Genomic DNA, 56,224 nt, shown 5'->3' on the forward strand with positions numbered 1-56,224 from the left:
CCGAACACGACCGTTAAGCCTTCCAGCGCCGATGGTACTTGGACCGCAGGGTCCTGGGAGAGTAGGACGTCGCCAAGCACGAATGACCGACCACATCATGTGGTCGGTTTTTTGTTGTCTTCGAATAGATCGGCAGTGAACTCGAAACAATAAGGACGCTCATTCAGGTTGAAGGAAGAGGTGTCCTTATGAAGGAAAGAAGCTTATTGGCTTATTTCAATACGGAAGATCAAGCGCAACATGCTTTGAAGGAAATGAAAGGACTACGTATTATCGCCTCTCGAATCGATCGTTTCGATGGCTTTGCGGGAAACGGAAGCGATCGGATACGTAATCCGATTACCGGTGATATTCCGGGACTGGGATACCTGACGCTCAATGGTGATTTTGATGATCGCGACGCGGCCATACTTGCAGCCACTCATGTTAGCGCAAGCGGTTTAAGCTCTGGTGGTCGGGATAATCAAGTTACGGGCCGGGATATTCTGTTGACCGTCGTAATTGAAGAATCCGATCTAGAGATGGCAGCTCATATCGCACAAGAAAATGGAGCTTTACTATAACGGAACGACCGTGAAATCCGATCTTTGATCGGATTTTTACGTTTTGCAGGTTAAATTTCGAGAACGTTATGAAGTTCGCGATTAATGGAAACTATGAATAGTAAATAGACGATAGAAAGTATTATATGGTTATCTCACATACGTAGGCCAGATTATCGGAACATATCAGGAACGGCGGCATCTTATGCAAATAGAGGTCCTTATAATCGCCTATAGCCCGTTTAGCACAATGAAAAATAAGGGTAATTAGTAAAGGACCATTTCATTCATTTGGCATGAGCACGGAGGATGATGCGAGGCGTATAAATGAGCGCCAACCGCCCAAGCTAGTAAAGGTATTGAAAAGCGCGGCGAGGACTCTTGACCTTTTGGTAAAATCGCGTATAATTGAATCAAAGTCAAAGAAAGTCAAAGTCAACGAAATCTGATTAATTTGACTTTTCCGGTATTATACCGGCGGAATCGTTGTTTGTCAGCTGTAGGGAGGTTGGCGGCATGCGCAACATTTCCGATCTAATCGAGCAATTTTTGAAGGGGTTACTTCAGGAGAGCCCGGAAGGCGCAGTCGAGATTCAGCGTAACGAACTTGCAGATCGGTTCTCTTGTGTTCCTTCGCAGATCAATTACGTCATCAGCACCCGCTTTACATTGGAGAAGGGCTATTTGGTCGAGAGTAAGCGGGGTGGCGGCGGTTATATCCGAATTCAAAGGGTTGAGCTGCCTACACTGAAGACGATACAAGGGCATATTGCCCAGACGATCGGCAACGAAGTGGATCAAGGGACTGCTGAAGGATTGATTTATCAATTGGAAGAAGCAGAAATGATCTCCAAGCGTGAAGCGAATCTGTTGCGAGCCGCTGTATCACGGGATGTTATCTCATTGAAATTACCCTTGCGAGACGAAGTTCGGGCCAGATTGCTCAAAGCCATGCTTATTACGCTTCTTATGAAATAAGAACGACTTTGTTCTCAATCTGAGGCTGCCTGAAGCCTCGAGCATCAGCAGCGGTTAGAAGCGTAGCTTGATGTGTATGCTTTCGAAGCAAGTTTTGCGTGCTGCAGAACTTTTAGGAGGGATCATGCACTATGCTTTGCCAGGAATGCGGCAAGCGGCCTGCATCATTGCATTTCACGAAAATTGTAGGCGGCGAGAAAACGGAATTTCATATTTGTGAGTCCTGTGCTCGTGAGAAAGGCGAAGGCATACCGGGTACGACGAATGGATTCTCCATTCACAGCCTGCTGTCCGGTTTGCTGGACTTTGAGCCTTCTGGCGGTGCAAGCGGCGCTGGGCCGGGTTACCAAGCGAAGGGTCAGACCATTCGTTGCGATAATTGCGGCTTAACTTATGCTCAATTCAGCAAGATGGGACGATTTGGATGCAGCAAGTGCTATTCACAATTTGGTGACAAGTTGGACCCGATTCTTAAAAGGGTGCACGGTAACGCGGTTCATGTCGGCAAAGTGCCTAAGCGTTCTGGAACCAGAATTAAATTGAAGCGTGAAATCGAGAGTCTCAGGCGCGAGCTTCATGAACGCATCGAGCGTGAAGAATTCGAGAACGCCGCTCAAATCCGCGACCGGATCAGGGAGTTGGAACGAAGCGTTGCCGAAGGGTAGCACGAGCTTGCTGAAAGGAGAATCGCCTTGTCGAAACGTTCTTTTGCCCAGCATGCACTAAGTGATTGGATGCAGGGGACTGGGCCAGAAGCTGATATCGTCATCAGCAGCCGAATTCGAATCGCCCGGAATTTACGGGGACTTCCTTTCCCCATGCTCGCTACAAACCAACAGTCAGAGGATGTTATGGAACGGTTGACGGCTGTTCCAGAGACAGGGCGATTGAACGCAGTTGGGAAGTTCGAGACGATCCGTCTGTCGGATCTGAGCGAGTTGGAGCGAAGAGTATTGGTGGAGAAGCATCTCATTAGTCCGAATTTGGCCAATGAGTCAAGAGGCGGCGCCGTCATTCTAAGCGATAACGAATCGGTTAGCATCATGGTGAATGAAGAGGATCATTTGCGGATCCAATGTTTGTATCCGGGGTTTCAAATTTCAGAGGCCTGGGAATTGGCAAGTCGCATTGATGATATATTTGAAGAGGTTGCCGATTATGCTTTCGACGAGCGAAGAGGCTTCCTGACCAGCTGCCCGACGAATGTCGGCACTGGAATCCGCGCATCTGTCATGATGCATCTGCCTGGTCTTGTACTGACACAGCAGATCAACCGCATATTATCTGCTATAACGCAGGTTGGACTTGCGGTTCGAGGCATCTATGGGGAAGGCAGTGAAGCGCTGGGTAATTTGTTCCAGATCTCGAACCAAATTACACTCGGTCAATCCGAGGGGGAGATTATCGAGAATCTCCACAGCGTAGCGAAGCAAATCATCGATCACGAGCGTGCGGCCAGAGAGCGAATGGTGCATGAGTCCAGAATCAGACTGGAAGACCGGGTGTTCCGGTCTTACGGGATCCTATCTCATGCGTCCATTATGGATTCCAAGGAATCGGCTCAACGGCTATCCGATGTCAGGTTAGGGATTGATTTGGGCCTGATTCAGGATGTAACGCCACGGATGATGAATGAATTATTGGTTTTAACGCAGCCAGGTTTCCTGCAGCAGAACTCCGGCGAGAAGCTGAGCGCTGAGCAGCGGGATATCCGCAGAGCTGAATTAATACGTCAACATTTACATCGTAAATCCGATCATGGGGGTGTGTGAACATGATGTTTGGAAGATTTACTGAACGTGCGCAGAAGGTGCTGGCACTTGCACAGGAAGAGGCAGTGCGGCTTGGTCATAACAATATCGGTACGGAGCATATTCTGCTCGGCTTGAACCGCGAAGGGGAAGGCATTGCTGCCAAAGCGCTGATTGGCTTGGGCTTAAGCTTGGAGAAGATCCAGGATGAAGTCGAGACGCTGATCGGTCGCGGACAAGAGCAGCCGACGAATATCGCTTATACGCCGCGTGCGAAGAAAGTTATCGAGCTGTCGATGGATGAAGCGCGCAAGCTCGGCCATACTTACGTGGGCACGGAGCATATCTTGCTCGGCCTGATTCGTGAAGGTGAAGGAGTCGCTGCACGCGTATTGAACAATTTGGGCATCAGCCTGAACAAAGCGCGTCAACAAGTCCTTCAACTGCTCGGCAGCAGCGAAGCGATCTCGAGCAATCATGGTACGCCTACGAATGTAAGCACGCCTACGCTTGACGGCTTAGCACGCGATTTGACCGCCTATGCCAAAGAAGGCAATCTCGATCCGGTTATCGGCCGCAGTAAAGAGATCGAGCGCGTCATTCAAGTGCTTAGCCGCCGTACGAAGAACAACCCAGTGCTCATCGGTGAGCCGGGCGTCGGAAAAACGGCGATTGCGGAAGGTCTGGCACAGAAGATCATCGCCGGCGAAATTCCGGAGACGCTTCGTGACAAACGCGTCATGACCTTGGACATGGGTTCGGTCGTTGCGGGAACGAAGTATCGCGGTGAATTCGAAGATCGTCTGAAAAAGATCATGGATGAGATTCGCCAAGCCGGCAACATCATCCTGTTCATCGACGAGCTTCATACCCTCATCGGCGCTGGCGGCGCTGAAGGCGCGATTGACGCTTCGAACATTCTCAAGCCGTCGCTTGCCCGCGGCGAGCTGCAGTGCATCGGCGCTACGACGCTCGATGAGTACCGCAAATATATCGAGAAGGATGCAGCGCTGGAACGCCGTTTCCAACCGATTACGGTCGATCAGCCTTCGCCTGAAGAAGCGATTCAGATCCTTCACGGTCTGCGTGACCGTTACGAAGCGCATCACCGCGTGAAAATTACGGATGAGGCGATTGAGCAAGCGGTCAAATTATCCGACCGTTATATCACCGATCGTTTCCTCCCGGATAAAGCGATCGATTTGATCGACGAAGCTTCTTCCAAAGTACGCCTCAAAACGTACACGGTACCGCCGAATCTGAAACAACTGGAGAACCGTCTGGAGGATATCCGCAAGGAGAAAGACTCCGCCGTGCAGAGCCAGGAGTTCGAGAAAGCAGCGGCGCTTCGCGATACGGAGCAGAAGATTCGCGAGGAACTCGACGTGACTCGCAATCAGTGGAAAGAAAAGCAAGGCCGTACCGACTCCGAGGTTACACCGGACGATATCGCTCAAGTCGTGGCAAGCTGGACGGGTGTACCGGTGAGCAAGCTGGCTGAAGAAGAGACGCAGCGCCTGCTCAAAATGGAGGATATCCTCCATGACCGCGTCATCGGCCAGACGGATGCCGTCAAAGCGGTATCCCGTGCAATCCGCCGTGCACGCGCCGGTCTGAAAGATCCGAAGCGTCCGATTGGTTCCTTCATCTTCCTCGGACCGACAGGCGTAGGTAAGACGGAACTTGCCCGTGCCCTTGCCGAGGCCATGTTCGGCGACGAGAATGCGGTAATTCGCATCGATATGTCGGAGTATATGGAGAAGCACTCGACCTCTCGTCTGGTCGGCGCGCCTCCGGGATATGTCGGCTATGAAGAAGGTGGACAGCTGACAGAGAAAGTTCGCCGCAAACCTTATTCGGTCGTCCTGCTCGACGAGATCGAGAAGGCGCATCCGGAAGTCTTCAACATCCTTCTTCAAGTGCTTGAGGACGGACGCTTGACGGATTCCAAAGGCCGCGTGGTCGATTTCCGCAATACGCTGATCATCATGACGTCGAACGTAGGCGCCGACCAAATCAAGCGGAATTCTTCGCTCGGCTTCACGGCTGTGCATGATGCCGGCCGCGACTTCTCCATCATGAAGGATAAAGTGCTGGGTGAGCTCAAAAAGAGCTTCCGTCCGGAGTTCATCAACCGAATCGACGAGACGATCGTGTTCCACTCGCTGGAGCAAGAGCATATCGCTCAGATCGTAACGCTCATGTCCGACGAGCTGCGTAAACGACTGCGTGAGCAGGAAGTTGACTTTACGCTTACGGATACGGCGAAAGCCTTCCTCGCGAAGGAAGGCTTCGACCCTCAATATGGTGCGCGTCCGCTGCGTCGTGCCATCCAGAAACATATCGAGGACCGTCTCTCAGAGGACCTGTTGATGGGCAACATCAGCAAAGGCGATACGCTCGTCATTGACGAGAAAGACGGTCAACTGACCGTCGAGCGCACGAGCTCTGCTGAAGAAGAGCCGGCGACGAAATAAATTCGATTAGGGATTCTGCCAATGAGCAGGATCCCTTTTCTTTTTGCGCGGGGCGGGAGATAGTGGTAAAATAGAAAACGGAACATATGGTCCCCTTGGAAAGGGGCAGCTACTCTTGACTCAGTCCGATTGGAATACATTGACTAAAGATATGCGTAATCTCAAAGCCCAATACGAGGAGGTTAACCATGATGATCGTAGTGACGAATACGATTAAAGTGAAGAAAGGCCATGGCGTAGAAGTGGCTGAACGCTTTCGCCGATCGAAGGGCGTTCACCTGCAGCCGGGCTTCGTCCGGATGGAAGTGATGATGACAGAAGACCTGGAAGAGATAGACGAGCTGAAGGTATGCACCACGTGGAATGATAAAGCCTCGTTCGAAAACTGGGTCTCTAGCGATAACTTCCGACAAGCGCATGTACAGCGGCGGACCGGCACGGACGGCACGGAGCAGAGTGCGCAGGCAGGACCGCACGGGACAAGCCATGGGGGTGCGGAAGGGCACAAGGCTCAGACGGAAAGCGTCATGCTGGGATCCAAGATGACGATCCATCAAGTACTCGTTAGCCGTATAGCTGGAGAAGACGAATAATACAGGTAGGCCTATGACAGCTCCCTTTTCGCCGTAGCAAGAGGGAGCTTCTCTATGCCCGAATAAAGGGTGGTCACATGAGCAGCAGTAATGGTAAACTTTTAGATGAATGTCTACACATGAGAAGGAGCCGCGGATGGCAAAACTTAAAGTGAAGTTCGCTTGTACCGATTGTGGCACGGAATCGCCGAAGTGGCTGGGCAAATGTCCAGGCTGCGGCGCATGGAACACCATGGTGGAGGAAAAGGAAACCGTTGTCAAAACACAAGGTATGGGCTCGCCGCTTATTCAGACGAAAGAAAAGCCGCGACCTATCATACACATAGAAAGCGGGCAAGAACCCCGAATCGAAACACGGCTCCAAGAACTCAATCGCGTGTTGGGCGGCGGGGTTGTACCAGGCTCGCTTATCTTAGTCGGTGGAGACCCCGGGATTGGGAAGTCTACGCTCCTTCTACAGACGTCGCATGCGCTGGCAAGCAAAGGCTTGAAGGTTCTGTACATATCGGGTGAGGAATCCGTGCGCCAGACGCGTCTGCGTGCAGACCGGCTAGGTGCGCTTACCGATAAGCTGTATGTGCTATGCGAGACGAACATGGATCAAGTGAACGACGCGATTGAATCCGTCACGCCGGATTTTCTCGTTATCGATTCCATCCAGACCGTCTATGATCCGAACGTGCAATCCGCGCCGGGCAGCGTATCGCAAGTCAGAGAGTGCACGGCTCACTTCATGAGAGTTGCGAAGATCAAAGGAATCGCGACGGTGCTCGTAGGTCATGTGACCAAAGAGGGGGCCATTGCAGGACCGCGGCTGCTGGAACATATGGTGGATTGCGTTCTTTACTTCGAAGGCGAGCGGCATCACAGCTACCGGTTGCTGCGGGCGGTGAAGAACCGTTTCGGCTCAACGAACGAAATCGGGATCTTCGAAATGGGCGAGTCGGGGCTTCGGGAAGTAACCAATCCTTCCGAGCTGTTCCTCTCCGAGCGTCCGCTTGGCGTATCGGGATCTACGGTCGTAGCCAGCATGGAAGGGACGCGTCCGGTATTGGTGGAGTTGCAGGCATTGGTGGCGACGACGAACTTCCCGTCGCCCCGCCGGATGTCGACGGGCATCGACCATAACCGGATGGCGCTGATCATCGCCGTCTTGGAGAAACGGATGGGGATGTTCCTTCAAACGCAGGATGCTTACTTGAACGTCGCCGGCGGGGTGAAGCTGGATGAGCCGGCAGTCGATCTGGCTGCGGCGGTAAGCATCGCTTCGAGCTTCCGGGATGCGCCGACCAGACCGTATGATGTTATTTTTGGCGAGATCGGGTTAACCGGTGAGGTAAGAGCCGTTGCTCGCGCTGAGCAGCGGGTGAAAGAAGCGCAGAAGCTTGGCTTTAAGCGCGTCATTATGCCGGAGAAGAGTCTGAAAGGCTGGAGTCCGCCGACTGGAATTGAGATCATTGGCGTGGAGACCGTGTCAGAAGCGCTCAAGGCAGCGTTGGGATAGAGGGGGCAGAATATGAAGGAGCCGAGTCAACAGGAAATTATGAATCAGCTGCTGCAAATGGTTGCGCCCGGCACCGCATTTCGCGATGGGCTGGATAACGTGCTGCGCGCGAAGACTGGCGCACTGCTTGTAGTAGGCTACAGTCCGGAAGTAATGGAAGTTGTCGATGGCGGCTTCTCGATCAATTGCGATTTCTCGCCGAACTATTTGTATGAGTTGGCGAAGATGGATGGCGCCATCATATTAAGTGAAGACCGTAAACGAATTTTGTATGCCAATACCCAGCTGATTCCGGACAGTTCGATATCATCCTCGGAAACCGGGATCCGGCACAGGACGGCGGAGCGGGTGGCCAAGCAAACCGGGAAGCTGGTCGTATCCATCTCGCAGCGCCGGAATGTCATCACCTTGTATCAAGGCCAACTGCGTTATTCGCTCAAGGAAATGGGCGTTATTCTCACGAAAGCGAATCAGGCGATCCAGACGCTGGAGAAGTACCGCGCGGTGCTCACTCAGTCGTTCACGAACCTATCCGCTTCCGAGTTCGAGGAGCTTGTTACGCTGCAGGAGGTTGCCCACGTCGTAAAACGGGTAGAAATGGTTATCCGGGTGAAGATGGAGATCAAACGATACGTTAACGAGCTTGGAACAGAAGGCCGTCTGATCGCCATGCAGATGGATGAGTTGGTCGGCGGCGTCGAGGAAGAGCTGTGGTTCCTGCTTAAAGACTATGCGAAGGAATCCAGCGAAGAGAAAATTCGGGAAATTCGCAATGGCATCCGCAAATTGACAGCGGAAGATCTGCTCGATATACCGCCGATCGTCAAGCTGCTCGGATACGGCGGATCCGGTGCAGAAGAGATGGTTGCGCCAAGAGGGTATCGTCTGCTTAGCAAGATCCCTCGTCTGCCGGCGGTTATAATGCACAATCTCGTGGAACACTTTGATCACTTGCCCCATATTCTAATGGCGACGATTGAAGAGCTCGATGCAGTGGACGGTATTGGGGAAGTAAGGGCCCGTGCAATCAAGGAAGGGCTCAAACGGATCCAAGAGCAGATGTTCATTGACAGGCAAATTTAAATCCCATACAATGTTAGAATGCGCCTTGGATTGGTTAGATTTTACAGATGAATGAACCGATAGTTCATTCATTTTGGGGCATAGTAAAGATGAGGTGGAGCTTAATGTTTACAAAATCGATACCGAGTCTTTTTACCGTGGCGAACTTGTTCCTAGGCATCATCGCCATCATCCTCGTCTTTCCGGAGAACGCAAGATACGATCTTGCGGCAATGATGGTCATCATTGCGATGCTGATGGATGGAGTGGACGGACGGGTCGCTCGTGCGCTGAATGCGCAAAGCGAGTTCGGCAAAGAGCTCGATTCCTTATCCGATGTCATATCGTTCGGCGTTGCGCCGGCTTTCATTATGTATAGCGTAGCGTTTCAGGAACTGAATGCTGCGCCGTCCTGGATTATCACCGCGCTCTTCCCGATCTGTGGGGCACTGAGGCTGGCCAGGTTCAATGTCATCTCCGGTGCTACGGGATACTTCATTGGACTGCCGATCCCTGCTGCAGGCGGCGTGCTCGCCACGCTGGCGCTGTTTCACAAGGAGATCCCAATCTCGATCTTGTTGGCAAGTACGCTTGTGCTCTCGTTCCTAATGGTAAGTACGGTTAAATACCCGAATTTCAAGAAGGTAGGCATTCCCCGTAATGCCATCTGGGTCGTACCGCTTGTGGTCATTGTATCGGTCGTGCTAGCGTTGTTGTTCCCGCAGCATTTGTCCAAAATCATTTTCGTACCGCTTGTTCTGTACGCCTTGTACGGCTTAAAAAAAAACGTTGATCGCCGACTTCCTTGGCGCAATCGCAAACGCCGCAAGGAAGATGACAACGTACACAGCGAGAATAGCGCTTAATCGGCGCGAACTCGCTTGGTCAATACCCGGAGAACGAATAACCGCCTTGATCCTCTAACAGAGGAACCAAGGCGGTTTTTGTTGTGCATATCGTCACGATAAGATTACCTAGATGGCGGTTTAAGTCAAATTGAAAAGTCCCAGTGTAGCACATTTGTTCGATTCGTGCGTCACCACTTCGTCGAGCTTGATATCCAACAGATTGCACATCGCGGACATATAGAAGAGATTGCGTCCGAGCTCGTTCTTAATGGCATCCTTGCAGTGCTCGCATAGCTCGCCATTAATATGGTGGTGCAGCTTCGTCTTTGCCTGTTCCAAATTGGCATCGTCCGGATATTCCTGTTTCCGTGCGTTCAATTCGATACATCCACATTCGGTAACGGATTTGGCCACGGCCCGGTTTACAGCTGCTCCGGCTTGACCGTACTTCGATAATACATCCAACAAGCTTCGGTGTCGCAACAGAAGCTCGGATACTTGCTCTTGAAATTCTGCAAGCGTAGGCGTGCTCATCGATTCCACCTCATTTCAGGATTGGCAGTGCTCCTCCTATTATAAGCCTAAGCCGTCCCGTATTTCAAAAACTGTTTTGAATCCGCAGTTTTTCCGCGAAAATTGGTCCACCCTACGGTTAACGTGCGAAAGATTGGCACATAATTGTAATGGAGGTGGATTTATGTGATGAAACGAATTATTCAAACCATTGGCTTATTGTTCGGTGCTGTAATTGGGGGGCAAATGCATAGCTGGATGAATGCCGGGGCAATCTGGACCTCGCAATCATACGCGGTTATGCAACGATCGGGGAGTTACTACATCAACGTAGGTATTGGAGCACTATGTGGTCTTGTATTGGCTTCCATGCTATCGGGGGCAATCATCCGTTTTCTCGAGCGTGGAGCAGATCGTGTTTCGGAGATGCCGACTGGGGATCTCATGGCAGGCGGAGCGGGCTTGGCAAGCGGACTTGGCATTTCAGCTTTATTGTACCCGGCTGTATCCGGTTTTAGCGGAGCGGGTCTATTCATTCCGGCGTGTATGACGTTATTCTTTGGGTATTTCGGATTGCGGCTGGGCTTAAGCAAGAAACAGGAGTTGGCCGAAGGTTTCAGCAGCTTCATGAGCATGCGCGCCAAGCCGGCGGACAATCTGGAGGACAGCACGTACGAAGAACATAAGATTCTAGATACGAGCGTTATTATCGATGGGCGGATTGCCGATATTTGCAAGACGGGGTTTATTGAAGGGACGCTCGTTATACCGGAGTTCGTCCTGGAGGAACTGCAGCATATTGCCGATTCTTCGGATCTGCTCAAGCGGAACCGCGGGCGCCGCGGGCTCGATATTCTGAACAAGATTCAGAAGGAGCTCGATGTGAAAGTTCTGATCTATGAAGGCGACATGGAAGACGGCGAAGTCGACAGCAAACTGGTGAAGTTGGCCAAAGTGCTGCATGGCAAAGTGGTCACGAACGATTTCAACTTGAATAAGGTATGCGAGCTTCAAGGCGTATCCGTGCTGAATATCAACGATCTGGCGAATGCGGTTAAGCCGGTCGTCCTGCCAGGCGAAGAAATCGTCGTACAGGTGATCAAAGACGGCAAGGAGCATGGCCAAGGCGTTGCTTATCTGGATGACGGTACGATGATCGTCGTGGAAGGCGGCAGAGACTTTATCGGCACGACGATGGAGGTTCTGGTGACCAGCGTGCTTCAAACCTCCGCGGGCCGGATGATTTTTGCCAAGCCGAAATTGTTGGAAAAAGCGCTGTAACACGGTATGATAGATACCGTATGATGTGCGCCGCTCTCCCGATAGAGCAACAGGCGAATAGCGCATCATAAGTTTACAGCGAGGCGGTTGAGAGGCATGGCAGGAACTAGCGCAGCATGGGGCGTTGTCGTGGTGGCGGCTGGGCGCGGGACGCGAATGGGAACCGCAGAGAGCAAGCAGTATTTGCTGCTGCAGGACAAGCCCGTGCTGGTACATACATTAGAGATTTTCGAATCGATGGCGGAGATCCGTGAGATCGCGCTCGTGGTGGGCAGCATGGATGTGGAGCGCTGCGAGGCGCTCGTGGCCCAGTACGGCTTGTCCAAAGTGCGGGCGGTTGTCGCGGGCGGCAGTGAACGGCAGCATTCGGTACTGCGCGGTCTGCATGCTCTGGATACCGAGTGGGTGATGGTTCATGACGGGGTTCGTCCGCTCGTCTCCCCGGCAGCTGTCCGCGCCTGCGCTGCAGCGGCTCAGCAATCTGAGGCTGCGGTACTTGCCGTACCTGTGAAAGATACCATTAAGCAAGTGAATGAGGAAGGCGTTATTGTAGCTACGCCGGATCGGAGAAGCTTGTGGGCGATTCAAACGCCGCAAGCTTTTCGTCGTGCATTGCTGCTGGAAGCCCATGAGAAGGCGGCGGACTCCGGTTTTGTCGGCACCGATGACGCTGTAGTCGTGGAGCGATTCGGCGGCGTGCCGGTCGTCGTCGCGGAAGGCGAGTATACGAACATTAAGATTACGACGCCGGAAGATATGCCGTGGGCGGAATTTTTGCTTAAGCGGCCAAAGTGATACCGAACTAGCTTGGTAGAGGAGAGATTGGAATGATTCGTGTTGGTCAAGGTTTCGATGTGCATCAGTTGGTAGAGGGGCGTCCGTGTATTATCGGCGGCGTTACGATTCCCTATGAGAAAGGTCTGCTCGGCCATTCGGACGCGGACGTGCTGCTGCATGCGATTAGCGATGCGATTCTTGGCGCGCTAGGACTTGGGGATATCGGCAAGCATTTTCCGGATACGGACGAAGCGTTCAAGGATGCGGACAGCTTGAAGCTGCTTGAAGATGTATGGAAGCTGGCGAAAGAACGGGGCTATAAGCTCGGGAACGTAGATTCCACTATAATCGCGCAGCGTCCGAAGATGGCGCCTTACATCCCGCAGATGGCAGAGGTTATCGCCAAGGCGCTCGAAGCCGAAGAGATCTCGCAAGTGAACGTGAAAGCGACGACGACCGAGCAGCTCGGCTTCCCGGGTCGGGGCGAGGGGATTGCGGCGCAATCGGTTGTCTGCCTTGTCAAGATTGTGCTATGATCGTGGGATAATGAGGAAGAGTAGTGGAAGGAGCTTATTAAGCGATGTCTGAACAAATTCGCGTCCGCTATGCGCCGTCCCCGACGGGCCATCTGCATATCGGCAATGCAAGAACGGCGTTGTTTAACTATTTGTTCGCTCGCAGCCGCGGCGGCAAATTCATTATACGGATCGAAGATACCGACGTGAAGCGCAACGTCGCAGGCGGCGAGGAGAACCAGCTGACCTACCTGAAGTGGCTCGGCATCACGTGGGATGAGAGCATTGATGTAGGCGGCGGCTATGGTCCTTACCGTCAAACCGAACGTCTCGACATTTATCGTGAGTACTGGCAGGATCTGCTTGATCGCGGCCTGGCTTACAAATGTTACTGTACCGAGGAAGAACTCGAGCAGGAGCGGGAAGAACAGATTGCGCGCGGTGAGATGCCGGGCTACTCCGGTCGTCACCGTGACCTGACGGAAGAGCAGCGCCAGGCGTTCGAGGCGGAAGGCCGCGTGCCGAGCGTGCGTTTCCGCGTACCTGCGGGCAAGACGTACACGTGGGACGATATGGTCAAAGGGACGATCAGCATCGACTCCGAAGGCACCAATGATTTCGTCATCGTGAAACGTGACGGCATTCCAACGTATAACTTCGCCGTAGCGGTAGACGATCATCTAATGGCGATCAGCCATGTGCTGCGCGGAGAAGACCATATCTCCAATACGCCGCGCCAGCTGATGATCTATGAAGCTTGCGGTTGGGAACCGCCGCAATTCGGACATATGACGCTCATCGTGAACGAGAACCGCAAGAAGCTCAGCAAGCGCGACGAGTCGATCATTCAATTCATTGAGCAATACGACGCCCTGGGCTATCTGCCGGAGGCAATGTTCAACTTCATTACGCTGCTCGGCTGGTCGCCGGAAGGCGAGCAGGAAATCTTCACGCGCGAAGAGCTCGTTAACGTATTCGACGCGTCGCGCTTGTCCAAGAGCCCGGCCGTATTCGATACGAATAAACTGAGCTGGATGAACAATGAATACATCAAGAAGACCGACGTAGCGCGTCTGGTTGACCTGTGTATCCCGCATTTGCAGCAAGCGGGCAGATTGCCGGAAGCGCTGGATGAGAGCGGACGGGAGTGGACGACCGCGCTGGTTGCGCTGTACCAGGATAAGCTGCGCTCGGCATCGGATATCGTCGCGCTCACGGAACTGTTCTTCCTGCCGGAAGTAACGGACGAAGAGGAAGCGGCGGCCGTACTCGCGGAAGAACAGGTGCCTACCGTGCTGCGTGCTTTCGCGGAGCAAGTCGAAGCGCTGGATCCGTTCGTTGAGGGCGGCATTAAGGCGGCGATCAAAGCCGTGCAGCAATCGACCGGGTTCAAAGGCAAACAGCTGTTCATGCCGATTCGCGCTGCGCTTACCGGCCAGACGCATGGCCCGGACCTGAACCAGACGATCGCGCTGCTTGGCAAGGCCAAAGTGCAAGAGCGCCTTCAGAAGCGACTCTAATCCCGGTCCATCCGGATTGCCGGTATAGGCGAATATCCCACTTGTCAGTCATCCGGGTGTCCGTTATACTTGGGGTATTATTCGTAATCGGTCAATAGCATTGATCAGGAAGTTCATTTCAAGAGAAGAATTCTCACAGAGAGGGCGACCTTTCCTATGGAGCCGCTGCTACAGGATTCAATGAAGCGGAGCTGTACGATTGGCTGGAAGTTGCCCAGAATTCCCGAAGTGAGCCTTGCGCCTGTGAGCTGCGCTCTCCGATCCGTATGACTACGGGGTAGGGAGTGCCGAATGTCTGCGTTAAAGACACGGAAGATGGATGGTTGCCCTCCAATGGGGGTACCCGAGTCCCAAGCAGAGTGGAACCGCGTATGTACGCCTCTGCAGCCATAAGGCTGCGGGGGCTTTTTGCATTATCGGCCAAGGCATCATTAAAGATTTCATGGGAAGCAAGGGATTCGTTTTTCGCTTCCGTAAAAGGCGGCCGAATCGAAAGAGGGGGTTGTACCATGTTCCGCAATATGAAGATAGATATCGAGACCGTGCTGGATAACGACCCGGCAGCCCGCAGCAAGTTTGAGGTCGTCTTTACATACTCGGGTTTGCATGCGATATGGGCGCACCGGGTAGCGCATTGGTTTTATAAGCGTAAGTGGTTTACGCTCGCCCGTTTCATTTCGCAGGTGAGCCGCTTTTTTACAGGGATTGAGATTCATCCGGGAGCTGTTATCGGGCATCGTCTGTTTATTGACCATGGCATGGGGGTCGTCATCGGCGAAACCTGTGAAATCGGCGACAATGTCGTCATCTACCAAGGTGTCACGCTCGGCGGTACGGGTAAGGAGAAAGGTAAGCGACATCCAACTATTGGCAACAATGTTGTTATTGGTTCAGGCTCGAAGGTACTCGGGTCGTTCACAGTTGGAGATAATGTGAATATCGGTTCAAATGCAGTCGTGCTGCGGGAGGTCCCATCTAATAGTACGGTCGTCGGCAACCCGGGACGGGTGGTCAAACGCAACGGTGAGCGCGTAGGGGATCGTCTTGATCATACGAATCTGCCCGATCCGGTCGTGGAGATGCTGCGCGATATGCAGCGCCAGATCGATGAGCTTAAGGCAGAGCTGAGACGGGAACGGGAGCAGACCAGGCAAGAGAGGCAAGAAGTGAGAAGCTTATAGGTGAAGGAGCAAGATTGATGACATTGCATATTTACAATACGATGACCCGGGAGCTGGAGAAGTTCGTTCCGCTTGTGCAAGGCAAGGTGAGCATGTACGTGTGCGGACCTACGGTCTACGATTACATTCATATCGGGAACGCGCGGCCTGCCATCTTCTTCGATGTCGTTCGGCGTTATTTGGAAGCAAGCGACTATGAGGTCAATTATGTGGTGAACTTTACGGATGTGGACGACAAGCTGATCCGTAAGGCCGAGCAGCTCGGATCGACGGTCCCCGAAGTGGCCGAGCGCTTCATCGCAGCCTTCAATGAGAATATTGCCGGACTCGGCATTCATAAGGCATCGATCAATCCGCGCGTAACGGAGCATATTCCGGAAATTCTCGCGTTTATCGAGCAGCTGGTGAACACAGGCTATGCCTATGAAAGCGGCGGCGACGTGTATTATCGTACGAACAAATTCACGGATTACGGTAAGCTGTCCCATCAGAACATGGATGAGCTGCAATTGGGCATACGGATCGAAGTCGATGAGCGCAAAGAGAACGGTCAGGACTTCGTGCTCTGGAAAGCCGCGAAGCCCGGCGAGATTGCCTGGGATAGCCCTTGGGGAGCGGGACGCCCGGGTTGGCATATCGAGTGCTCCGCGATGGCGCGCAAATATCTGGGCGATACGCTCGATATTCATGGCGGCGGCCAAGATTTGCAGTTCCCTCACCATGAATGCGAAGTCGCGCAATCGGAAGCCGTCACTGGCAAGCCGCTCGCGCGGTATTGGATGCACAACGGCTATATTAATATTAACAACGAGAAGATGTCCAAGTCGCTGGGCAACGGCATTACGGTCAATGAGCTGCTCAAACAGACCAAGCGCGAAGCGCTGCGTTATTTCATGCTGTCGAGCCATTACCGCAGTCCGCTCAACTTTAACGATGAGACGATCGCACAAGCCGAGAACAGCGTGGAGCGGGTTGCCAACTGCTACGGTAACTTGAATCATCGGTTGTCGGTGGCAGGCAACGTGGCTGAAGAAGATTTCGGCGCGATCGAAGAGCGCGTCACGTCGATTATCGAGCAGTTCAGAGCGAAGATGGACGATGACTTCAACACGCCGGATGCGATCACGGCGTTGTTCGATCTGGTGAGCGAGGCCAATCAATATTTGCAGCGCCCCGTGGTAACGGTGGATGCTCTGCAACTGTTCCTGGGCGCTTTCGAAGCGATGGATAATGTGCTCGGATTGCTGCCGCAGGAAGAAGAAGGACTGCTCGATGCCGATATCGATGCGCTAATCGTCGAGCGTACTGAGGCGCGTCAGGCCAAGAACTGGGCGCGTGCGGATGAAATTCGCGATTTGCTGGCTGAACAGGGCATTGTGCTGGAAGATACGCCACAAGGCATTCGTTGGAAACGGAAATGACAAGCAACATGAATAAGATGGAGCAACCGATGACGATATCGAACAATACAGGAATAATCGAAGGGCAGAACGCGGGCTTGTGGCAACACGAGCCTGCCAAATCCCCTAATTTGCTGAATCCAGTCGTGCTCGCCTACATGGGAGACGCGGTTTTCGAACTATTGGTCAGGCAATATTTGATTGCGCAGCCGAATCATAAGCCGCACCATTTGCATAAGCAAGCCACGCAATTCGTGTCTGCTAAAGCCCAGCGGATGCTGCTGGAGAAATGGACCCCGTTGCTAACGGAAGAAGAGGCGGATGTTGTGCGCAGAGGGCGCAATACCAAGTCGGGAACGCCGCCCAAGAATGCCAATGTGGCGGATTACCGGCAGGCCACGGCGCTCGAGTGCCTGGTCGGATTTTTATACTACGGGAAACGAATCGACCGACTGCAGGAGTTGATGGCCGCAGGCTTTGCGGACCATAACGGCTAGCAGGAAGCGTTCATATATTAGGAGGAAGAAGCAATGACAGAACGGGACGACTCACAAGAATGGATTGCAGGCAAGCATCCCGTCATGGAAGCACTGCGCTCCGGCCGGGAAATCAATAAAATCTGGATGACGGAGCAGGCGTTGAAAGGAGCGGGTGCGCTCGTCGCGGAAGCGAAGAATGCGGGCGTTATCATTCAGACCGTAGACAAACGCAAGCTGGACCAACTGGTCAGCGATGTACCGCATCAGGGCGTGGTCGCACAAGCGGCAGCGTATCAATACTATGAGGTGGAAGAGTTGATCGCGCGTGCCAAGGAAAGCGGCGAAACGCCGTTCTTCCTGCTGCTAGACGAAATCGAGGATCCGCACAATCTCGGTTCCATTCTGCGGACGGCCGAGTGTACCGGCGTACATGGCGTCATTATCCCAAAACGCCGTTCTGCGGCGTTGACGGCAACAGTGGCCAAAATTTCGGCAGGAGCGGTGGAATATGTGCCTGTTGCGCGCGTGACAAATTTGGCCCAGACGATCGATAAGCTCAAAGAAGAAGGGATCTGGATTGCAGGTACGGATCTTTCTGCCAAAGAGGACGTCTACAGAGCCAACTTCGATCTGCCGTTGGGCGTCGTGATCGGCAACGAGGCCAAAGGCATCGGACGGCTTATCCGCGAGAAATGCGATTTTCTCATCAAATTGCCGATGTTCGGCCAGCTGAATTCTTTGAATGCGTCGGTAGCGGCGGGCGTACTGATGTACGAAGTGGTGCGGCAGCGGCGGAGCAGATAGATGCAGCGGCGGGAAGATGTCCTGCTGGTTGATGGCTACAACATGATCGGCGCCTGGTCGATGCTGGCACGGCTGAAGGATACGAATCTGGAGGAAGCGCGGGACAAGCTGCTTGAGATGCTCGCGGATTATCAAGGTTTTACCGGGATGGAAGTGATCGTCGTGTTCGACGCGCACCAAGTACCCGGTACGGGAGCAACCTTCAAGCAGCACCGTATCACGGTCGTCTATACGAAGGAAAAAGAGACCGCGGATGCCTGCATCGAGCGGCTTGCATTGGAGAAGAGGAAGCGCAGCCGCCAAATCTATGTCGCGACGAATGACTTGGTGGAGCAGCATGTCGCGTTCGGCCAAGGAGCGCTCCGGGTAACCGCGCGCGAGTTGCTGACGGATATCCAGCAGAACCGCAAAAGCATTGAAAAAGCGCTTGAACGACCGCCTAGCCAGGTGCGCAATGAACTCGACAACAACTTGAAGATGGATGTCCGCATGAAACTCGAAAAGATGCGTCGAGGCGAACAATGAAACATTTGGAATCATATGTTAGGAATGTGTGAATATCTCTTACTTCGAAGCAACATAAGGGTCCGGTTTATCCCATTTTTACTAGATTATAAACGCCGAAACGGCCTGATCTGCATTGACGGTGCTAGGTTACATAATGTATACTGAGGCTATGTCTTTTGGCAGGTTGGTCTTGACTCTATCGTATGATTGACGAGAGGGATGACAGGCGTCTGCGGGTTATCGCAGGTCTTCGTTCCTAGTATAATAGTTATTTGCATTGCACGCCTTTCGAACCGGAGGGATTGTTCGTGAGCATCGACCTCAAAGAGTGGAAAACGCTGGACTATGACTGCAGAACGGACGAAGATATAGTAGAAGCGGTTCGTGAAGGTGATGGCGAAGCGCTGGAATATTTGATCAATAAATATAAGAATTTCGTCCGGGCTAAAGCTCGCTCCTATTTCCTCATCGGGGCCGACCGCGAAGATATCGTGCAAGAGGGCATGATTGGTCTTTACAAGGCGATTCGGGATTTCAAAGGAGACAAGCTTGCGTCATTCAAGGCGTTTGCGGAGCTTTGTATTACCAGACAGATTATAACCGCGATTAAGACGGCTACCAGGCAGAAGCACATTCCGCTTAATTCGTATGTGTCGCTGGACAAGCCGATTTATGATGAAGACTCGGATCGTACGCTGCTGGACGTCATCTGCGGTACGCGTGTATCGGATCCGGAAGAGTTGATTATTAATCAAGAAGAGTTCGTTGGCCTCGAAGATAAGATGTCGGAGATTTTGAGCGATCTGGAGCGTAAGGTTCTGATGCTCTATTTGGACGGGCGTTCTTATCAGGAAATAGCCGTCGATCTGGATCGGCACGTCAAGTCGATCGACAATGCGCTCCAGCGCGTGAAGCGCAAGTTGGAACGCTATCTGGAAGTTCGTAATATTAGCGGCTAGACTGTTGCACTGATTAAGAGCCTCATAGGCTCTTTTTTTATTGGCAAGCCGATGCGCAGGTTTGGATTTCTAGAAATTGGCCGATACTGAGAAATGCCAATAAGGATGGTTCTGATGAGAGCCGGAAATTCAGGCGTTACGCGGGTTTGAGGCCTAGGTGAACGACAAGGGAGTACCCGAAACCACGCAGAGCGGAGACAGTTTAATCGTTGACACTGTGCTATCGCTTGTGATAAAGTGTTTTGAGTAGCCCTAAATAGGTGTTTATTTATGATGGGTTTTTGAATCAGTCCTTGCTGTTCCTGATGATTGATGCTTGACCCCATATGAGAGCATCGCTTTTAGGTTAGAGTAACGGCTTTCTTTCCGGTGAATAAACCTACCTTTTATCACAGCTTTGTAGTTTGGAGCTTGATTTGGGGTTTATGTCAATTGCTAGCTCAGGAGGTGTACCGCATGCGGGTTATTATTACGTTGGCTTGCACGAACTGCAAACAAAGGAACTACGCGAGCTCCAAAAACAAACGCAATCATCCGGACCGCATCGAGATGAAGAAGTTTTGCAAGTTCTGTAACGAGCATACTCCTCATCGCGAAACGAGATAGGACCTGGAGGTGTTGACATGGCATTTCTAGCTAGGATGAAGCAAAGCTTCGGGTCGACGTTCTCCTTCTTCTCCGACAGCTTCGCAGAACTGAAGAAGGTTCGCTGGCCGAGCCGTAAAGAGCTGACAAGCTATACGCTTGTAGTGCTTGTTACGATCGTGCTAGTAACGATTTACTTCTGGGTTCTTGACATCGGTATCTCCGAATTGGTCGAACTGATTGTGTAAGAAGGGTCCGAGGGTGGCTTGTTATGGAAAAAAGATGGTATGTAGTTCATACTTACTCTGGGTATGAGAATAAAGTCAAAGCGAATCTTGAACGTCGCGTAGAATCGATGGGCATGGAAGACAAAATCTTCCGCGTGCTCGTGCCGATGGAGGAAGAAGTGGTAAACAAAGACGGGAAGAAGAAAACCGTCATGCGTAAAGTTTACCCTGGATATGTCCTTGTCGAGATGATACAGACGGATGATTCGTGGTACGTTGTTCGTAATACGCCGGGCGTGACAGGTTTTGTCGGATCCACGGGATCCGGATCGAAGCCTACTCCATTGCTGCCTGAGGAAGTAGATCAAATCCTCAAGCATATGGGAATGGAGGAGCCGAAACCGAAGATCGAATTCGATCTGAAGGAAACGGTTCGTGTCATGGTAGGTCCTTTTGCCAATTTTGTTGGCACGGTCGAAGAGATCTTGCTGGATAAGAGCAAACTCAAAGTTCATGTCAATATGTTTGGCCGGGAAACACCACTTGAGCTTGATTATACTCAGGTGGAGAAGATATAATTGTCGTTTGTAAGGTCTGATTGGTCTCCGATTAGATCACAGCTATGGATTGATTTCCTTGCTGAACGATTATTCCGTCAAGGGGGTGTACAACATGGCAAAGAAAGTCATCAAGTTGGTTAAACTGCAAGTTCCAGCGGGTAAAGCGAATCCGGCTCCGCCGATCGGTCCAGCCCTGGGTCAAGCAGGTGTAAACATCATGGCGTTTTGTAAAGAGTTCAACGCTCGTACTGCAGATCAAGCGGGTCTTATTATCCCGGTTGTTATCACTGTATTCGAAGACCGTTCCTTTACTTTCGAAACAAAAACGCCTCCGGCAGCTGTTCTCCTTCGCGTTGCTGCGAAGATCGAGAAAGGTTCCGGCGAACCAAACAAGAAGAAAGTTGCTACCGTTAAGCGTTCGACAGTTCGCGAAATCGCGGAGCAAAAGATGCCTGACCTTAACGCAGCTTCCGTTGAATCGGCAATGCGTATGATCGAAGGCACAGCTCGCAGCATGGGCGTAGTAATCGAAGACTAATTCGATCACTCGACTATCTGTGAAGGGCACGCCTGAGTGCGTTGCCTGACAATGCGGTCTATGGCCGCGTTGCGTGGGAGGATCTCTTTTTCGTAAAGAGTTTTTCCGTTAAAACCACATAAGGAGGAGCATTTCAAATGCCTAAACACGGTAAGAAATACCAAGAAGCTGCGAAGCTGATCAACAGCGAAGCAGTTTACGAAGCGCCAGAAGCAATTGAACTGGTGAAAAAAGCCGCAACTGCAAAATTCGACGAGACTGTCGAAGTTGCTGTTCGTCTGGGTGTAGACCCTAAGAAACAAGACCAAGCTGTTCGTGGTGTCGTTGTACTTCCACACGGTACTGGTAAAACTAAACGCGTACTCGTTTTCGCAAAAGGCGAAAAAGCCAAAGAAGCGGAAGCAGCGGGCGCGGATTATGTTGGCGATGCTGACGTAATCAACAAAATCCAACAAGGCTGGTTCGAGTTCGACGTTTGCGTCGCTACACCGGACATGATGGCTGAAGTTGGTAAACTGGGACGTATTCTCGGTGGTAAAGGTCTCATGCCGAACCCTAAAGCGGGTACTGTAACGTTCGACGTTACTAAAGCGGTTCAAGAGATCAAAGCCGGTAAAATCGAGTACCGTCTTGACCGTGCAGGTCAAATCCACGCTCCAATCGGTAAAGTATCCTTCGACGCAGAGAAACTGAGCGAGAACCTCAAAACGCTTATCGACGCGCTGAACCGTGCTAAACCAGCTGCAGCTAAAGGGGTTTACCTGAAAGGTATCGCAGTATCCTCGACTATGGGTCCAAGCGCGCGTGTGAACGCAGCTTCGTTCCGTTAAGGGATACCGTAACTAACATTCGAATATGCATACCGTAGACAGTAGGTGCCTTAAACGGGCTTAATTTCCTACCGAGGTGTTATGATAAAGTGTTTGTGCTGTAATCTTGCCGTTCTGGCAATGAAGACAATGAACAGACCATCATGGCCTTCGCTACAACGTTTGAAGCGGAGGCCTTTCTCATGCATCGAGGAAGCAGGAATTTGTCGAAAACACGGGATGCCTCACAATAATACAGGAGGTGTACAGTTTGGCAAACGCAAATATCATCCAAGGCAAACAACAAGCCGTTGATGAGATTACGTCGAAACTGCGCGAGAGCGCTGCTACTGTAGTAGCAGACTACCGCGGTCTGAACGTTGCGCAAGTAACCGAGCTCCGTAAACAGCTGCGCGAAGCAGGCGTTGAGTTTCAAGTATTGAAAAACTCGCTTATTCGCCGCGCTACAGCGAACGCTGAGCTTACGCAATTGGACGAAGTACTGACGGGTCCAACAGCTGTCGCATTCAGTAAAGATGATGCCGTAGCACCGGCAAAAATCTTGAACGATTTCGCGAAAAAGAATGATGCGCTGAAATTGAAAGGTGCCGTTGTAGAAGGTAACATCTACAATGCTGACCAAATCAAAGCACTGGCAGAACTTCCATCCCGCGATGGCTTGCTCTCCATGCTCCTCAGCGTACTCCAAGCTCCTATGCGCAACTTCGCCCTTGCGGTTAAAGCTGTTGCAGAGAAGCAAGAAGCTTAAGCAATTCGATCGTCGCCGGGCTATATCGGCCTGCGCTTAAAAACTAACTAAAACCAAATTTATGGAGGTTCAACCATGAGCAAAGAGCAAATCTTGGAAGCCATCAAAGGCATGAACGTTCTCGAACTGAACGATCTCGTTAAAGCAATCGAAGAAGAATTCGGCGTAACAGCTGCTGCACCAGTTGCAGTTGTAGCTGGCGGCGCAGCTGCTGAAGCTGAGCAAACTGAATTCGACGTAATCCTCAACAACGCTGGTGCTTCCAAAATCAACGTTATCAAAGTTGTTCGCGAAATCACTGGTCTTGGTCTGAAAGAAGCAAAAGACCTGGTAGACAACGCTCCAAAAGCACTGAAAGAAAAAGTAAGCAAAGAAGAAGCAGAAGCTGTAAAAGCGAAACTCGAAGAAGCAGGCGCTTCCGTAGAAGTGAAGTAATAGCTGCTTTTTGCATGGCGAACCCCTTGAAGCTTATGGCCTCAGGGGGTTCGCTTTTATTCCTAGCCCGATCGCAGCGATAAACCTTCGCCATATCACGATGCTAGGCGTCTTTGTTACGACGAATGTTTATCGTTTCGACCCTGCCAGAGAGGAGGCTTCGCGTGGCCGATCATTACTATAGCAAAACACCGACGACCAACCATGATAGACACTCTATTGAAGCAAACATTCGCGGCATCAAATTGCGTTTGACGACAGATGCCGGGGTATTCTCCAAGTCTGGTGTCGACTATGGCAGCAGAGTGCTGCTAGAGAATGTCGAGATTTCCCTACATGCAGCTGTGCTTGATGTCGGATGCGGGTACGGCCCTATCGGCCTGACGTTGGCGAAACTTGTACCTTCGGCTCATGTTACGATGATCGATGTGAACGAGCGTGCGGTACAATTGGCGCAAGAGAATGCGCGCGTGAACGGAGTGTCGAATGTAGCTATCTTGCAAAGCGACATTTATGAGAATGTCCGCAATCAGAAGTTCGATGCCATTGTGACGAATCCGCCCATTCGCGCGGGCAAAGCGGTCGTTCATCGGATCTTGGAGGAAGGGGCTGCGCTCCTTAAGCCTGGGGGTTCAATCTGGGTGGTCATTCAGAAGAAACAGGGAGCGCCATCTGCGGAAGCGAAGCTCGAAGAGGTATTTGGCAACGTAGAAGAAGTGACCAAAGATAAAGGCTATCGGATCCTTCGAGCCGTTTTGGAAGAAAAGTAAGTAGGGGAACATTTTGTTGACCTGACTTTGGCAATGTGATATAATTATAAAATGTCAGCATAAAATGGGCTCAATCTCTTTAGTCAACTAAAATGTCAAGCGAAAAATTTTATGTGAATAAGATTAGAAGCATTGACGTATAATGTTTACATTTTGGGCAAAATACTTGATATGAGACTTTTGCAAGGAACGCAGCAAGAGTGACTGACAGAAGCACGCTCTTTTTTCGAATATTCGATAAGGGCTTTTCTTTATTGAATCAGAATTTGCATGCAGTACATCACTTCCGGATCGTGCGTGATCAAGCTCGCCGCTTTAGCTGCGAGAGGTTTACGCCTGCCGGAATAATGTTGCGTTCATTTCTGTGAAGTAGACATGAGGGGTGAGGTTAAGTTGGCAGGACAACTTGTTCAGTATGGTCGGCGCACGCGCAGAAGCTATGCTCGCATCAACGAAGTGCTCGAAGTTCCGAACCTGATTGAAATCCAACAAAAATCGTACGAAAAGTTTTTGGAAAAGGACTTGCTTGAGCTTTTCCAAGACATTTCGCCGATTCAGGATTTTACAGGCAACCTGATGCTCGAGTTTATCGACTATTCACTTGGCGAGCCAAAATACTCCGTCGATGACTCGAAAGAACGCGACGTTACGTACGCAGCTCCGCTACGTGTTAAAGTTCGACTGATTAACAAAGAAACCGGTGAAGTCAAGGAACAAGAAGTGTTCATGGGCGATTTTCCGCTGATGACGGAGACCGGTACTTTTATCATCAATGGTGCGGAACGGGTTATCGTCAGCCAATTGGTTCGCTCGCCTAGCGTGTACTTCAGCACGAAACTGGACAAAAACGGCAAGCGTGCTTATGGCGCTACCGTAATTCCGAACCGTGGCGCATGGCTCGAGCTTGAGACTGACGCCAAAGATATCATCTACGTTCGTATCGACCGCACGCGTAAGATTCCGGTAACTGTTCTATTGCGTGCACTTGGCTTTGGTACAGACGCTGAGATTCTTGATCTGCTCGGCCACGACGAATATATCCGCAACACGCTGGATAAAGACAACACGGATTCTACCGAAAAGGCGCTTATCGAGATTTATGAACGGCTTCGTCCAGGCGAACCGCCGACACTTGATAATGCAAAGAGCTTGCTCGTAGCCCGTTTCTTCGATCCAAAACGTTACGATCTGGCTAATGTCGGTCGTTATAAAATAAACAAAAAGCTGCACATCAAAAACCGTTTGTTCAACCAACGCTTGGCTGAGACGCTGGTTGACCCAAGTACAGGCGAAATTATCGCAGAAGCAGGTCAGATCGTTGATCGCCGCTTGCTCGATGATATCCTTCCGTACCTGGAGAACAATGTAGGTTTCAAGACTTACCATGTAGCGAATGGGGTCCTTGATGCGGATAGTATTCCACTTCAAGCGATCAACGTATTCTCGCCAGTTGAAGACGGTAAAGTTACGAAGATCATTGCGAACGGTGTGATCGACAAGAGCGTGAAGCACATCACGCCAGCCGACATCATCGCTTCGATCAACTACTTTATCAATTTGCTCCACGGCATCGGCAGCACAGACGATATCGACCATCTTGGTAACCGTCGTCTTCGCTCGGTAGGCGAGCTGCTGCAGAACCAATTCCGTATTGGTCTGTCCCGTATGGAACGTGTCGTTCGTGAACGTATGTCGATCCAGGATGCGAATGCAATTACGCCTCAGGCGCTGATTAACATCCGTCCGGTTATCGCATCGATCAAAGAGTTCTTCGGTTCTTCCCAGCTTTCTCAGTTCATGGACCAAACGAACCCGCTTGCGGAATTGACGCACAAACGTCGTCTGTCGGCACTCGGACCTGGCGGTCTGACACGGGAACGCGCGGGCATGGAAGTTCGAGACGTCCACCATTCGCACTATGGCCGGATGTGTCCGATTGAGACGCCGGAGGGTCCGAACATCGGTCTGATCAACTCCTTGTCGACGTTCGCTCGTATCAATGAATATGGCTTTATCGAAGCGCCATATCGTTGGGTCGATCCGAAGACAAGTATCGTGACCGAACAAATCGCATACCTGACAGCGGATGAAGAAGATAACTACGTTGTCGCGCAAGCGAATGCGAAGCTGACGGAAGAAGGCAAATTCGCAGAAGACATGGTTATCGTCCGTTACAATAAGCAAGCAGATAACATCCTGACAATGCCAAGCGAACGCGTAGACTACATGGACGTATCGCCGAAGCAGGTCGTATCCGTCGCGACGGCGCTCATTCCGTTCCTCGAGAACGATGACTCCAACCGTGCGCTTATGGGATCGAACATGCAGCGGCAGGCGGTACCTCTTCTTATTCCGAAGGCGCCGTTTGTCGGTACGGGCATGGAACACAAGTCGGCCAAAGACTCCGGTGTCTGCATCGTCGCGAAGCACGATGGTGTCATCGAGCGCGTAACAGCCAATGAGATATGGCTGCGCCGCGTCGAGACGGTGGATGGCAAGCAGGTTACAGGTGATTTGGTGAAACATAAACTGCATAAGTTTATGCGTTCCAACCAAGGTACGTGCATTAACCAGCGTCCGATTTGCCAGAAAGGCGAGATCGTGAAGAAGGGTGATATCCTTGCAGACGGTCCTTCCACGGAGAAAGGTGAATTGGCGCTTGGACGCAGCGTTGTCGTAGCGTTCATGACGTGGGAAGGCTACAACTACGAGGATGCGATCCTGCTGAGCGAGAAGCTCGTTAAGGAAGACGTCTACACTTCGATTCACATCGAGGAATATGAGTCTGAAGCACGTGATACGAAGCTCGGTCCGGAAGAGATTACGCGCGATATCCCGAACGTAGGGGAAGAAGCGCTCCGCAATCTTGACGAGCGCGGCATCATCCGTGTAGGTGCCGAGATCAGCGCCGGAGATATTCTCGTCGGTAAAGTAACGCCTAAGGGCGTAACGGAACTGACGGCAGAAGAGCGTCTCCTGCATGCGATCTTCGGCGAGAAAGCGCGTGAAGTGCGTGACACATCCCTTCGCGTACCGCATGGTACGGACGGTATCGTCGTTGACGTGAAAGTATTTACGCGCGAGAATGGCGACGAATTGCCACCTGGCGTTAACCAACTCGTCCGTTGTTACATCGCTCAGAAACGTAAGATTTCCGAGGGTGACAAAATGGCGGGACGTCACGGTAACAAAGGTGTCATCGCACGTATTCTGCCAGAAGAAGATATGCCGTTCCTTCCAGACGGCACGCCTGTAGAGGTTGTCCTCAACCCGCTGGGCGTACCATCGCGGATGAACATCGGTCAGGTACTCGAGGTCCACTTAGGCATGGCGTGTAAGTACCTCGGTATTCACGCAGCAACGCCGGTATTCGACGGCGCGCGCGAATATGACGTATTCGATACGATGGAAGAAGCCGGTATGCAGCGTAACGGTAAAACGGTCCTGTATGACGGAAGAACGGGTGAAGAGTTCGAACGCGAAGTAACCGTAGGCGTCATGTACATGATCAAACTGGCGCACATGGTCGATGATAAAATCCATGCCCGTTCCACGGGTCCTTACTCGCTCGTTACGCAGCAGCCGCTCGGTGGTAAAGCACAGTTCGGTGGACAGCGTTTCGGGGAGATGGAAGTATGGGCGCTCGAGGCATACGGCGCGGCCTACACGCTGCAAGAGATTCTTACCGTCAAATCGGACGACGTGGTCGGCCGCGTGAAGACGTACGAATCGATTGTGAAAGGCGAGAACGTTCCGGAGCCGGGCGTACCAGAATCGTTCAAGGTCTTGATCAAAGAGCTTCAGTCCCTTGGTATGGACGTTAAGATCCTGACCGAGAACGAAGAAGAGATCGAGATGAAAGAAATCGATGATGAAGATGACGGCCAGAGCGATAAGCTTAATCTGAACCTTGAAGGTTCCGAAGTCGGCGTCGAGTAATACCAGCTACAATATAGCCGTTAGATCCGTGATTTGACTTTTATTCAGATCACGGATTTTTCCGGCATTGAATCACCCCGTATTAATCGCTTATCGACAAGCTTAGACATAAGTGAACCATAACGAAGGAGGGTTGCTCCTTGTTGGACGTGAACAACTTCGAGTACATGAAGATCGGATTAGCGTCTCCGGACAAAATCCGTTCTTGGTCCCGCGGTGAAGTGAAAAAACCGGAGACAATCAACTACAGGACGCTGAAACCGGAAAAGGAAGGCCTGTTCTGTGAGAAAATCTTCGGACCAACGAAGGACTGGGAGTGCCATTGCGGCAAATACAAACGCGTACGTTATAAAGGCGTCGTGTGCGACCGTTGCGGCGTTGAAGTAACGCGCGCCAAAGTTCGCCGCGAGCGTATGGGGCATATCGAGCTGGCAGCTCCTGTATCGCATATCTGGTACTTCAAAGGGATTCCAAGCCGCATGGGCCTTGCACTGGACATGTCGCCGCGTTCCCTTGAAGAGATCATCTATTTTGCATCCTATGTCGTTACGGATCCAGGCGATACGCCGCTTGAGAAGAAACAGCTTCTGTCGGAGAAAGAATACCGCAGCTACCGTGAGAAATACGGCTACGGTTTCCAAGCCGGCATGGGCGCTGAGGCGGTCAAAAAGCTTCTTCAGGATATCGACGTTGAGCGTGAACTCGAAACGCTGAAGGAAGAACTCCGTACAGCACAAGGCCAACGCCGTAACCGTGCGATTAAGCGTCTTGAAGTTATCGAGGCTTTCCGCAACTCGGGCAATATGCCAGAGTGGATGATTCTCGATGTGCTGCCGGTTATTCCGCCGGAGCTTCGCCCGATGGTTCAGCTGGATGGCGGACGTTTTGCGACGTCTGACTTGAACGACCTGTATCGTCGCGTTATTAACCGTAACAACCGTCTGAAGCGCCTGCTTGACCTCGGTGCGCCGGACATCATCGTACAGAACGAGAAGCGTATGCTTCAAGAAGCCGTTGACGCTTTGATCGATAACGGTCGCCGCGGCCGTCCAGTAACGGGCCCAGGTAACCGTCCGCTCAAATCGCTCAGCCATATGCTTAAAGGTAAGCAAGGTCGTTTCCGTCAGAACTTGCTCGGGAAGCGCGTTGACTACTCCGGTCGTTCGGTTATCGTCGTAGGTCCTAGCTTGAAAATGTACCAATGCGGTCTTCCGAAGGAGATGGCGCTGGAATTGTTTAAGCCTTTCGTTATGAAAGAGCTTGTAAACAAAGGCCTGGCGCACAACATCAAGAGCGCGAAGCGTAAAGTTGAACGGGTTAGCGCAGAAGTATGGGACGTTCTTGAAGAAGTTATCAAGGAACACCCAGTTCTCCTTAACCGTGCCCCGACGCTTCACCGTCTCGGTATTCAAGCGTTCGAACCGATTCTCGTAGAGGGCCGCGCTATCAAACTGCATCCGCTCGTATGTACAGCGTACAACGCTGACTTCGACGGTGACCAGATGGCGGTTCACGTTCCACTGTCTGCTGAAGCGCAAGCTGAAGCACGCCTGCTCATGCTGGCTTCCGGTAACATCTTGAACCCGAAAGACGGCAAACCAGTCGTAACGCCTTCCCAGGATATGGTCTTGGGTAGTTACTACCTGACCATGGACAACAAAGACGCTAAAGGCAGCGGTTCTGTTTTCGCAACGGTTAACGAAGCGATATCGGCATATCAGCGTGGCATCGTATCTCTGCATGCACGGATCTTTGTTCCGGTACGTGTTCTGCGGAAGAAAACATTCACGGAGCAGCAGCAGAACTCCTTGATTTCCACGACTGTCGGTAAAGTGATCTTCAACGAAATTTACCCGGATACGTTCCCGTACATCAATGAGGCAACCAAAGCCAATTTGATTCATGGCACGCCGGACAAATATTTTGTGTTCGAAAAAGGCGCTGACCTCAGCGCATTCATGAACAACCTACCGATTGCGCCAGCTGTAGGTAAAGACTACCTCGGCAACATCATTGCCGAAGTATTCCGTATTTACCATACAACGCTTACGGCTGTTACGCTTGACCGCATTAAGCAACTCGGCTTTACGTACTCGACGCGTGCCGGTATTACCGTTGCCGTATCCGATGTTATCGTACCGCCGGAGAAATTCGAGATCCTCAAAGAATCCGAAGAGAAGGTCAAAGTCGTTACGAACCAGTACCGTCGCGGTCTGATTACGAACGAAGAGCGCTATGACCGTGTCATCGGCATTTGGGGCCAAACGAAAGACCGCATTACGGATGTCCTCATGAAATCGATGGATCGCTACAACTCCATCATGCTCATGGTTGACTCCAAAGCGCGGGGTAACAAATCGCAGATCACTCAGCTCGGTGGTATGCGTGGTCTGATGGCCAACCCATCCGGCCGGATTATCGAGTTGCCAATCAAATCGAACTTCCGTGAAGGCCTCACTGTCCTCGAGTACTACATCTCGACGCATGGTGCTCGTAAAGGTCTTGCCGATACGGCGCTCCGTACTGCGGACTCGGGTTACTTGACCCGTCGTCTCGTTGACGTTGCCCAGGACGTTATCGTTCGCGAGAACGACTGCGGCACGGACAAAGGCTTCGCTGTTAGCAAAATTCAAGACGGCAAAGAAGTTATCGAGGACCTGTACGACCGTATTGAAGGTCGTTATTCCTTCGAGACTGTTCGTCATCCGAAGACAGGCGAGGTTATCGTTCATCGCAGCGAACTGATCGATTCCAACAAAGCGGAAGCGATCATCGATGCAGGCATCGAAAGACTTCAAATTCGTTCTGTGCTTAGCTGCCGTGCGCGCCATGGCGTATGTAAGAAGTGCTATGGTCGTAACCTGGCAACGGGCAAATTCGTCGAGATTGGCGAAGCAGTCGGCATTATCGCTGCCCAATCGATCGGCGAGCCAGGAACGCAGCTCACGATGCGTACGTTCCATACCGGCGGCGTTGCCGGCGATGACATTACGCAAGGTTTGCCGCGTATCCAGGAGCTCTTCGAAGCACGTAATCCTAAAGGCCAAGCGATCATCACGGAGCTTGACGGCGTCGTAAAAGACATCCGCGAAGCGAAAGACCGTCGTGAAATCGAAGTTCAAGGCGAGGCGGAGAACAAGGTATATGCCGTTACTTACGGCTCCCGTATCCGTGTCGTTAAAGGACAGCAGCTTGAAGCCGGCGATGAGCTGACAGACGGTTCTATCGATCCGAAAGAGATGCTCCGCATCAAGGGCATCCGCGGCGTACAGAACTACATTCTGCAGGAAGTACAGCGCGTATACCGGAACCAAGGTGTAGAAATCAACGACAAGCACGTCGAGGTTATGATCAAGCAAATGTTGCGTAAAATCCGTATCGTTGATGCGGGTGATACACCGCTCCTGCCTGGCGCTTTCGTCGATATGCATGAATATGAAGCGGCGAACCGCGAAGCGATCCTTTCGGGTCTCGAGCCGGCCGTTGCGAAGCCAGTACTTCTTGGTATTACCAAGGCGTCGCTGGAGACAGATTCCTTCTTATCTGCAGCTTCCTTCCAGGAAACGACTCGCGTCTTGACTGATGCGGCGATCAAGGGCAAGGTTGACCAACTGTTGGGTCTGAAAGAAAATGTCATCATTGGTAAGCTGATTCCAGCGGGTACGGGCATGAACCGTTACCGCAGCATCCGTTTTGCCGGTATCGAAGAGGAATTGGAAGGGAATCCAGATGCATTAGAGAATGAGACAGTATCTGTCGAGTCTTAAGAGCATCCTTAACTTTCCAAAACTAAATGACAGCAAGGGCGCGCAGCTATGGAATCTCTTCTTTTAGGGACTCCATGGAGGCCGCTCTTCGCTATCTCTTCTGCGACTCTCACAAGCTTTCAATTAAAACTTTCGAATTATCGTCGATCAAGCTTGACATGTGACTGGGCGTAATGCTAATATGTCGTAGTGTGCCATTTTGCATGACCCCTACAAGCAACAAGACAGAGCTACCGTAACAATTAGAGCTGCCTTGGAAGGATGGGATAACATGCAATATATCATTGGCAGTAAGCAGACGGCGAAGATGGTTGAACAGCGCAAAGCTGTGGAAGTTTTCGTTGCACAAGACGCGGATCCGCGTTTGAAGGACAGTATAGTCCGACTTTGCGAAACGGCGGGAGTGCCGATTACCTGGGTCGATACGATGAAGAGTCTCGGGGTTACCTGTGGCATTGAAGTCGGTGCTGCCATGGCGGCAGTCATACCCGAAATCGAATAAAGAACTATCGTTTTTACTGGATTGAACTCTGGTAGGAACTTTCGTTTGTCTCTTTATGAACCGCCTGGGTCTGTGGGCTTAACAATAGCCTTAAAGATTTCTCTTGGTTTTCATTATGGGAAGGAGGTGGCAGCATGCCAACAATTAACCAGCTGGTACGCAAAGGCCGTCAAGCGAAAGTCGTGAAATCGAAATCGCCGGCATTGCAAAGAGGATTTAACGCACTGAAACGTGAAGCTACCGACATCAGCGCTCCACAAAAGCGTGGTGTTTGCACACGTGTAGGTACAATGACGCCGAAAAAACCTAACTCCGCTCTGCGGAAATACGCTCGTGTTCGTTTGACGAACCGCGTTGAGGTTACGGCTTACATCCCAGGTATCGGTCACAACCTGCAAGAACACAGCGTTGTACTGATCCGCGGTGGTCGCGTTAAGGACCTTCCGGGTGTACGTTACCATATCGTTCGCGGAGCGCTCGATACTGCAGGCGTAAACAACCGGAAACAATCCCGTTCCAAATACGGAACAAAACGTCCGAAAGTTAAGAAGTAATAGATAGCCTTGCAAAGGGTATCGCAACACCAAATGAAGTGAATAATTGAGAAAGGGGGGCACCCACATGCCACGCAAAGGTCCAGTACCTAAACGTGACGTTCTGCCGGATCCGCTGTACAATAGCAAACTCGTAACTCGTTTGATTAACCGTATCATGATCGATGGCAAGCGCGGCGTTGCCCAGACGATCCTGTACGATGCGTTCACCCTGATTAACGAGCGTACCGGGAAAGATCCGATGGAAGTGTTTGAAACAGCGATCAAAAACATCATGCCAGTTCTGGAAGTTAAAGCTCGTCGTGTAGGCGGTTCTAACTACCAAGTACCGATTGAGGTTAAACCAGAGCGTCGTACATCGCTTGGTCTCCGTTGGCTCGTGAACTACTCACGTAACCGCGGTGAGAAAACGATGGAAGAGCGTTTGGCAGCTGAAATCATCGATGCGTCCAATAACACTGGCTCATCCGTGAAGAAGCGCGAAGATACGCACAAAATGGCAGAAGCGAACAAAGCATTCGCTCACTACCGTTGGTAGAATTTCGGTTTGGTTTACGTTCGCAACTGCGGGCGTAGCCAACTGATGATTCGTTAAATCGAAAGGAGACGAGATCATGGCAAGAGAGTTCTCCTTGAAAGATACACGTAATATCGGGATCATGGCGCATATCGATGCTGGTAAAACGACTACAACCGAACGGATCCTGTTCTACACAGGCCGTACCCACAAAATCGGTGAGGTGCACGAAGGTGCAGCTACGATGGACTGGATGGAGCAGGAACAAGAGCGCGGTATCACGATTACGTCTGCCGCGACGACTGCTCAATGGAAGGGTCACCGCATCAATATTATCGACACCCCGGGGCACGTTGACTTCACCGTTGAAGTTGAACGTTCCCTGCGTGTATTGGACGGGGCTGTAGGGGTATTCAGTGCTAAAGAAGGCGTTGAGCCTCAGTCCGAAACCGTATGGCGTCAAGCGGATCGCTACGGCGTTCCACGGATCGCATACGTTAACAAAATGGACATTATCGGAGCAGACTTCCTGAATGTTGTTAAAGACATGCGTGAGCGTCTGCAAGCGAATGCCGTTGCAATTCAATTGCCGATCGGCGCTGAGAACGAATTTGTAGGTGTAGTCGACATCGTTGAACGTGTTGCTTACAAATACAAAGACGATCTGGGCAAAGATCCTGAGCAAGTTGAAATTCCTGCTGACCTTGTAGATAAGGTCGAAGAACTTCGTCTTGAACTGGTAGAGAAAGTATCAGAATTGGATGAAGAGCTGATGATGAAATATCTGGAAGGTGAAGAACTCACAATTCCGGAAATCAAAGCAGCACTTCGCCAAGGTGTTATTGATGTTAAGATCTTCCCAGTTATCGCAGGTTCCTCGTACCGTAACAAAGGCGTTCAGCTTATGCTCGACGCAGTTGTTGACTACCTGCCAGCTCCAATCGACGTTCCTGACATCAAGGGTACCCTTGAAGACGGTACGGAGACGACACGCAAATCCGCAGACGATCAACCGTTCGCGGCATTGGCGTTCAAAATCATGACTGACCCATATGTGGGTAAGTTGACGTTCTTCCGCGTATATTCCGGCGTTCTTAGCTCCGGTTCGTACGTATTGAACTCGACTAAAGGCAAACGTGAGCGTATCGGTCGTATCCTTCAGATGCATGCTAACAGCCGTCAAGAAATCAGCGACGTTTACTCCGGTGATATCGCGGCTGCAGTTGGTCTGAAAGACACAACAACAGGCGACACGCTTTGCGATGAGAAAAACCTGGTTATTCTTGAGTCGATGAACTTCCCTGAGCCGGTTATCCAGCTTGCGGTTGAGCCTAAGACTAAAGCTGACCAAGACAAAATGGGTATCGCCCTGCAAAAACTGTCTGAAGAGGATCCGACATTCCGTGCTCACACGGACGAAGAGACTGGCCAGACGATCATTGCAGGTATGGGTGAGCTTCACCTTGAAATCCTTGTTGACCGTATGCTTCGTGAATTCAAAGTCGAAACGAATGTTGGTAAGCCACAAGTTGCTTACCGCGAAACATTCAAACAGGCTGCGAAGGTCGAAGGTAAATTCGTTCGCCAATCCGGCGGCCGTGGTCAATTTGGTCATTGCTGGGTTGAATTCGCACCACAAGAACCAGGCGAAGGCTTCAAATTCGAGAACAAAGTCGTTGGTGGCGCAATTCCACGTGAATTTATCGCTCCAATCCAAGCTGGTATTGAAGAGTCGATGAAGAATGGTGTCCTTGCGGGCTTCCCTCTCGTTGACATCAAAGCAACCGTTGTCGACGGTTCTTACCATGACGTTGACTCCTCGGAGATGGCGTTCAAAATCGCAGGTTCGATGGCACTCAAAGCAGCGAAGGACAAATGTGCTCCAATCCTGCTTGAGCCAATCATGAAAGTTGAAGTAAGCGTGCCGGAAGAGTACATGGGTGACGTAATGGGTATGCTTAGCTCCCGTCGCGGCCGCATCGAAGGTTCGGATACGAAGCATGGATCGTTGATCGTTCGTGCTAAGGTACCTCTCGCTGAGATGTTCGGTTACTCGACGACTCTTCGTTCCGGTACACAAGGCCGTGGCGTATTCTCCATGGAGCTTTCGCACTATGAAGAAGTACCACGTTCCATTTCCGAAGAAATCATCTCGAAGTCCAAAGGTAACGCGTAAGCGAAACGCTGGGATCTTCGTATCATAAGTTTCACTCGGTCGGATGTTGGTATGTCCACGTGACTGCATACTCCGACCACTCAAACATATAAAACTATTAGTTTTATTAAGGAGGAAATAGTTCAATGGCTAAGGCTAAATTTGAACGTAATAAACCGCACGTTAACATCGGTACTATCGGTCACGTCGACCATGGTAAAACGACTCTGACTGCTGCGATCACAACTGTTCTTTCCAAAAAATACGGTGGTGCGGCAATCGCATTCGACCAAATCGACAAAGCGCCAGAAGAGCGCGAGCGCGGTATCACAATCTCCACAGCACACGTTGAGTATGAGACGCCTAACCGTCACTACGCTCACGTAGACTGCCCAGGCCATGCTGACTATGTTAAAAACATGATCACAGGCGCAGCTCAAATGGACGGCGCTATCCTCGTCGTTTCCGCAGCTGACGGCCCAATGCCACAAACGCGCGAGCACATCCTGCTCTCCCGCCAAGTAGGCGTACCTTACATCGTCGTATTCCTGAACAAATGCGACATGGTTGAAGACGAAGAGCTTCTTGAACTGGTTGAGATGGAAGTTCGCGACCTTCTTAACGAGTATGAGTTCCCAGGCGACGACACTCCAATCATCCGTGGTGCAGCTCGTGAAGCGCTGCAAAACCCAGATGGTCCTTGGGCTGACAAAATCGTTGAACTGTTCGAACAAGTTGACACTTACATCCCAACTCCAGAACGTGACGTTGACAAGCCTTTCCTTATGCCTGTCGAGGACGTTTTCACAATCACAGGTCGTGGTACAGTTGCAACTGGCCGCGTAGAACGTGGTGTGGTTAAAGTTGGCGACGAGGTTGAAATCGTTGGTCTGGCTGAAGAAACTCGTAAATCCGTATGTACAGGCGTTGAGATGTTCCGTAAACTGCTTGACTCCGCTCAAGCTGGCGACAACATCGGCGCACTGCTTCGCGGTGTAGACCGTAAAGACATCGAGCGTGGTCAAGTTCTGGCGAAGCCGAACTCCGTTAAACCACACACGAACTTTACTGCTCAAATCTACGTTCTGACTAAAGAAGAGGGTGGCCGTCACAAGCCTTTCTTCACGGGCTACCGTCCACAGTTCTACTTCCGTACAACTGACGTTACGGGTATCATCAACCTGCCAGAAGGCACTGAGATGGTAATGCCAGGCGACAACATCACGGTAACGGTTGAGATGATCTCTCCAATCGCGATCGAAGAAGGTACACGTTTCGCGATCCGCGAAGGCGGCCGTACTGTAGGCGCTGGCGCAGTAGCAACAATCCAAAAATAATAACTTGCGGCAGTAGCCGCGGTTTGCAAAGCCTCCACATTGTGGAGGCTTTGTTTTTGAGTCATGTATGCTGCCGAATACATCCGACGATAATGGGTATAGGTCGCGGAAAAAACATTCGATATTCAATAAAAAAACGGTATTTTTGAAAATCAAAAAACCTTATTCATGAATAACAACATTTTAGTTGCAATCGCCCAGAATATTAGATATAATATTTTCTGTTGGTCTGTGACGTTGCGATGATGTGAGAGGTTGTTGACACACCCGGCTCCTTTGCCATGAGGAGCGTGTCGAGTTTTCTCACGGAGTATGTCCGATACTAAATTGGGCGATAGAAGGAGGGAACTACTATGGCAAAGCAAAAGATTCGTATTCGCTTGAAAGCATACGATCATAGAATTCTTGATCAATCCGCAGAGAAAATTGTGGAAACTGCGAAACGTTCCGGTGCAGGCGTATCGGGTCCGATTCCGCTTCCTACGGAAAAGCAAATCATCACCATTCTGCGTGCGGTTCATAAGTACAAGGATTCGCGGGAGCAATTCGAAATGCGCACTCACAAGCGTCTGATCGATATTGTTAACCCAACGCCGCAAACGGTTGATGCGCTTATGCGACTCGATCTGCCATCCGGTGTAGATATCGAAATTAAGCTGTAAAGATAACGGAAACAGGATAAGAAAAGAGGTGTCAACATGAAAGGTATCTTAGGTAAAAAAATCGGAATGACGCAAGTCTTCACGGCTGACGGCAACGTAGTACCAGTAACGGTTATCGAAGCTGGCCCGAACGTCGTTCTTCAGAAGAAAGACCAAGACAACGATGGCTACGAAGCGATCCAAATTGGTTTCTCCGATAAAAAAGAGAAAAACGCAACTAAGCCGGCAATCGGCCATGCGAAAAAAGCTGGTACAGCTCCTAAGCGCTACATTCGCGAAATTCGCGGAATCAACGTTGCTGAATATGAAGTTGGCCAAGTGATTAAAGCTGACCTATTCGCACAAGGCGAGTTTGTTGACGTAACGGCAGTATCCAAAGGTAAAGGATTCCAAGGTAACATCAAACGTTGGGGTCAAAGCCGCGGTCCTATGGCGCACGGTTCGCGTTACCACCGTGGTCCAGGTTCGATGGGTTCGATTCAAGCGAACCGCGTACCAAAAGGCAAACACCTTCCAGGACATATGGGTAACGAAACAGTTACAATCCAAAACCTTGAAGTTGTGCGTGTAGACGCTGAGCGCAATGTAATTCTGGTTAAAGGTTCCGTACCTGGCCCGAAAAACAGCCTCGTTAAAGTAAAACTGACAGTTAAGAAATAATTGCTCGAAGAAAGGAGGAACTAGAAATGCCAACAGTTACAGTATTGAACGTGAAAGGCCAGGAAGTTGAAAAACTCGAACTGGCAGAGAACGTATTTGGTATCCAACCAAATGTTCATGTACTGCACAGTGCTGTTCTGCTTCAACAAGCTGCAGAACGTCAAGGCACACATAAAACTAAAGGACGCTCTGAAGTTCGTGGCGGCGGCCGTAAACCTTGGAAACAAAAAGGTACGGGTCGTGCACGTCAAGGTAGCATCCGCGCACCACAATGGGTTGGCGGCGGTACAGTATTTGGTCCAGTGCCACGTACTTACGGCTTCAAACTACCGAAGAAAGTTCGCCGTCTGGCGATTAAATCCGCCCTCTCTTCGAAGGTGATTGCTAACGATATTATTGTTCTTGACCAACTTACGCTGGCAGCTCCGAAGACGAAAGAATTCGCAGCTATCCTGAATAATCTGAATGTTGCTCGCAAGGCGCTTGTTGTAACGGCTAACTACGAAGATAACGTAGCATTGTCCGCACGCAACATCCCAGGCGTTAAATTCGTAGCAGCTGACGGCATTAATGTTCTGGACGTATTGGTTCACGATAAGCTTATCATCACTAAAGAAGCAGTGGAGAAAGTACAGGAGGTGCTTGCGTAATGAAGGATCCTCGCGATATTATCAAGCGCCCGATTATCACAGAACAAACGAGCGACTTCATGGCGAACAAACGTTACGTCTTCGAAGTTGATATCCGTGCTAACAAAACGGAAATCAAAGAAGCCGTTCAACAGATTTTCAAAGTGAAAGTATCGAGCGTAAACACGCTGCGCATGCCAGCTAAGCCTAAACGCTATGGCCGTCACAGCGGATACACATCCGAATGGAAAAAAGCAATCGTTCAACTGTCTGCTGACAGCAACGAGCTTGAGTTTTTTGAATCGGTATAAGGAACTGGGCAGAGCGTCAGACGCTCTGACTGCCTAGCGCCTTAAGATAACGGTAAGGAGGGAATCGAAGTGCCAGTCAAGAAGTATAAACCGACTTCCCCGGCCCGCCGTGCTATGTCCGTCTCGACATTTGAAGAGATCACAACAAGCACACCGGAGAAATCGCTTCTTGCGCCGCTTTTCAAAAAAGCAGGTCGCAATAACCAAGGTAAAATTACGGTTCGCCATCATGGTGGCGGCCACAAACGTAAATACCGGATTATCGACTTCAAACGTAATAAGGACGGTATCGTAGGTAACGTTGCATCGATCGAGTACGATCCAAACCGTACGTCGAACATCGCGCTGATCCACTATGCAGACGGCGAGAAACGTTACATTATCGCTCCAAAAGGTCTGAAAGTTGGCGATCAAATCGTCTCTGGTGTTGGCTCCGACATCAAAATCGGTAACGCACTTCCACTGGAAAACATTCCAGTAGGTACGGTTATCCACAACATCGAATTGAAGCCTGGTAAAGGTGGACAGCTCGTTCGCGCAGCTGGTACAGAAGCTCAGCTTCTTGGTAAAGAAACTGACTATGTATCCATTCGTCTTTCTTCCGGTGAGGTTCGTCGTATTCTGAAGCAATGCCGTGCAACAATCGGTTCTGTTGGCAACGAAGATCACGAACTCGTGAAAATCGGTAAAGCCGGCCGTACTCGTTGGCTTGGCAAGCGTCCTGAAGTTCGCGGTGTCGTAATGAACCCGAATGATCACCCACACGGTGGTGGTGAAGGTCGCGCTCCAATCGGACGTAAGTCGCCAATGTCGCCATGGGGCAAACCAACCCTTGGTTACAAAACACGCAAGAAGAAAAAAGCTTCGAGCCAATACATTATTCGTCGTCGTACGAAGTAATAATTGCTTTGACGCTATCGCGTAATCAAAGTTACGCAATCGTCTCTTGAAGGGAGGACAAACCATGGGTCGCAGTTTGAAGAAGGGGCCGTTTATTGACGGTTACCTGCTTAAAAAGGTTGAGGAACTCAACACAGCGGAGAAAAAAGTCGTTGTGAAAACCTGGTCCCGCCGTTCGACAATTTTCCCGCAATTCATCGGACACACGTTCGCGGTATATGATGGCCGTAAACATGTTCCTGTTTATGTGACGGAAGATATGGTTGGCCACAAACTCGGTGAGTTCGCGCCAACACGTTCGTACAAAGGTCACGGTAACGACGACAAGAAAACGGGCCGTCGTTAATCGGCAGCCCTATCTACTTTCTTATGAACGAGAGGAGGTCCCAGTATGTCACAAGCTAAAGCGCATGCTAACAACATCCGCATTGCTCCGCGTAAAGCGCAACTCGTTGTTGACTTGATCCGCGGCAAGCAAGTTGGTGAAGCGATTGCGATTCTGCGTCACACGCCGAAAGCTGCTTCCCCAATCGTTGAGAAGCTTCTGAACTCTGCTATCGCGAATGCAGAACACAATCATCAATTGGACGCTAACAAACTGGTTATCACGCAAGTGTTCGTTAACCAAGGTCCTACAATGAAACGTTTCCGCCCGCGCGCTATGGGTCGTGCAAGCCGGATCAACAAAAGAACTAGCCACATTACACTAGTGGTATCCGAAAAATAAGGAGGGAAAACGTGTGGGTCAAAAGGTAAATCCCGTCGGTCTACGTATCGGTATTATCCGTGACTGGGAGTCCAAATGGTACGCAGGCAAAGACTTCGGCGATCTGCTCATGGAAGACGTAAAAATCCGTGAGTACCTGAAAAACAAACTTAAAGACGCAGCTGTATCCCGTTTCGAAATCGAGCGCGCAGCTAACCGCGTTAACGTTACGATTCATACTGCTAAACCTGGTATGGTAATCGGTAAAGGCGGTTCCGAGGTTGAAAACCTTCGTACGGAACTTGCTAAAATCTCCAAAGGCAAAAAGATTCACATCAACATTTCCGAGATCAAACATCCGGAGTTGGATGCGATTCTTGTAGCTGAAAGCATTGCTCAACAACTTGAGCGCCGCATTTCGTTCCGTCGTGCGATGAAACAATCGATTCAACGGACAATTCGCTCTGGCGCTAAAGGGATCAAAACATCGGTCAGCGGACGTCTGGGCGGTGCGGAGATCGCACGTACGGAAGGTTACAGCGAAGGTACAGTTCCGCTTCATACGCTGCGCGCCGATATCGACTACGGCACAGCTGAAGCTCATACTACTTACGGCCGCATCGGCGTAAAAGTATGGATCTATCGCGGTGAAATCCTTCCGTCGAAGAAGAAAGTAGCAGCTCCCCAGGAAGGAGGCAACTAAACCATGTTGGTACCAAAACGCGTCAAACATCGTAAGCAACAACGCGGTAACATGAGAGGTCGCGCTAAAGGCGGCACGGAAGTGGCCTTCGGCGAATACGGCTTGCAAGCTATGGAGCCAGGCTGGATCACGAACCGTCAGATCGAATCCGCTCGTATTGCAATGACACGCTATATCCGCCGTGGCGGTAAAGTATGGATTAAAATTTTCCCTCACAAGCCTATTACACAAAAGCCTCTTGAAGTTCGGATGGGTAGCGGTAAAGGTAACGTTGAGAAATGGGTATCCGTTGTGAAACCTGGCAAGATCATGTTCGAACTTGCTGGCGTATCTGAAGAGATCGCTCGCGAAGCAATGCGTCTTGCAGCTCACAAACTGCCTGTTAAAACGAAGTTCGTGAAACGCGAAGAAGTGGGTGGTGAAGCAAATGAAAGCTAGTGAATTTCGCAACCTGACCTCTGCTGAGATCGAACAAAAAGTCGCAGGTTTTAAGGAAGAGCTGTTCAACCTTCGTTTTCAATTGGCCACCGGTCAATTGGATAACCCAACTCGCATCCGCGACGTTCGTAAGGAAATAGCTCGTGCTAAGACCGTTCTGCGTGAAAGAGAACTCGGAATCACCAGCTAAGCTGACGATTCTTCAGGATATGAAGAGCGATCGTTAGGGAAGGAGGAAGAACATGAGCGAACGTAATGCCCGCAAAGTTCAGATCGGCAAGGTAGTTAGTGACAAGATGGACAAAACAATCGTTGTTGCTGTTGAAACATACAAAAAACACGACTTGTACCATAAGCGCATTAAATACACGAAAAAGTTCAAAGCGCATGACGAGAACAACCAAGCTAAAATTGGTGACACCGTGAAAATCATGGAGACTCGTCCGCTTTCGAAAGACAAACGGTTCCGCCTGGTCGAAATCGTTGAAGCAGCAGTAATTCTGTAATATGCCTTTCGTAGGCATTTTCCTGAAAGGAGGACGTTGAAATGATTCAACCATTTACGCGTTTGGCCGTTGCTGACAACTCTGGCGCTAAGGAACTGATGTGTATCCGAGTGTTGGGTGGTACGGGACGTCGTGTAGGCCATATCGGCGATCTGATCGTTTGCTCCGTCAAACAAGCAACACCCGGTGGCGTTGTCAAAAAGGGTGACGTAGTTAAAGCGGTAATCGTTCGTACAAAGCGTTCGGTTCGTCGTAAAGACGGTTCGTACATCGCATTTGATGAGAACGCAGCAGTAATCGTTAAAGAAGATAAGAGCCCACGTGGTACTCGTATCTTTGGACCAGTTGCACGCGAACTTCGCGACCGCGACTTCATGAAAATCGTATCCCTCGCTCCAGAGGTTATCTAATAAGCACGAATTAAGCTTGTCGACTCAAGCAAGCAGGAGGTGTAACTCATGCCACGGTTGAAAAAAGTGTTGGAATCCCACAACAATAAACTGCACGTGAAAAAAGACGACACGGTTATCGTGATCTCTGGCAAAGACAAAGGCAAAAAAGGTCGCGTCATTGCTGCATATCCGCGTGAAAACCGCGTACTGGTTGAAGGCGTCAATATCATGAAGAAGCATGCGCGTCCGTCCCAAGCGAACCCGCAAGGCGGCATCATCGAACAAGAAGCCCCAATCCACGTGTCGAATGTAATGCACGTTGATCCGAAGAGCGGTTCCGTAACTCGTATCGGATACAAAGTGCTTGATAACGGCAAGAAAGTCCGGGTTGCTAAAAAATCCGGCGAGATCATCGACTAATTGATCGTTTAAGGAAAGGAGGAGCTATACAAGATGGCAATCAGAATGAAAGAGCGTTTCCTGAATGAAATCACTCCTGCTCTGATGCAGAAGTTCAACTATACAACTGTTATGCAAGTGCCAAAGATCGAGAAAGTCGTCATCAACATGGGTGTTGGTGAGGCAGTTTCCAATTCCAAAGTACTTGATGTTGCTGTTGAAGACCTTCGCTTGATTTCTGGTCAAAAACCAGTAATCACTCGTGCGAAAAAATCGATCGCTGGATTCAAACTTCGTGAGAACATGCCAATCGGAGTTAAAGTTACACTGCGCGGCGAGCGCATGTACTACTTCCTGGATAAGCTGTTCAACGTATCGCTACCACGCGTACGTGACTTCCGTGGTGTTTCCACTAAAGCGTTCGACGGTCGCGGTAACTACACACTTGGCCTTAAAGAACAACTGATCTTCCCAGAGATCGAGTACGATAAGGTTGATAAAGTACGCGGTATGGACGTCGTCATCGTCACGACGGCAAAAACGGACGAAGAGGCTCGTGAGCTGCTGACCCAAATGGGCATGCCGTTTACGAAGTAATCCACAGGAGGTGTAATACCAAGTGGCAAAAACTTCGATGAAGATTAAGCAGCAACGTACACCGAAATTCAAAGTGCGTGCATATACGCGCTGCGAACGTTGCGGCCGTCCGCATTCCGTTTTGCAAAAGTTCAAAATTTGCCGGATTTGTTTCCGTGAATTAGCATACAAAGGCCAGATCCCTGGCGTTAAAAAAGCAAGCTGGTAATCAGCCTAGTACGGGAAGGAGGTACAATCAATGGTTATGTCTGATCCAATCGCAGATATGCTGACGCGCATTCGTAACGCGAACGTCGTTCGTCACGAAACCGTGGAAATGCCCGCTTCGAAAGTTAAGAAGCAAATCGCTGAGATTCTGAAACGCGAGGGTTTCATCCGCGACGCCGAGTATATCGAAGATAGCAAACAAGGGATTATCCGTATTTTCCTGAAATACGGCGCTAACCAAGAACGTGTTATCACTGGTCTGAAACGTATCAGTAAACCAGGTCTGCGCGTTTACACGAAAAGCACTGAAGTTCCTCGTGTTCTTGGCGGTTTGGGAGTAGCAATCATTTCTACGTCCCAAGGCGTTATGACCGACAAAGAAGCACGCCAAGTTAAATCCGGCGGCGAAGTTCTCTGCTACGTTTGGTAATTAACTGCACAATGATTGGAGGTGTAACAAATGTCTCGTATTGGCCGCAAACCGATCCAAGTACCAGGTGGCGTTAACATCGACTTGGACAACAGCGTAATTACAGTAAAAGGACCTAAAGGTACTCTTACTCGTACAATCCACAAGGACATGAAAGTAGTTGTTGAAGAGAACGTAATCAACATCGAACGTCCTTCCGATAATAAATTGCATCGTTCCCTGCATGGTACAACACGTAGCGTAATCGCGAACATGGTGACTGGAGTAACTGATGGTTTCTCCAAAAACCTTGAACTCGTAGGCGTAGGTTACCGTGCAAACAAAACGGGTGATAAAATCGTACTGAACGTTGGTTACTCGCATCCGGTAGAAATCACTCCGGAGCAAGGCATCGAGTTCGAAGTACCTGCTAACACGAAGATCACTGTTAGAGGCATCGATAAAGAACTCGTAGGTGCTACTGCAGCGAAAATCCGCGCCGTACGTGAACCAGAGCCGTATAAAGGCAAAGGTATCAAGTACGAAGGCGAGCGTATCCTTCGTAAAGAAGGTAAAGCAGGTAAGAAAAAATAAGCGACCCTCGTGGCCGCTTGATCGGATAGCATCATAAATAATGACCAGAAAGGAGTGTATTCGAATGATCACTAAAGGCGATAAAAACAAGGCTCGTTTGAAACGCCATCTGCGTGTTCGTAAGAAAATCAACGGTACTACACAACGTCCGCGTTTGTCGGTATTCCGTTCCTCCAAGCATATCTATGCTCAGCTGATCGATGACGTACAAGGCGTTACAATCGCTGCAGCATCGACGCTCGACAAAGAGATCACTGATCTTGGTAACGGCGGTAACGTTGAGGCAGCTCGCAAAATCGGCGAACTGATCGCGAACCGTGCGAAAGCTAAAGGAGTCGAAGAGGTTGTCTTCGATCGTGGTGGTTACCTGTACCATGGGCGTGTTCAAGCCCTTGCAGAAGCTGCACGTGAAGCTGGTCTTCAATTCTGATTTACATTTCTTATTAAGGAGGTAAGACGACTTGCGTATAGATCCGAATGCATTAGGCGAACTCACTGAAAAAGTAGTTCAAATTAACCGCGTAGCGAAAGTTGTTAAAGGCGGACGTCGCTTCAGCTTTAGCGCGCTTGTAGTTGTCGGTGACGGTAAAGGTCACGTCGGCGCTGGCATCGGTAAAGCCGGTGAAGTACCAGATGCGATCCGTAAAGGCATCGAAGATGCTAAGAAAAACCTGATCCAAGTACCGCTTGTTAACACCACGGTTCCTCACCAAGTGCTCGGACATTTCGGCGCAGGACGCGTGCTGCTCAAACCGGCTTCTGAAGGTACCGGTGTGATTGCTGGCGGTCCTGTTCGTGCTGTTCTCGAGCTTGCAGGTGTAGGCGATATCTTGACGAAATCGCTTGGTTCTTCCAATTCCATGAACATGGTTAACGCAACATTGGAAGGTCTTTCCCGCCTGAAACGTGCGGAAGATGTAGCCAAACTGCGTGGAAAAACAGTACAAGAGCTTCGGGGTTAAGGAGGGGAATAAGATGGCAAAACTGCAAATCACCCTCGTTCGCAGCCTGATCGGCCGTAACGAGAAGCAACGCGCAACGGTTAACACGCTTGGCCTGCGCAAGCTTCAACAGTCGGTTGTTCATAACGACAGCCCAGCCATTCGCGGCATGGTGAACCATGTTAGCCACTTGGTTAAAGTAGAAGAAGTACAATAATAAATAACAAAGCTTCCAACTGAACTACACACGTATAAGTCATCAGGAAGCTGGGTACTAACAAAGCAGTCGTTTCCGAAGGTGAGGTCAGCCCCACGCTTTGGAAACAAGATTGCGGCGTACAAATGAAGGAGGTGCAACAGACGATGAAATTGCATGAACTCAAACCAGCAGAAGGTTCCCGTCCAGAAGGTTTCCGTAAAGGTCGCGGTATCGCGAGCGGTAACGGTAAAACAGCTGGTAAAGGTCACAAAGGTCAAAACGCTCGTTCCGGCGGCGGTGTTCGTCCAGGCTTCGAGGGTGGTCAAAACCCTTTGTACCGTCGTGTTCCGAAGCGTGGATTTAACAACCCGTTCCGTAAAGAGTATGCGATTGTGAACATCGAAGATCTGAACAGCTTCGCAGCAGGTACAGAAGTAACTCCTGAACTGCTTCTGGAGCAAGGTATCGTTAAGAACCCACAGAGCGGAATTAAAGTGTTGGGTAATGGCGAAATCACTGTTCAACTTACGGTGAAAGCAAACAAGTTCTCTCAATCTGCGGTAGAGAAAATCCAGGCTGCCGGCGGTAAAACCGAGGTGATCTAATTGTTCAAGACCGTGTCCAACATTTGGAAAGTGGAAGACCTCCGCAAACGGATACTGTTCACATTGTTTATCCTTCTTATTTACCGTATTGGTTCTTTCATTCCGGTACCTGGGGTAAATAAGGACGTATTTAAACAAGTTAATGAAAGCGGCACGGATCTCTTCGGTCTGCTCAACACCTTCTCTGGTGGCGCGTTGTTCCAATTCTCGATTTTCGCGATTGGGATTATGCCTTACATCACTGCGTCAATCATCGTGCAACTCTTATCGATGGACGTTATTCCTAAATTCGCTGAATGGGCGAAAGAGGGAGAGAACGGAAAACGCAAACTTGCGCAAATTACGCGTTATGGCACAATTGTCCTTGGTCTGATTCAAGGCTTTGGTACAGCTGTTGGCTTTAACCGTCGATACAGCTATGAGATGGTTCCGGGTGCAAACTTTACGGATTATCTGATGATCGCGATAATCCTGACAGCAGGCACAGCCTTCCTGATGTGGCTCGGTGAGCAAATCACGGAGAAGGGCATCGGTAATGGTATTTCGGTTCTGATCTTCGCGGGTATCGTTGCAGCACTTCCTGGACACATTCGCACGCTTTACTCGACTCAAATCGCTGACGTATCTAGTGACCAGTTGTTCTGGGGCATCTTGAAACTTGTGATTATCGCAGTCGCGATCATTGCAATTATCGTGGGTGTTATCTTCGTACAGCAAGGGATCCGTAAGATTCCGGTTCAATATGCGAAGCGCGTTGTTGGTCGTAAAATGTACGGTGGCCAGTCGACACACATTCCGCTGAAAGTTAACGGAGCTGGTGTCATCCCAGTAATCTTTGCGGTTTCGCTCCTGATGTTCCCAATCACGATCGCTCAATTCTGGTCGACTCATGAATGGGCACAATGGGTTCAAAACCACATGTATTACGACAAGCCGCTCGGTATGGTGCTCTACATCATACTGATCATCGGTTTTACATTCTTCTACACCTTTGTGCAGATCAATCCGGTTCAGATGGCTGACCAAATGAAGAAGAACGGCGGTTACATCCCAGGCATCCGCCCAGGCAAACCAACTTCTTCTTACATTACCCGCGTTATGTCCCGGATTACGCTGAGCGGCGCAATCTTCTTGGCAGTGATCTCGATCTTGCCGGTTGTTTTCGGCAAAATCGCTGGCCTGGATCGTTCGATCCAACTTGGCGGCACATCACTCTTGATCGTCATCGGTGTCGCGCTTGACACGATGAAGCAGATCGAGACGCAATTGATCAAACGCCATTACAAAGGGTTTATCAATAAATAACGATAGGTTCGAGATCGGGCTTCCGCGCATGGTATTCGTGTGTCGGAACCCTTCTGTGGCCTATTGGCGTAAAGCGAGGAAGGCGCTAATGAACATCTTATTCATGGGTCCTCCGGGCGCAGGGAAAGGCACGCAAGCCGAGCGGATCGTCGAAACATTCGATGTTCCACACATCTCGACAGGCGATGCTTTCCGATTGGCGATGAAACAAGGAACTCCACTGGGTCAAAAGGCGAAAGAGTTTGTTGATCAGGGTCTTTTGGTACCAGACGAAATTACGAACGGTATCGTTCGTGACCGTCTGCTTGTCGAAGATTGCAACAAAGGCTTTTTGCTCGATGGATTCCCGCGTACTATTCAACAAGCGGAAGCGCTGGATGCGATGCTGGCCGAGATGGGGCGCAGCATTGATCATGTAGTTAACTTGAAAGTTGATCGCGGTCTGCTGCTTGCGCGTCTGACCGGTCGTCGCATTTGCAAATCCTGTGGCGCGACTTACCACGTTATGTTCAACCCGCCAAAGCAAGAGGGCGTTTGCGATAAATGCGGCGGCGAGCTGTATCAACGGTCAGACGATACGGAAGCCAAAGTTGGAACGCGTCTTGATGAATACATCTCGAAGACAGCTCCACTGCTTGATTACTATCAAGCGAAGGGCACGCTTCGTGAAGTAGACGGAGAGAAAGAGATTGATGATGTAACTGCAGAAATCGTAACTTGCTTGCGAGGATCTGCCGAATGATAATATGCAAGTCCGAAGCGGAATTGCGTTTTATGAGAGAAGCCGGTCGCATTGTCGCGGATACGCATCGTTTGCTGAAGCAGGCGATTCGCCCAGGCATTACGACGCTGGAGCTCGATGGCATCGCGGAATCGTACATTAGAAGCCAAGGTGCTACGCCTTCTTTCAAAGGTTACAATCAATTTCCTGGCAGTATTTGTGCTTCGGTCAATGAAGAGCTGGTTCATGGAATTCCTGGACCGCGCAAGCTTAATGATGGCGACATCATCAGCATTGATATCGGTGCCCAGTTCGAAGGTTACCATGGTGATTCCGCCTGGACCTACGGGGTAGGCGAGATCAGTGAAGAGAACAGGCGTTTGCTGGAAGTGACGGAACAATCGCTTTATGCAGGACTTGCGCTCGTTAAACCAGATGTTCGGTTATTTACGATTTCGCATGCGATTCAACAAGTCATTGAAGCTGCTGGCTTTTCCGTTGTACGGGAATATGTCGGTCATGGAATAGGCACTAGCCTACATGAAGAACCGCAAATTCCGAACTATGGGCTGCCTGATCGAGGACCACGCCTGAAGCCAGGTATGGTGCTGGCGATTGAGCCGATGGTTAACATCGGAGAACGGTATGTCCGTACGCTGGAGGATAATTGGACAGTTGTTACGCAAGATGGTTCATGGTGTGCCCATTTCGAGCATACAGTAGCTGTTACGGCGGATGGCTGTGAGATATTAACCCTTCAGAAGGAGCAAGCAGATTGAATGAAGTGAACGAATGGCTTCAAATCGGCCGGATCGTCAAGGTGCGAAGCGGTAAGGACGAAGGCGGCTATGCCGTAATCGTCGGTATTGTCGATGAACGGTTCGTTCTAATCGCTGATGGCGATAAGCGGCGCTTTGATGGGCCGAAGAAAAAGAACGTGATGCATCTTCTGATGCAGCCGGTCGTCAGCGAGGAAGTTGCGGACAGCATGCGGGAAACCGGTCGGGTGACCAACGCCAAGCTGCGTTACGCGATTCAGAAGTATGCACAAGGGAAAGGAGAATGACTGTGGCCAAAGAAGACGTCATTGAAGTCGAAGGTACGGTCGTCGAGCCGCTACCCAATGCTATGTTTAAGGTGGAGCTGGAGAACGGACACCAAATTCTTGCCCATGTATCGGGTAAACTGAGAATGCATTTTATCCGCATCCTGACAGGAGATAAGGTTGTTATTCAGCTTTCGCCATACGATTTGTCCAGAGGACGAATTACCTATCGGAAGTAGACCTTCTAAGAGCGGGTCTTCTGACGAAGAACTCGGGAGGTAATCACAATGAAGGTTAGACCATCGGTCAAGCCAATCTGCGAAAAATGCAAAGTCATTCGTCGCAAAGGCAATGTTATGGTGATTTGTGAAAATCCGAAACATAAACAAAAACAAGGATAAGGGAGGGATAACTGTACATGGCACGTATTGCTGGTGTAGACTTACCGCGTGACAAACGCGTAGTCATCGCTTTGACGTATATCTTCGGTATCGGTAACACGACAGCTCAGAAAATTCTGACTGAAACTGGTATCAGCGAGAGCACGCGCGTTCGCGATCTTACGGAAGACGAAGTAAGCAAACTGCGCGAAACTATCGACAAGTCTGTTAAAGTGGAAGGCGACCTTCGTCGCGAAATTTCCCTTAACATCAAACGTCTGATCGAGATCGGCTGCTACCGTGGCGTTCGCCACCGTCGTGGATTGCCTGTTCGTGGTCAACGTACTAAGACAAATGCTCGTACGCGTAAAGGTCCTCGTCGGACTGTAGCGAACAAGAAGAAATAATAAGGGGGGATAACTGAAATGGCAAAACCGAAAAAAGTGGTTCGTACCAAACGTCGTGACCGCAAAAATATTGAGTCGGGCGTTGCACATATCCGTTCGACTTTCAACAACACGATCGTCACGATCACAGATCCGCACGGTAATGCAATCTCCTGGGCAAGCTCCGGTAACCTTGGTTTCAAAGGTTCCCGTAAAAGCACGCCGTACGCTGCTCAAATGGCAGCTGAATCGGCAGCAAAAGCAGCTATGGAGCATGGCATGAAAGCGGTCGAAGTCATGGTTAAGGGTCCAGGCGCAGGCCGTGAAGCAGCGATTCGTTCGCTTCAAGCAGCTGGTCTTGAAGTTAACCTCATTAAAGACGTCACGCCAGTTCCGCACAACGGATGCCGTCCACCGAAACGTCGTCGCGTATAGTCTTTCATCCGTGTGGTATCAAATTGCTGCAACTTGTGAATAATGGTTGTGAAGGTTTGCCATACTACATGATTAGACTTCAAGTGCGATATGGTAACGGAGCGACGTTTTGAAGGAGGGTATATAAGTGATTGAGATCGAAAAGCCGAAAATCGAAACCGTAGAGCTTACTGAAGATGGCACGTACGGACGTTTCGTAGTCGAGCCGCTGGAACGCGGGTATGGTACGACGCTCGGGAACTCGCTACGCCGAATCCTGTTGTCGTCGCTGCCAGGCGCCGCAGTAACCTCGGTTCAAATCGACGGAGTGCTGCACGAATTCTCGACGGTTCCGGGAGTGTTTGAGGACGTTACCGAAATCATTCTCAACCTGAAAAGTCTTTCGCTCAAAATCCATTCCGACGAAGAGAAGGTACTGGAAATTGATGCTGAAGGCGAAGGTAACGTAACGGCGGGCGATATTCGCGCTGACAGCGATGTCGAGATATTGAGCCCTGATCTTCATATCGCAACCTTGGCCTCCGGTGCTCGGCTCCATATGCGGATTTTCGCCAATCGTGGACGTGGGTATGTTCAAGCGGACCGCAACAAGCGGGAAGATCAACCAATCGGAGTCATTCCGGTTGATTCGATCTATACGCCAATTACACGCGTTAACTACACGGTAGAGAACACGCGTGTTGGTCAAGTGACCAACTACGACAAGCTTACGCTTGAAGTATGGACCGACGGTAGCATCCGACCGGAAGAGGCAGTTAGCCTCGGGGCGAAAATTCTTACCGAACATCTTGACCTGTTCGTCGGACTGACTGATGAAGCCAAGGACGCCGAAATTATGGTTGAGAAAGAAGAGGACAAGAAAGAGAAAGTACTCGAGATGACGATCGAGGAACTGGATCTTTCGGTTCGTTCTTACAACTGCTTGAAACGTGCAGGGATCAACACCGTACAAGAGCTGATCACGAAAACCGAAGAAGACATGATGAAGGTGCGTAACCTGGGTCGTAAGTCTTTGGAGGAAGTACAAGAGAAGCTTGAAGAACTCGGTCTTGGCCTTCGCATGGAAGAATAGCAGCAACTACGATTAGACTAGCCGCAGACATAGGGTCTGCGATATGAGATTTGCGCGTGCAGATCTTGAGAAGGAGGGGAAAAATCGATGGCATATTCTAAATTGAGCCGTGACGCTAGTTCGCGTAAAGCACTGTTCCGCGACCTCGTCACCGACTTGTTCCTGTATGAGCGCATCCAAACGACAGAAGCGAAAGCAAAAGAACTTCGTCCGATCGCGGAGAAGCTGATCACGCTTGCAAAGCGTGGCGATCTCCATGCTCGCCGCCAAGTTGCAGCTTTCGTTCGTCGTGAGTCGATCAACGGTGAGCAGGACGCAATCCAAAAACTGTTCTCCGAATTGGCCACCCGTTACTCGGAACGTGCGGGCGGATACACGCGGATTCTGAAGCTGGGTCCTCGCCGTGGCGACGCTGCGCCAATGGTATATTTGGAACTGGTGGATCGTGCGTAAATGAGAAAGGGTGGACCTTGCGGCCACCTTTTTTTGTTGCGGTGCACTTAAGCTTATAGCGGGAAGGAGGGGGGAGATTGAGGAATGTGAGAATGGTCGTAAGTTACGATGGAACGCACTATAACGGCTTCCAGACGCAGCCGAGCGGCAATACGATTCAGGACGTAATCGAGGCAGGCATCAAAAGCCTAACTGGTGAGGATCTCCGGATTAATGGATCTGGCCGGACAGATGCAGGCGTACATGCCAAAGGGCAGGTGTTCAACTTTCTGACCGAATCGCGTATTCCGGTCGATCGTTGGGCTCTCGCGCTGAATACTCGGTTGCCGGAAGATATCGTAGCGCTTCGAGCGGACGAAGTATCACATGATTTTCATGCGCGTTTCTCCGCGAAGAAGAAGACTTATCGGTATTCCATCGATACGAACAAGTTTCCGGATTTGTTCACGCGCCATCATCGCTTTCATCATCATGCCCCTCTTAACGTTTCAGCTATGCGTGAAGGGCTTGCAGCATTAGTTGGCGAGCATGACTTTACCTCTTTTGCCTCGACGCAATCGACGCAATTAAGCCATGTACGAACCATCTATGAAGCCTCTATTGAGGAATCGGAAGGCGGGCTCGACATCTTTGTCACCGGTAACGGATTCTTATACAATATGGTGCGGATCATTGCTGGAACAGCGATATGGATCGGGGAAGGAAAGCTCGAGGCGAGTGATGTTAGCGGAATTATTCAAGCGAAAGACCGGACGAAAGCGGGCCCGACAGCTATGCCTCACGGCCTGATGTTGTGGCATGTGGAATACCCGGAATAGTTGCTTTACAATCCTTCAAAATCACTTGCGATTAGGCACGAATTATAGTAGAATATAACTTGTGCTTTCTAAGTGGCTCTCCCACAGCCCCGACTTAGATTGCCGTATGAAGTACCTTAACACGATAGCGAATATACGTAGAGACAATACGTTTCTTCGATACATGAGAACGATTTGTTACATGAATAAGGAGGATCATCCATGCGCACCACCTTTATGGCTAAGCCGAATGAAGTAGAACGCAAATGGTACGTCATCGATGCAGAAGGCAAAACGCTTGGCCGTCTGGCAAGCGAGGCTGCAAGCCTGATTCGCGGTAAACACAAGCCGCAATTCACGCCGCACGTTGACACTGGCGATTTCGTAGTAATTATCAATGCAGAGAAAATTGTTCTGACAGGTAAGAAAATGCAGAACAAAATGTACTACCGTCACTCGATGTATCCAGGCGGTCTGAAAGTGACTTCCGCTGCCGATATGATCAAGAAAACTCCTGAGCGTGTACTTGAGTACGCAATTCACGGTATGCTTCCTAAGAACCGTCTTGGCGACAAAATGAAGCTCAAACTTAAAGTATACGCTGGTTCGGAGCATCCGCATCAAGCACAAAACCCGGAAGTTTACGAACTTCGCGGTTAATTAGAGGGAGGACAGTTTCATGGCTCAAGTTCAATACTATGGAACCGGTCGTCGTAAACACTCTGTGGCACGTGTACGCCTTGTGCCGGGTGAAGGACGTATCGTTATCAATAAGCGTGATCTGAACGAATATTTCGGTCTTGAGACGCTTAAACTGATCGTTAAACAACCACTTGCTTTGACTGAAACAGAAAGCAAGTATGACGTAATCGTTATCGCTCATGGCGGCGGTATCTCTGGACAAGCGGGCGCAATCCGCCACGGTATCTCCCGTGCACTGCTTAAAGCAGATCCTGAGTTCCGTCCATCCCTGAAACGTGCAGGCTTCCTGACACGTGACCCACGTATGAAAGAACGTAAGAAATACGGCCTCAAAGCGGCTCGCCGCGCGCCACAGTTCTCGAAACGTTAATTCAGACAAGACCTTCTCTGCTTGCGGAGAAGGTCTTTTTTATCATCACTGGTTTTATTTCTATTGTTGAACAAAAAGTCATCTAGACGTATAATCTATAGTAGATCAATTTACTTGGAATTCATATAACGGAGGTACAAGCGATGAACCTTTTCGAAAAGGAAGCGCTCGTGAAACAAAAGGCTGAAGAATTGGAGAATGCGTCGCCAGAGGCGATCTTGCGATATGCAATTGAAACATTCCCTAACATCACGTTTGCGTGCAGCTTTGGTGCGGAAGATGTCGTATTGGTGGATATGTTGCAAAAGATCAGCCCGAGCACAGATGTATTTTACCTGGATACGGACTTCCACTTCCAAGAAACTTACGAGACTCGTGACAAGATGATTGAGCACTACGGAATGAAATTTGTTCAAGTGAAGCCGGTTCTTACACCGGAAGAGCAAGCAGCACAGCATGGTGAAGAACTTTGGAAATCCGATGCTACTGCATGCTGCAACATCCGCAAAGTAGAACCGCTCACAAGAATTCTGTCGCAATATGAAGCCTGGATTACAGGTATTCGCCGCGACCAAGCGCCTACTCGTGCGAATGCGAAGAAAGTGGAGTACGACACGAAGTTTGGCCTCATTAAATTCAATCCTATCGCTGGCTGGACTTCGGACGATGTATGGAACTACATTCGCGAGAACAACGTTCCTTACAATCCGCTGCATGACCGCAACTATCCGTCGATCGGTTGCGAACAATGTACACGTCAAGTAATGCCAGGTGAAGATCCTCGTGCAGGCCGCTGGTCTGGTCAAGAGAAAACCGAATGCGGATTGCATAAATAAGAGGAGGCTATTTATCCAATGAGCAGCATTAACCCACATGGCGGCGTACTGGTAAACCGGGTCGCAGCTGGTGCAGAACGCGAAGCACTACTTGAAGCAGCAGCATCGCTTAAATCGATCGTTGTTAACAATTGGGCGATCTCCGACCTGGACTTGATCGGGATCGGCGCGTTTTCCCCTTTGACAGGATTCTTGAATGAAGAAGACTATCGCTCTGTCGTCGAGCGTATGCGTCTTGCTGACGGTACGGTATGGAGCATTCCGATTACACTAGCAGTGGATGAAGCTAAAGCCGCTGAGCTAGCCGTTGGAGAGCGTGTAGCCCTCATCGGTGAAGATGGTTTGATCTATGCCACGATCGATGTACAAAGCATCTACAGCGTGGATCAGAAGTTCGAAGCCGTGAATGTCTACAAGACGGACGAAGTTGAACACCCTGGCGTAGCGAAACTATATGAGCGTCCATCCACCTATGTTGGCGGACCGATTACGGTTCTGAATCGTCCAGTGCCTGAGAAGTTCAACGAGTTCTATTTCAACCCAACGGAGACACGCCGTATTTTCGCCGAGAAGGGTTGGAAATCGGTTGTTGGCTTCCAGACGCGTAACCCGGTTCACCGCGCTCATGAATACATTCAGAAAGCCGCTATGGAGATTGTGGATGGTTTGTTCCTGAACCCGCTCGTTGGCGAGACGAAGTCCGACGATG

71 protein-coding genes, 1 rRNA gene and 1 other annotated feature (1 of these 73 cut by a window edge) are annotated in these 56,224 nt (G+C 50.4%); of the genes, 71 read left to right on the forward strand and 1 reads right to left on the reverse strand.

Features of this window, described 5'->3' with window-relative positions; all coding sequences use genetic code 11:
- The 10 genes from rrf to pssA all read left to right on the forward strand — a co-directional run.
- A 5S ribosomal RNA gene (gene rrf, locus FHS18_RS35500) occupies positions 1–78 on the forward strand; the annotation flags it as partial.
- Between the two features lie 110 nt (positions 79–188).
- Complete coding sequence (locus FHS18_RS31095; protein ID WP_183604301.1) at positions 189–563, forward strand: hypothetical protein; 375 nt, start codon at positions 189–191, stop codon at positions 561–563.
- A 495-nt stretch (positions 564–1,058) separates the two neighbouring features.
- Positions 1,059–1,520 (forward strand): CtsR family transcriptional regulator, encoded by a 462-nt coding sequence (locus tag FHS18_RS31100; protein ID WP_183604302.1) that lies wholly within the window; start codon positions 1,059–1,061, stop codon positions 1,518–1,520.
- A 131-nt stretch (positions 1,521–1,651) separates the two neighbouring features.
- Positions 1,652–2,185, forward strand: a complete 534-nt coding sequence (gene mcsA, locus FHS18_RS31105) for a protein-arginine kinase activator protein McsA (RefSeq protein WP_183604303.1) — start codon at positions 1,652–1,654, stop codon at positions 2,183–2,185.
- Between the two features lie 27 nt (positions 2,186–2,212).
- Positions 2,213–3,292, forward strand: coding sequence for a protein-arginine kinase McsB (mcsB, locus tag FHS18_RS31110; protein WP_183604304.1), 1,080 nt, complete (start codon positions 2,213–2,215; stop codon positions 3,290–3,292).
- 2 nt (positions 3,293–3,294) lie between these two features.
- Positions 3,295–5,748 carry an ATP-dependent protease ATP-binding subunit ClpC gene (gene clpC / locus FHS18_RS31115; protein WP_183604305.1) on the forward strand — a complete coding sequence of 818 codons (2,454 nt, stop codon included), beginning with the start codon at positions 3,295–3,297 and terminating at the stop codon, positions 5,746–5,748.
- 188 nt (positions 5,749–5,936) lie between these two features.
- Positions 5,937–6,341 (forward strand): antibiotic biosynthesis monooxygenase, encoded by a 405-nt coding sequence (locus FHS18_RS31120; protein WP_246428018.1) that lies wholly within the window; start codon positions 5,937–5,939, stop codon positions 6,339–6,341.
- A 136-nt stretch (positions 6,342–6,477) separates the two neighbouring features.
- On the forward strand, positions 6,478–7,845 hold the full coding sequence (radA, locus tag FHS18_RS31125; RefSeq protein WP_183604306.1) for a DNA repair protein RadA: 1,368 nt from the start codon (positions 6,478–6,480) through the stop codon (positions 7,843–7,845).
- 12 nt (positions 7,846–7,857) lie between these two features.
- Entirely contained in the window at positions 7,858–8,928 is a 1,071-nt protein-coding gene (gene disA, locus FHS18_RS31130; protein ID WP_183604307.1) for a DNA integrity scanning diadenylate cyclase DisA, read from the forward strand.
- 104 nt (positions 8,929–9,032) lie between these two features.
- On the forward strand, positions 9,033–9,773 hold the full coding sequence (gene pssA, locus FHS18_RS31135; protein ID WP_183604308.1) for a CDP-diacylglycerol--serine O-phosphatidyltransferase: 741 nt from the start codon (positions 9,033–9,035) through the stop codon (positions 9,771–9,773).
- Between the two features lie 120 nt (positions 9,774–9,893).
- On the opposite strand, the gene FHS18_RS31140 is transcribed toward pssA, so the two are convergent.
- Complete coding sequence (locus FHS18_RS31140; RefSeq protein ID WP_183604309.1) at positions 9,894–10,289, reverse strand: nucleoside triphosphate pyrophosphohydrolase family protein; 396 nt, start codon at positions 10,287–10,289, stop codon at positions 9,894–9,896.
- 165 nt (positions 10,290–10,454) lie between these two features.
- On the opposite strand from FHS18_RS31140, the gene FHS18_RS31145 reads away from it, so the two are divergent.
- The 61 genes from FHS18_RS31145 to sat all read left to right on the forward strand — a co-directional run.
- Entirely contained in the window at positions 10,455–11,549 is a 1,095-nt protein-coding gene (locus FHS18_RS31145; protein WP_409348593.1) for a PIN/TRAM domain-containing protein, read from the forward strand.
- 96 nt (positions 11,550–11,645) lie between these two features.
- The gene (ispD, locus tag FHS18_RS31150; protein ID WP_183604311.1) at positions 11,646–12,344 is read left to right on the forward strand and encodes a 2-C-methyl-D-erythritol 4-phosphate cytidylyltransferase; all 699 of its coding nucleotides are present in this window, start codon (positions 11,646–11,648) and stop codon (positions 12,342–12,344) included.
- Positions 12,345–12,376: 32 nt separating this feature from the next.
- Positions 12,377–12,862, forward strand: a complete 486-nt coding sequence (gene ispF / locus FHS18_RS31155; protein WP_183604312.1) for a 2-C-methyl-D-erythritol 2,4-cyclodiphosphate synthase — start codon at positions 12,377–12,379, stop codon at positions 12,860–12,862.
- 44 nt (positions 12,863–12,906) lie between these two features.
- The gene (gene gltX, locus FHS18_RS31160; RefSeq protein WP_183604313.1) at positions 12,907–14,361 is read left to right on the forward strand and encodes a glutamate--tRNA ligase; all 1,455 of its coding nucleotides are present in this window, start codon (positions 12,907–12,909) and stop codon (positions 14,359–14,361) included.
- A gap of 509 nt (positions 14,362–14,870) precedes the next feature.
- Positions 14,871–15,542, forward strand: coding sequence for a serine O-acetyltransferase (cysE, locus tag FHS18_RS31165; RefSeq protein ID WP_183604314.1), 672 nt, complete (start codon positions 14,871–14,873; stop codon positions 15,540–15,542).
- A 17-nt stretch (positions 15,543–15,559) separates the two neighbouring features.
- Positions 15,560–16,963 carry a cysteine--tRNA ligase gene (cysS, locus tag FHS18_RS31170; RefSeq protein WP_183604315.1) on the forward strand — a complete coding sequence of 468 codons (1,404 nt, stop codon included), beginning with the start codon at positions 15,560–15,562 and terminating at the stop codon, positions 16,961–16,963.
- Positions 16,964–16,980: 17 nt separating this feature from the next.
- The gene (locus FHS18_RS31175) at positions 16,981–17,439 is read left to right on the forward strand and encodes a Mini-ribonuclease 3 (protein WP_246428020.1); all 459 of its coding nucleotides are present in this window, start codon (positions 16,981–16,983) and stop codon (positions 17,437–17,439) included.
- A 33-nt stretch (positions 17,440–17,472) separates the two neighbouring features.
- On the forward strand, positions 17,473–18,225 hold the full coding sequence (gene rlmB, locus FHS18_RS31180; RefSeq protein WP_183604316.1) for a 23S rRNA (guanosine(2251)-2'-O)-methyltransferase RlmB: 753 nt from the start codon (positions 17,473–17,475) through the stop codon (positions 18,223–18,225).
- Entirely contained in the window at positions 18,226–18,750 is a 525-nt protein-coding gene (locus FHS18_RS31185) for an NYN domain-containing protein (protein ID WP_183604317.1), read from the forward strand. It begins immediately after the preceding gene.
- A gap of 290 nt (positions 18,751–19,040) precedes the next feature.
- Complete coding sequence (sigH, locus tag FHS18_RS31190) at positions 19,041–19,691, forward strand: RNA polymerase sporulation sigma factor SigH (RefSeq protein WP_183604318.1); 651 nt, start codon at positions 19,041–19,043, stop codon at positions 19,689–19,691.
- Positions 19,692–20,147: 456 nt separating this feature from the next.
- On the forward strand, positions 20,148–20,297 hold the full coding sequence (gene rpmG, locus FHS18_RS31195; protein WP_183604319.1) for a 50S ribosomal protein L33: 150 nt from the start codon (positions 20,148–20,150) through the stop codon (positions 20,295–20,297).
- Between the two features lie 17 nt (positions 20,298–20,314).
- Entirely contained in the window at positions 20,315–20,524 is a 210-nt protein-coding gene (secE, locus tag FHS18_RS31200; protein WP_183604320.1) for a preprotein translocase subunit SecE, read from the forward strand.
- A gap of 23 nt (positions 20,525–20,547) precedes the next feature.
- Positions 20,548–21,081: a transcription termination/antitermination protein NusG gene (gene nusG / locus FHS18_RS31205; RefSeq protein WP_183604321.1), complete on the forward strand. Its 534-nt coding sequence runs from the start codon at positions 20,548–20,550 to the stop codon at positions 21,079–21,081.
- A 94-nt stretch (positions 21,082–21,175) separates the two neighbouring features.
- Positions 21,176–21,601 carry a 50S ribosomal protein L11 gene (rplK, locus tag FHS18_RS31210; RefSeq protein WP_183604322.1) on the forward strand — a complete coding sequence of 142 codons (426 nt, stop codon included), beginning with the start codon at positions 21,176–21,178 and terminating at the stop codon, positions 21,599–21,601.
- 137 nt (positions 21,602–21,738) lie between these two features.
- Positions 21,739–22,431 carry a 50S ribosomal protein L1 gene (gene rplA, locus FHS18_RS31215; protein WP_183604323.1) on the forward strand — a complete coding sequence of 231 codons (693 nt, stop codon included), beginning with the start codon at positions 21,739–21,741 and terminating at the stop codon, positions 22,429–22,431.
- A gap of 14 nt (positions 22,432–22,445) precedes the next feature.
- Positions 22,446–22,622 (forward strand) — a sequence feature (ribosomal protein L10 leader region).
- Positions 22,623–22,681: 59 nt separating this feature from the next.
- A complete protein-coding gene (gene rplJ / locus FHS18_RS31220) occupies positions 22,682–23,179 on the forward strand; it encodes a 50S ribosomal protein L10 (protein WP_183604324.1) in 498 nt (165 codons plus the stop codon).
- 75 nt (positions 23,180–23,254) lie between these two features.
- Positions 23,255–23,614: a 50S ribosomal protein L7/L12 gene (gene rplL / locus FHS18_RS31225; RefSeq protein ID WP_183604325.1), complete on the forward strand. Its 360-nt coding sequence runs from the start codon at positions 23,255–23,257 to the stop codon at positions 23,612–23,614.
- A gap of 164 nt (positions 23,615–23,778) precedes the next feature.
- Positions 23,779–24,384, forward strand: coding sequence for a methyltransferase (locus FHS18_RS31230; RefSeq protein ID WP_183604326.1), 606 nt, complete (start codon positions 23,779–23,781; stop codon positions 24,382–24,384).
- Positions 24,385–24,759: 375 nt separating this feature from the next.
- Positions 24,760–28,323, forward strand: a complete 3,564-nt coding sequence (rpoB, locus tag FHS18_RS31235; RefSeq protein WP_183604327.1) for a DNA-directed RNA polymerase subunit beta — start codon at positions 24,760–24,762, stop codon at positions 28,321–28,323.
- 140 nt (positions 28,324–28,463) lie between these two features.
- Positions 28,464–32,090 (forward strand): DNA-directed RNA polymerase subunit beta', encoded by a 3,627-nt coding sequence (rpoC, locus tag FHS18_RS31240; protein WP_281378908.1) that lies wholly within the window; start codon positions 28,464–28,466, stop codon positions 32,088–32,090.
- 271 nt (positions 32,091–32,361) lie between these two features.
- Entirely contained in the window at positions 32,362–32,592 is a 231-nt protein-coding gene (locus FHS18_RS31245; RefSeq protein ID WP_183604328.1) for a ribosomal L7Ae/L30e/S12e/Gadd45 family protein, read from the forward strand.
- A 134-nt stretch (positions 32,593–32,726) separates the two neighbouring features.
- A complete protein-coding gene (gene rpsL / locus FHS18_RS31250; RefSeq protein WP_132420702.1) occupies positions 32,727–33,146 on the forward strand; it encodes a 30S ribosomal protein S12 in 420 nt (139 codons plus the stop codon).
- A gap of 67 nt (positions 33,147–33,213) precedes the next feature.
- On the forward strand, positions 33,214–33,684 hold the full coding sequence (gene rpsG / locus FHS18_RS31255) for a 30S ribosomal protein S7 (protein WP_183604329.1): 471 nt from the start codon (positions 33,214–33,216) through the stop codon (positions 33,682–33,684).
- Between the two features lie 76 nt (positions 33,685–33,760).
- Positions 33,761–35,839 carry an elongation factor G gene (fusA, locus tag FHS18_RS31260; RefSeq protein ID WP_183604330.1) on the forward strand — a complete coding sequence of 693 codons (2,079 nt, stop codon included), beginning with the start codon at positions 33,761–33,763 and terminating at the stop codon, positions 35,837–35,839.
- A 125-nt stretch (positions 35,840–35,964) separates the two neighbouring features.
- Positions 35,965–37,155, forward strand: a complete 1,191-nt coding sequence (gene tuf / locus FHS18_RS31265) for an elongation factor Tu (RefSeq protein WP_183604331.1) — start codon at positions 35,965–35,967, stop codon at positions 37,153–37,155.
- Positions 37,156–37,508: 353 nt separating this feature from the next.
- Positions 37,509–37,817, forward strand: coding sequence for a 30S ribosomal protein S10 (gene rpsJ, locus FHS18_RS31270; protein ID WP_005544556.1), 309 nt, complete (start codon positions 37,509–37,511; stop codon positions 37,815–37,817).
- A gap of 36 nt (positions 37,818–37,853) precedes the next feature.
- The gene (rplC, locus tag FHS18_RS31275) at positions 37,854–38,477 is read left to right on the forward strand and encodes a 50S ribosomal protein L3 (RefSeq protein WP_183604332.1); all 624 of its coding nucleotides are present in this window, start codon (positions 37,854–37,856) and stop codon (positions 38,475–38,477) included.
- Between the two features lie 26 nt (positions 38,478–38,503).
- Positions 38,504–39,127: a 50S ribosomal protein L4 gene (gene rplD, locus FHS18_RS31280; protein WP_183604333.1), complete on the forward strand. Its 624-nt coding sequence runs from the start codon at positions 38,504–38,506 to the stop codon at positions 39,125–39,127.
- A complete protein-coding gene (rplW, locus tag FHS18_RS31285) occupies positions 39,127–39,417 on the forward strand; it encodes a 50S ribosomal protein L23 (protein ID WP_148933625.1) in 291 nt (96 codons plus the stop codon). The genes rplD and rplW overlap by 1 nt, the downstream gene beginning before the upstream one ends.
- A 69-nt stretch (positions 39,418–39,486) precedes the next feature.
- Complete coding sequence (rplB, locus tag FHS18_RS31290) at positions 39,487–40,317, forward strand: 50S ribosomal protein L2 (RefSeq protein WP_183604334.1); 831 nt, start codon at positions 39,487–39,489, stop codon at positions 40,315–40,317.
- 64 nt (positions 40,318–40,381) lie between these two features.
- Entirely contained in the window at positions 40,382–40,663 is a 282-nt protein-coding gene (gene rpsS / locus FHS18_RS31295; RefSeq protein WP_183604335.1) for a 30S ribosomal protein S19, read from the forward strand.
- 45 nt (positions 40,664–40,708) lie between these two features.
- Entirely contained in the window at positions 40,709–41,044 is a 336-nt protein-coding gene (rplV, locus tag FHS18_RS31300; RefSeq protein WP_183604336.1) for a 50S ribosomal protein L22, read from the forward strand.
- Between the two features lie 13 nt (positions 41,045–41,057).
- Entirely contained in the window at positions 41,058–41,726 is a 669-nt protein-coding gene (rpsC, locus tag FHS18_RS31305; protein ID WP_183604337.1) for a 30S ribosomal protein S3, read from the forward strand.
- A gap of 3 nt (positions 41,727–41,729) precedes the next feature.
- Complete coding sequence (gene rplP, locus FHS18_RS31310) at positions 41,730–42,164, forward strand: 50S ribosomal protein L16 (protein ID WP_148933630.1); 435 nt, start codon at positions 41,730–41,732, stop codon at positions 42,162–42,164.
- The gene (gene rpmC, locus FHS18_RS31315) at positions 42,154–42,354 is read left to right on the forward strand and encodes a 50S ribosomal protein L29 (protein ID WP_183604338.1); all 201 of its coding nucleotides are present in this window, start codon (positions 42,154–42,156) and stop codon (positions 42,352–42,354) included. Before rplP ends, rpmC begins: the two co-directional genes overlap by 11 nt.
- Before the next feature lie 52 nt (positions 42,355–42,406).
- Positions 42,407–42,670, forward strand: coding sequence for a 30S ribosomal protein S17 (gene rpsQ / locus FHS18_RS31320; RefSeq protein WP_183604339.1), 264 nt, complete (start codon positions 42,407–42,409; stop codon positions 42,668–42,670).
- A 41-nt stretch (positions 42,671–42,711) separates the two neighbouring features.
- Positions 42,712–43,080, forward strand: coding sequence for a 50S ribosomal protein L14 (gene rplN / locus FHS18_RS31325; protein ID WP_045670713.1), 369 nt, complete (start codon positions 42,712–42,714; stop codon positions 43,078–43,080).
- 48 nt (positions 43,081–43,128) lie between these two features.
- Complete coding sequence (rplX, locus tag FHS18_RS31330; RefSeq protein ID WP_221401537.1) at positions 43,129–43,482, forward strand: 50S ribosomal protein L24; 354 nt, start codon at positions 43,129–43,131, stop codon at positions 43,480–43,482.
- Between the two features lie 33 nt (positions 43,483–43,515).
- Entirely contained in the window at positions 43,516–44,058 is a 543-nt protein-coding gene (gene rplE, locus FHS18_RS31335) for a 50S ribosomal protein L5 (RefSeq protein WP_183604340.1), read from the forward strand.
- Positions 44,059–44,080: 22 nt separating this feature from the next.
- On the forward strand, positions 44,081–44,266 hold the full coding sequence (locus FHS18_RS31340) for a type Z 30S ribosomal protein S14 (RefSeq protein WP_084136923.1): 186 nt from the start codon (positions 44,081–44,083) through the stop codon (positions 44,264–44,266).
- Between the two features lie 30 nt (positions 44,267–44,296).
- On the forward strand, positions 44,297–44,695 hold the full coding sequence (gene rpsH / locus FHS18_RS31345; RefSeq protein WP_183604341.1) for a 30S ribosomal protein S8: 399 nt from the start codon (positions 44,297–44,299) through the stop codon (positions 44,693–44,695).
- Positions 44,696–44,725: 30 nt separating this feature from the next.
- A complete protein-coding gene (gene rplF, locus FHS18_RS31350) occupies positions 44,726–45,268 on the forward strand; it encodes a 50S ribosomal protein L6 (protein ID WP_183604342.1) in 543 nt (180 codons plus the stop codon).
- A 64-nt stretch (positions 45,269–45,332) separates the two neighbouring features.
- Positions 45,333–45,698, forward strand: coding sequence for a 50S ribosomal protein L18 (rplR, locus tag FHS18_RS31355; RefSeq protein ID WP_183604343.1), 366 nt, complete (start codon positions 45,333–45,335; stop codon positions 45,696–45,698).
- 31 nt (positions 45,699–45,729) lie between these two features.
- On the forward strand, positions 45,730–46,230 hold the full coding sequence (rpsE, locus tag FHS18_RS31360) for a 30S ribosomal protein S5 (RefSeq protein ID WP_183604344.1): 501 nt from the start codon (positions 45,730–45,732) through the stop codon (positions 46,228–46,230).
- Between the two features lie 13 nt (positions 46,231–46,243).
- The gene (gene rpmD / locus FHS18_RS31365) at positions 46,244–46,426 is read left to right on the forward strand and encodes a 50S ribosomal protein L30 (RefSeq protein WP_183604345.1); all 183 of its coding nucleotides are present in this window, start codon (positions 46,244–46,246) and stop codon (positions 46,424–46,426) included.
- A 146-nt stretch (positions 46,427–46,572) separates the two neighbouring features.
- A complete protein-coding gene (rplO, locus tag FHS18_RS31370; RefSeq protein WP_183604346.1) occupies positions 46,573–47,013 on the forward strand; it encodes a 50S ribosomal protein L15 in 441 nt (146 codons plus the stop codon).
- Positions 47,014–48,318, forward strand: a complete 1,305-nt coding sequence (secY, locus tag FHS18_RS31375) for a preprotein translocase subunit SecY (RefSeq protein ID WP_183604347.1) — start codon at positions 47,014–47,016, stop codon at positions 48,316–48,318. It begins immediately after the preceding gene.
- 88 nt (positions 48,319–48,406) lie between these two features.
- Positions 48,407–49,060: an adenylate kinase gene (locus FHS18_RS31380; RefSeq protein ID WP_183604348.1), complete on the forward strand. Its 654-nt coding sequence runs from the start codon at positions 48,407–48,409 to the stop codon at positions 49,058–49,060.
- Complete coding sequence (map, locus tag FHS18_RS31385; protein WP_183604349.1) at positions 49,057–49,818, forward strand: type I methionyl aminopeptidase; 762 nt, start codon at positions 49,057–49,059, stop codon at positions 49,816–49,818. Before FHS18_RS31380 ends, map begins: the two co-directional genes overlap by 4 nt.
- Positions 49,815–50,105 (forward strand): KOW domain-containing RNA-binding protein, encoded by a 291-nt coding sequence (locus tag FHS18_RS31390; RefSeq protein WP_183604350.1) that lies wholly within the window; start codon positions 49,815–49,817, stop codon positions 50,103–50,105. Before map ends, FHS18_RS31390 begins: the two co-directional genes overlap by 4 nt.
- 2 nt (positions 50,106–50,107) lie before the next feature.
- Positions 50,108–50,323: a translation initiation factor IF-1 gene (gene infA / locus FHS18_RS31395; RefSeq protein ID WP_006037922.1), complete on the forward strand. Its 216-nt coding sequence runs from the start codon at positions 50,108–50,110 to the stop codon at positions 50,321–50,323.
- 48 nt (positions 50,324–50,371) lie between these two features.
- Entirely contained in the window at positions 50,372–50,485 is a 114-nt protein-coding gene (rpmJ, locus tag FHS18_RS31400; protein ID WP_003333770.1) for a 50S ribosomal protein L36, read from the forward strand.
- 17 nt (positions 50,486–50,502) lie between these two features.
- Positions 50,503–50,871 carry a 30S ribosomal protein S13 gene (rpsM, locus tag FHS18_RS31405; protein ID WP_183604351.1) on the forward strand — a complete coding sequence of 123 codons (369 nt, stop codon included), beginning with the start codon at positions 50,503–50,505 and terminating at the stop codon, positions 50,869–50,871.
- Between the two features lie 18 nt (positions 50,872–50,889).
- Entirely contained in the window at positions 50,890–51,285 is a 396-nt protein-coding gene (gene rpsK / locus FHS18_RS31410) for a 30S ribosomal protein S11 (protein ID WP_021878306.1), read from the forward strand.
- 127 nt (positions 51,286–51,412) lie between these two features.
- Positions 51,413–52,357, forward strand: coding sequence for a DNA-directed RNA polymerase subunit alpha (locus FHS18_RS31415; RefSeq protein WP_183604352.1), 945 nt, complete (start codon positions 51,413–51,415; stop codon positions 52,355–52,357).
- 87 nt (positions 52,358–52,444) lie between these two features.
- Complete coding sequence (gene rplQ / locus FHS18_RS31420) at positions 52,445–52,810, forward strand: 50S ribosomal protein L17 (RefSeq protein WP_148933647.1); 366 nt, start codon at positions 52,445–52,447, stop codon at positions 52,808–52,810.
- Between the two features lie 77 nt (positions 52,811–52,887).
- A complete protein-coding gene (gene truA, locus FHS18_RS31425; RefSeq protein WP_183604353.1) occupies positions 52,888–53,628 on the forward strand; it encodes a tRNA pseudouridine(38-40) synthase TruA in 741 nt (246 codons plus the stop codon).
- A 201-nt stretch (positions 53,629–53,829) separates the two neighbouring features.
- Positions 53,830–54,267 (forward strand): 50S ribosomal protein L13, encoded by a 438-nt coding sequence (gene rplM / locus FHS18_RS31430; protein WP_183604354.1) that lies wholly within the window; start codon positions 53,830–53,832, stop codon positions 54,265–54,267.
- Positions 54,268–54,286: 19 nt separating this feature from the next.
- Positions 54,287–54,679: a 30S ribosomal protein S9 gene (gene rpsI, locus FHS18_RS31435; RefSeq protein ID WP_183604355.1), complete on the forward strand. Its 393-nt coding sequence runs from the start codon at positions 54,287–54,289 to the stop codon at positions 54,677–54,679.
- A gap of 143 nt (positions 54,680–54,822) precedes the next feature.
- On the forward strand, positions 54,823–55,515 hold the full coding sequence (locus FHS18_RS31440) for a phosphoadenylyl-sulfate reductase (RefSeq protein ID WP_183604356.1): 693 nt from the start codon (positions 54,823–54,825) through the stop codon (positions 55,513–55,515).
- 18 nt (positions 55,516–55,533) lie between these two features.
- Positions 55,534–56,224: the 5' portion of a sulfate adenylyltransferase gene (sat, locus tag FHS18_RS31445; protein WP_183604357.1), read on the forward strand. The gene runs 479 nt beyond the window's last position; the window shows 691 of its 1,170 coding nt (coding positions 1–691); the start codon lies at positions 55,534–55,536; the stop codon falls past the right edge of the window.

The organism is Paenibacillus phyllosphaerae, from assembly GCF_014192105.1.
Lineage (GTDB): Bacteria > Bacillota > Bacilli > Paenibacillales > Paenibacillaceae > Paenibacillus_Z > Paenibacillus_Z phyllosphaerae.

Coding starts and splice junctions, on each gene's coding strand:
- FHS18_RS31245 (WP_183604328.1), top strand. CDS start 32,362: ATGCAATATATCATTGGCAGTAAGCAGACGGCGAAGATGGTTGAACAG.
- rpmG (WP_183604319.1), top strand. CDS start 20,148: ATGCGGGTTATTATTACGTTGGCTTGCACGAACTGCAAACAAAGGAAC.
- rplE (WP_183604340.1), top strand. CDS start 43,516: ATGGCAATCAGAATGAAAGAGCGTTTCCTGAATGAAATCACTCCTGCT.
- rplW (WP_148933625.1), top strand. CDS start 39,127: ATGAAGGATCCTCGCGATATTATCAAGCGCCCGATTATCACAGAACAA.
- rpsJ (WP_005544556.1), top strand. CDS start 37,509: ATGGCAAAGCAAAAGATTCGTATTCGCTTGAAAGCATACGATCATAGA.
- mcsA (WP_183604303.1), top strand. CDS start 1,652: ATGCTTTGCCAGGAATGCGGCAAGCGGCCTGCATCATTGCATTTCACG.
- FHS18_RS31185 (WP_183604317.1), top strand. CDS start 18,226: ATGCAGCGGCGGGAAGATGTCCTGCTGGTTGATGGCTACAACATGATC.
- clpC (WP_183604305.1), top strand. CDS start 3,295: ATGATGTTTGGAAGATTTACTGAACGTGCGCAGAAGGTGCTGGCACTT.
- rplO (WP_183604346.1), top strand. CDS start 46,573: ATGAAATTGCATGAACTCAAACCAGCAGAAGGTTCCCGTCCAGAAGGT.
- cysS (WP_183604315.1), top strand. CDS start 15,560: ATGACATTGCATATTTACAATACGATGACCCGGGAGCTGGAGAAGTTC.
- FHS18_RS31140 (WP_183604309.1), bottom strand. CDS start 10,289: ATGAGCACGCCTACGCTTGCAGAATTTCAAGAGCAAGTATCCGAGCTT.
- ispF (WP_183604312.1), top strand. CDS start 12,377: ATGATTCGTGTTGGTCAAGGTTTCGATGTGCATCAGTTGGTAGAGGGG.
- FHS18_RS31440 (WP_183604356.1), top strand. CDS start 54,823: ATGAACCTTTTCGAAAAGGAAGCGCTCGTGAAACAAAAGGCTGAAGAA.
- radA (WP_183604306.1), top strand. CDS start 6,478: ATGGCAAAACTTAAAGTGAAGTTCGCTTGTACCGATTGTGGCACGGAA.
- rpsG (WP_183604329.1), top strand. CDS start 33,214: ATGCCACGCAAAGGTCCAGTACCTAAACGTGACGTTCTGCCGGATCCG.
- rplP (WP_148933630.1), top strand. CDS start 41,730: ATGTTGGTACCAAAACGCGTCAAACATCGTAAGCAACAACGCGGTAAC.
- FHS18_RS31095 (WP_183604301.1), top strand. CDS start 189: ATGAAGGAAAGAAGCTTATTGGCTTATTTCAATACGGAAGATCAAGCG.
- map (WP_183604349.1), top strand. CDS start 49,057: ATGATAATATGCAAGTCCGAAGCGGAATTGCGTTTTATGAGAGAAGCC.
- rplQ (WP_148933647.1), top strand. CDS start 52,445: ATGGCATATTCTAAATTGAGCCGTGACGCTAGTTCGCGTAAAGCACTG.
- FHS18_RS31120 (WP_246428018.1), top strand. CDS start 5,937: ATGATGATCGTAGTGACGAATACGATTAAAGTGAAGAAAGGCCATGGC.
- rplV (WP_183604336.1), top strand. CDS start 40,709: ATGTCACAAGCTAAAGCGCATGCTAACAACATCCGCATTGCTCCGCGT.
- rpsQ (WP_183604339.1), top strand. CDS start 42,407: ATGAGCGAACGTAATGCCCGCAAAGTTCAGATCGGCAAGGTAGTTAGT.
- disA (WP_183604307.1), top strand. CDS start 7,858: ATGAAGGAGCCGAGTCAACAGGAAATTATGAATCAGCTGCTGCAAATG.
- rplM (WP_183604354.1), top strand. CDS start 53,830: ATGCGCACCACCTTTATGGCTAAGCCGAATGAAGTAGAACGCAAATGG.
- rpsK (WP_021878306.1), top strand. CDS start 50,890: ATGGCAAAACCGAAAAAAGTGGTTCGTACCAAACGTCGTGACCGCAAA.
- pssA (WP_183604308.1), top strand. CDS start 9,033: ATGTTTACAAAATCGATACCGAGTCTTTTTACCGTGGCGAACTTGTTC.
- rpoB (WP_183604327.1), top strand. CDS start 24,760: ATGAGGGGTGAGGTTAAGTTGGCAGGACAACTTGTTCAGTATGGTCGG.
- rplD (WP_183604333.1), top strand. CDS start 38,504: ATGCCAACAGTTACAGTATTGAACGTGAAAGGCCAGGAAGTTGAAAAA.
- FHS18_RS31100 (WP_183604302.1), top strand. CDS start 1,059: ATGCGCAACATTTCCGATCTAATCGAGCAATTTTTGAAGGGGTTACTT.
- tuf (WP_183604331.1), top strand. CDS start 35,965: ATGGCTAAGGCTAAATTTGAACGTAATAAACCGCACGTTAACATCGGT.
- rplF (WP_183604342.1), top strand. CDS start 44,726: ATGTCTCGTATTGGCCGCAAACCGATCCAAGTACCAGGTGGCGTTAAC.
- rplL (WP_183604325.1), top strand. CDS start 23,255: ATGAGCAAAGAGCAAATCTTGGAAGCCATCAAAGGCATGAACGTTCTC.
- rpsS (WP_183604335.1), top strand. CDS start 40,382: ATGGGTCGCAGTTTGAAGAAGGGGCCGTTTATTGACGGTTACCTGCTT.
- FHS18_RS31380 (WP_183604348.1), top strand. CDS start 48,407: ATGAACATCTTATTCATGGGTCCTCCGGGCGCAGGGAAAGGCACGCAA.
- nusG (WP_183604321.1), top strand. CDS start 20,548: ATGGAAAAAAGATGGTATGTAGTTCATACTTACTCTGGGTATGAGAAT.
- rplX (WP_221401537.1), top strand. CDS start 43,129: ATGCCACGGTTGAAAAAAGTGTTGGAATCCCACAACAATAAACTGCAC.
- rplN (WP_045670713.1), top strand. CDS start 42,712: ATGATTCAACCATTTACGCGTTTGGCCGTTGCTGACAACTCTGGCGCT.
- rpsM (WP_183604351.1), top strand. CDS start 50,503: ATGGCACGTATTGCTGGTGTAGACTTACCGCGTGACAAACGCGTAGTC.
- rpmD (WP_183604345.1), top strand. CDS start 46,244: ATGGCAAAACTGCAAATCACCCTCGTTCGCAGCCTGATCGGCCGTAAC.
- cysE (WP_183604314.1), top strand. CDS start 14,871: ATGTTCCGCAATATGAAGATAGATATCGAGACCGTGCTGGATAACGAC.
- rplK (WP_183604322.1), top strand. CDS start 21,176: ATGGCAAAGAAAGTCATCAAGTTGGTTAAACTGCAAGTTCCAGCGGGT.
- FHS18_RS31175 (WP_246428020.1), top strand. CDS start 16,981: ATGGAGCAACCGATGACGATATCGAACAATACAGGAATAATCGAAGGG.
- rplA (WP_183604323.1), top strand. CDS start 21,739: ATGCCTAAACACGGTAAGAAATACCAAGAAGCTGCGAAGCTGATCAAC.
- fusA (WP_183604330.1), top strand. CDS start 33,761: ATGGCAAGAGAGTTCTCCTTGAAAGATACACGTAATATCGGGATCATG.
- rpsI (WP_183604355.1), top strand. CDS start 54,287: ATGGCTCAAGTTCAATACTATGGAACCGGTCGTCGTAAACACTCTGTG.
- gltX (WP_183604313.1), top strand. CDS start 12,907: ATGTCTGAACAAATTCGCGTCCGCTATGCGCCGTCCCCGACGGGCCAT.
- rpmC (WP_183604338.1), top strand. CDS start 42,154: ATGAAAGCTAGTGAATTTCGCAACCTGACCTCTGCTGAGATCGAACAA.
- secE (WP_183604320.1), top strand. CDS start 20,315: ATGGCATTTCTAGCTAGGATGAAGCAAAGCTTCGGGTCGACGTTCTCC.
- rpsL (WP_132420702.1), top strand. CDS start 32,727: ATGCCAACAATTAACCAGCTGGTACGCAAAGGCCGTCAAGCGAAAGTC.
- rplC (WP_183604332.1), top strand. CDS start 37,854: ATGAAAGGTATCTTAGGTAAAAAAATCGGAATGACGCAAGTCTTCACG.
- rpsH (WP_183604341.1), top strand. CDS start 44,297: ATGGTTATGTCTGATCCAATCGCAGATATGCTGACGCGCATTCGTAAC.
- ispD (WP_183604311.1), top strand. CDS start 11,646: ATGGCAGGAACTAGCGCAGCATGGGGCGTTGTCGTGGTGGCGGCTGGG.
- rlmB (WP_183604316.1), top strand. CDS start 17,473: ATGACAGAACGGGACGACTCACAAGAATGGATTGCAGGCAAGCATCCC.
- rpmJ (WP_003333770.1), top strand. CDS start 50,372: ATGAAGGTTAGACCATCGGTCAAGCCAATCTGCGAAAAATGCAAAGTC.
- rplR (WP_183604343.1), top strand. CDS start 45,333: ATGATCACTAAAGGCGATAAAAACAAGGCTCGTTTGAAACGCCATCTG.